The sequence below is a fragment of the Bacteroidota bacterium genome, assembly GCA_016183775.1.
Classification (GTDB): Bacteria; Bacteroidota; Bacteroidia; order JABDFU01; family JABDFU01; genus JABDFU01.
The window spans coordinates 1-54,981 of sequence record JACPDY010000075.1 but is presented as its reverse complement, the minus strand read 5'-3'; the positions used below and the strand labels follow the sequence as shown (position 1 = coordinate 54,981).

At 40.2% G+C, this 54,981-nt stretch carries 42 protein-coding genes, 3 tRNA genes and 2 pseudogenes; 24 read left to right on the top strand and 23 right to left on the bottom strand.

Features of this window, described 5'->3' with window-relative positions:
• Positions 1-272: 272 nt before the first annotated feature.
• The 6 genes and pseudogenes from HYU69_09525 to HYU69_09500 form a co-directional block, all read right to left on the bottom strand.
• Positions 273-1,122: pseudogene (locus HYU69_09525) on the bottom strand (SDR family oxidoreductase).
• A 40-nt stretch (positions 1,123-1,162) separates the two neighbouring features.
• A complete protein-coding gene (locus tag HYU69_09520) occupies positions 1,163-1,510 on the bottom strand; it encodes a DUF86 domain-containing protein (GenBank protein MBI2270576.1) in 348 nt (115 codons plus the stop codon).
• Positions 1,491-1,808: a nucleotidyltransferase family protein gene (locus tag HYU69_09515; protein MBI2270575.1), complete on the bottom strand. Its 318-nt coding sequence runs from the start codon at positions 1,806-1,808 to the stop codon at positions 1,491-1,493. Before HYU69_09515 ends, HYU69_09520 begins: the two co-directional genes overlap by 20 nt.
• A 37-nt stretch (positions 1,809-1,845) precedes the next feature.
• A complete protein-coding gene (recN, locus tag HYU69_09510) occupies positions 1,846-3,507 on the bottom strand; it encodes a DNA repair protein RecN (protein MBI2270574.1) in 1,662 nt (553 codons plus the stop codon).
• Positions 3,508-3,624: 117 nt separating this feature from the next.
• Positions 3,625-4,886: pseudogene (locus tag HYU69_09505) on the bottom strand (M28 family peptidase).
• Between the two features lie 27 nt (positions 4,887-4,913).
• Complete coding sequence (locus HYU69_09500) at positions 4,914-7,007, bottom strand: ComEC family competence protein (GenBank protein ID MBI2270573.1); 2,094 nt, start codon at positions 7,005-7,007, stop codon at positions 4,914-4,916.
• 263 nt (positions 7,008-7,270) lie between these two features.
• Here HYU69_09500 and HYU69_09495 point away from each other — a divergent pair, with 263 nt between their 5' ends.
• Positions 7,271-11,737 (top strand): hypothetical protein, encoded by a 4,467-nt coding sequence (locus HYU69_09495; GenBank protein MBI2270572.1) that lies wholly within the window; start codon positions 7,271-7,273, stop codon positions 11,735-11,737.
• A gap of 13 nt (positions 11,738-11,750) precedes the next feature.
• On the opposite strand, the gene HYU69_09490 is transcribed toward HYU69_09495, so the two are convergent.
• The 5 genes from HYU69_09490 to HYU69_09470 form a co-directional block, all read right to left on the bottom strand.
• Positions 11,751-12,929 (bottom strand): SpoIID/LytB domain-containing protein, encoded by a 1,179-nt coding sequence (locus HYU69_09490; protein MBI2270571.1) that lies wholly within the window; start codon positions 12,927-12,929, stop codon positions 11,751-11,753.
• Positions 12,926-14,020, bottom strand: coding sequence for a lipid-A-disaccharide synthase (lpxB, locus tag HYU69_09485; protein ID MBI2270570.1), 1,095 nt, complete (start codon positions 14,018-14,020; stop codon positions 12,926-12,928). Before lpxB ends, HYU69_09490 begins: the two co-directional genes overlap by 4 nt.
• Entirely contained in the window at positions 14,017-14,364 is a 348-nt protein-coding gene (locus HYU69_09480; protein MBI2270569.1) for a hypothetical protein, read from the bottom strand. Before HYU69_09480 ends, lpxB begins: the two co-directional genes overlap by 4 nt.
• Positions 14,340-15,122 carry a 5'/3'-nucleotidase SurE gene (surE, locus tag HYU69_09475; GenBank protein ID MBI2270568.1) on the bottom strand — a complete coding sequence of 261 codons (783 nt, stop codon included), beginning with the start codon at positions 15,120-15,122 and terminating at the stop codon, positions 14,340-14,342. The genes HYU69_09480 and surE overlap by 25 nt, the downstream gene beginning before the upstream one ends.
• A gap of 106 nt (positions 15,123-15,228) precedes the next feature.
• Complete coding sequence (locus HYU69_09470; protein ID MBI2270567.1) at positions 15,229-15,678, bottom strand: Hsp20/alpha crystallin family protein; 450 nt, start codon at positions 15,676-15,678, stop codon at positions 15,229-15,231.
• Positions 15,679-15,939: 261 nt separating this feature from the next.
• Between HYU69_09470 and HYU69_09465 the strand changes: the two genes are divergently transcribed.
• From HYU69_09465 to HYU69_09440, 6 genes are all read left to right on the top strand, one after another.
• Positions 15,940-16,644, top strand: a complete 705-nt coding sequence (locus tag HYU69_09465; GenBank protein ID MBI2270566.1) for a zinc metallopeptidase — start codon at positions 15,940-15,942, stop codon at positions 16,642-16,644.
• A gap of 10 nt (positions 16,645-16,654) precedes the next feature.
• Entirely contained in the window at positions 16,655-17,884 is a 1,230-nt protein-coding gene (locus HYU69_09460; protein MBI2270565.1) for a 4-hydroxy-3-methylbut-2-enyl diphosphate reductase, read from the top strand.
• A gap of 63 nt (positions 17,885-17,947) precedes the next feature.
• The gene (locus HYU69_09455) at positions 17,948-18,328 is read left to right on the top strand and encodes a hypothetical protein (GenBank protein ID MBI2270564.1); all 381 of its coding nucleotides are present in this window, start codon (positions 17,948-17,950) and stop codon (positions 18,326-18,328) included.
• Between the two features lie 58 nt (positions 18,329-18,386).
• On the top strand, positions 18,387-18,731 hold the full coding sequence (locus HYU69_09450; GenBank protein ID MBI2270563.1) for a heavy-metal-associated domain-containing protein: 345 nt from the start codon (positions 18,387-18,389) through the stop codon (positions 18,729-18,731).
• A gap of 57 nt (positions 18,732-18,788) precedes the next feature.
• A complete protein-coding gene (locus tag HYU69_09445) occupies positions 18,789-18,977 on the top strand; it encodes a hypothetical protein (GenBank protein MBI2270562.1) in 189 nt (62 codons plus the stop codon).
• Positions 18,978-19,091: 114 nt separating this feature from the next.
• Positions 19,092-19,667, top strand: a complete 576-nt coding sequence (locus tag HYU69_09440; protein ID MBI2270561.1) for a hypothetical protein — start codon at positions 19,092-19,094, stop codon at positions 19,665-19,667.
• Here HYU69_09440 and HYU69_09435 read toward each other — a convergent pair.
• From HYU69_09435 to glmM, 4 genes are all read right to left on the bottom strand, one after another.
• A complete protein-coding gene (locus tag HYU69_09435; protein MBI2270560.1) occupies positions 19,640-20,401 on the bottom strand; it encodes an MBL fold metallo-hydrolase in 762 nt (253 codons plus the stop codon). The two genes, HYU69_09440 and HYU69_09435, sit on opposite strands and share 28 nt — an antisense overlap.
• Positions 20,402-20,616: 215 nt before the next feature.
• Complete coding sequence (locus HYU69_09430) at positions 20,617-20,799, bottom strand: hypothetical protein (protein MBI2270559.1); 183 nt, start codon at positions 20,797-20,799, stop codon at positions 20,617-20,619.
• A gap of 109 nt (positions 20,800-20,908) precedes the next feature.
• Positions 20,909-22,048 carry a cysteine desulfurase gene (locus HYU69_09425; GenBank protein ID MBI2270558.1) on the bottom strand — a complete coding sequence of 380 codons (1,140 nt, stop codon included), beginning with the start codon at positions 22,046-22,048 and terminating at the stop codon, positions 20,909-20,911.
• A gap of 6 nt (positions 22,049-22,054) precedes the next feature.
• A complete protein-coding gene (gene glmM, locus HYU69_09420; protein MBI2270557.1) occupies positions 22,055-23,470 on the bottom strand; it encodes a phosphoglucosamine mutase in 1,416 nt (471 codons plus the stop codon).
• Positions 23,471-23,639: 169 nt separating this feature from the next.
• Here glmM and HYU69_09415 point away from each other — a divergent pair, with 169 nt between their 5' ends.
• The 6 genes from HYU69_09415 to HYU69_09390 are packed head-to-tail and all read left to right on the top strand — an operon-like array spanning position 23,640 to position 27,697.
• The gene (locus HYU69_09415) at positions 23,640-25,052 is read left to right on the top strand and encodes a tetratricopeptide repeat protein (GenBank protein ID MBI2270556.1); all 1,413 of its coding nucleotides are present in this window, start codon (positions 23,640-23,642) and stop codon (positions 25,050-25,052) included.
• On the top strand, positions 25,049-25,825 hold the full coding sequence (locus HYU69_09410; GenBank protein ID MBI2270555.1) for a phosphosulfolactate synthase: 777 nt from the start codon (positions 25,049-25,051) through the stop codon (positions 25,823-25,825). Before HYU69_09415 ends, HYU69_09410 begins: the two co-directional genes overlap by 4 nt.
• Before the next feature lie 2 nt (positions 25,826-25,827).
• Positions 25,828-26,142, top strand: a complete 315-nt coding sequence (locus HYU69_09405; protein MBI2270554.1) for a rhodanese-like domain-containing protein — start codon at positions 25,828-25,830, stop codon at positions 26,140-26,142.
• Positions 26,143-26,185: 43 nt separating this feature from the next.
• Positions 26,186-26,287 carry a PhnA domain-containing protein gene (locus HYU69_09400; protein MBI2270553.1) on the top strand — a complete coding sequence of 34 codons (102 nt, stop codon included), beginning with the start codon at positions 26,186-26,188 and terminating at the stop codon, positions 26,285-26,287.
• Between the two features lie 12 nt (positions 26,288-26,299).
• Positions 26,300-26,932 carry a VTT domain-containing protein gene (locus HYU69_09395; GenBank protein ID MBI2270552.1) on the top strand — a complete coding sequence of 211 codons (633 nt, stop codon included), beginning with the start codon at positions 26,300-26,302 and terminating at the stop codon, positions 26,930-26,932.
• The gene (locus HYU69_09390; GenBank protein ID MBI2270551.1) at positions 26,933-27,697 is read left to right on the top strand and encodes a shikimate dehydrogenase; all 765 of its coding nucleotides are present in this window, start codon (positions 26,933-26,935) and stop codon (positions 27,695-27,697) included. It abuts the gene before it with no gap.
• A 21-nt stretch (positions 27,698-27,718) separates the two neighbouring features.
• Here HYU69_09390 and HYU69_09385 read toward each other — a convergent pair whose 3' ends face one another.
• The 4 genes from HYU69_09385 to HYU69_09370 form a co-directional block, all read right to left on the bottom strand.
• The gene (locus tag HYU69_09385) at positions 27,719-29,221 is read right to left on the bottom strand and encodes a YncE family protein (protein MBI2270550.1); all 1,503 of its coding nucleotides are present in this window, start codon (positions 29,219-29,221) and stop codon (positions 27,719-27,721) included.
• 340 nt (positions 29,222-29,561) lie between these two features.
• Entirely contained in the window at positions 29,562-36,485 is a 6,924-nt protein-coding gene (locus tag HYU69_09380; protein MBI2270549.1) for a gliding motility-associated C-terminal domain-containing protein, read from the bottom strand.
• Positions 36,486-36,713: 228 nt separating this feature from the next.
• A complete protein-coding gene (locus tag HYU69_09375; protein ID MBI2270548.1) occupies positions 36,714-36,947 on the bottom strand; it encodes a hypothetical protein in 234 nt (77 codons plus the stop codon).
• Positions 36,948-37,167: 220 nt separating this feature from the next.
• Positions 37,168-37,899, bottom strand: coding sequence for an adenine nucleotide alpha hydrolase (locus tag HYU69_09370; GenBank protein MBI2270547.1), 732 nt, complete (start codon positions 37,897-37,899; stop codon positions 37,168-37,170).
• A gap of 114 nt (positions 37,900-38,013) precedes the next feature.
• Here HYU69_09370 and HYU69_09365 point away from each other — a divergent pair, with 114 nt between their 5' ends.
• The gene (locus HYU69_09365; GenBank protein MBI2270546.1) at positions 38,014-38,793 is read left to right on the top strand and encodes a C40 family peptidase; all 780 of its coding nucleotides are present in this window, start codon (positions 38,014-38,016) and stop codon (positions 38,791-38,793) included.
• Between the two features lie 28 nt (positions 38,794-38,821).
• Here HYU69_09365 and HYU69_09360 read toward each other — a convergent pair whose 3' ends face one another.
• On the bottom strand, positions 38,822-42,460 hold the full coding sequence (locus HYU69_09360) for a PAS domain-containing protein (protein MBI2270545.1): 3,639 nt from the start codon (positions 42,458-42,460) through the stop codon (positions 38,822-38,824).
• A 553-nt stretch (positions 42,461-43,013) separates the two neighbouring features.
• On the opposite strand from HYU69_09360, the gene clpB reads away from it, so the two are divergent.
• On the top strand, positions 43,014-45,641 hold the full coding sequence (gene clpB / locus HYU69_09355) for an ATP-dependent chaperone ClpB (GenBank protein MBI2270544.1): 2,628 nt from the start codon (positions 43,014-43,016) through the stop codon (positions 45,639-45,641).
• A gap of 188 nt (positions 45,642-45,829) precedes the next feature.
• Positions 45,830-46,321 carry a hypothetical protein gene (locus tag HYU69_09350; protein ID MBI2270543.1) on the top strand — a complete coding sequence of 164 codons (492 nt, stop codon included), beginning with the start codon at positions 45,830-45,832 and terminating at the stop codon, positions 46,319-46,321.
• A gap of 32 nt (positions 46,322-46,353) precedes the next feature.
• Here the strand turns inward: HYU69_09350 and HYU69_09345 are convergent, their stop codons facing one another.
• The 3 genes from HYU69_09345 to HYU69_09335 are packed head-to-tail and all read right to left on the bottom strand — an operon-like array spanning position 46,354 to position 48,665.
• Positions 46,354-47,208, bottom strand: coding sequence for a hydroxymethylglutaryl-CoA lyase (locus HYU69_09345; GenBank protein ID MBI2270542.1), 855 nt, complete (start codon positions 47,206-47,208; stop codon positions 46,354-46,356).
• A 3-nt stretch (positions 47,209-47,211) separates the two neighbouring features.
• Complete coding sequence (locus HYU69_09340; protein ID MBI2270541.1) at positions 47,212-47,505, bottom strand: DUF721 domain-containing protein; 294 nt, start codon at positions 47,503-47,505, stop codon at positions 47,212-47,214.
• Positions 47,506-47,525: 20 nt separating this feature from the next.
• The gene (locus HYU69_09335) at positions 47,526-48,665 is read right to left on the bottom strand and encodes a DNA replication/repair protein RecF (GenBank protein MBI2270540.1); all 1,140 of its coding nucleotides are present in this window, start codon (positions 48,663-48,665) and stop codon (positions 47,526-47,528) included.
• A 103-nt stretch (positions 48,666-48,768) separates the two neighbouring features.
• Between HYU69_09335 and HYU69_09330 the strand changes: the two genes are divergently transcribed.
• The 8 genes from HYU69_09330 to HYU69_09295 all read left to right on the top strand — a co-directional run.
• A complete protein-coding gene (locus HYU69_09330; GenBank protein MBI2270539.1) occupies positions 48,769-49,452 on the top strand; it encodes a tetratricopeptide repeat protein in 684 nt (227 codons plus the stop codon).
• Between the two features lie 90 nt (positions 49,453-49,542).
• Positions 49,543-50,034, top strand: coding sequence for a 6,7-dimethyl-8-ribityllumazine synthase (locus tag HYU69_09325; GenBank protein ID MBI2270538.1), 492 nt, complete (start codon positions 49,543-49,545; stop codon positions 50,032-50,034).
• Positions 50,035-50,104: 70 nt separating this feature from the next.
• A tRNA-Ser gene (locus tag HYU69_09320) sits at positions 50,105-50,192 on the top strand.
• A 38-nt stretch (positions 50,193-50,230) separates the two neighbouring features.
• Positions 50,231-50,305, top strand: a tRNA-Pro gene (locus HYU69_09315).
• A 123-nt stretch (positions 50,306-50,428) separates the two neighbouring features.
• Positions 50,429-50,502: transfer RNA gene (locus HYU69_09310), tRNA-Arg, on the top strand.
• A 162-nt stretch (positions 50,503-50,664) separates the two neighbouring features.
• Positions 50,665-51,801, top strand: a complete 1,137-nt coding sequence (locus HYU69_09305; GenBank protein ID MBI2270537.1) for a saccharopine dehydrogenase NADP-binding domain-containing protein — start codon at positions 50,665-50,667, stop codon at positions 51,799-51,801.
• A gap of 90 nt (positions 51,802-51,891) precedes the next feature.
• A complete protein-coding gene (locus HYU69_09300; GenBank protein ID MBI2270536.1) occupies positions 51,892-53,655 on the top strand; it encodes an ABC transporter substrate-binding protein in 1,764 nt (587 codons plus the stop codon).
• Between the two features lie 14 nt (positions 53,656-53,669).
• Positions 53,670-54,981 (top strand): ABC transporter permease (locus HYU69_09295; protein ID MBI2270535.1); only part of this gene is annotated, 1,312 nt, incomplete at its 3' end.

Here is a 54,981-nt window from a genome sequence, read left to right as displayed (position 1 = left end):
GTGTCGGTAAGTAACATAGGACTTGGGGTTGTAGAGGTTTATTTTTTTCCTCTAATTTTCACCTCAAGTCCTTATCTTTTTAATCTTAACTTTTTTATTATCAACCGTTTGTTGTCAATTTAATCCATAGCTCACGTTATATTAACATAACGCAATTACATTATACGACAACAGTGAAGGTATTATTTATTTGCTGGTTAGGGGCTTGTAAGGCCAAAATACAAATTCAAAAGAAATAGCCAAACTTATTTTATTGGTTAAAAGGTACTGCCTTATTTACCCATATTCTCCATGATCTCATTGCTTACTCCCGTATATGAGTAACCGCCATCGTGGTAAAGATTTTGCATAGTTACCATGCGGGTAAGATCTGAAAACAATGTGATACAATAATCGGCACAGGATTCGGCGCTGGCATTTCCTAACGGAGAAAGCAGTTCGGCATAGTTAAAGAAATCTTCAAACCCTTTGATGCCGTTGCCGGCAGTTGTTTTGATCAAATCCAGTAATCCCCGATCCTGCAGTAGTTATTGTAGGAGATTGTGAAATGGTGTTAATCCTTACTTTTTTTGCTTTTCCATAGTGGTAACCAAAACTACGGGCAATAGATTCTAATACTGTTTTGGCTTCGGCCATATCATTATAAAATGGATATGCGCGCTGCGCGGCAATATAAGACAAGGCAACAACACTTCCCCACTCACTGATGGCATCCTGTTTATGGGCCACGCTCAGCATTTTGTGGAGCGACATGGCGGATATATCAATACTCTTCATATAAAAATCATAGTTCAGATCGGTATAAGGAATGTTTTTACGCACGTTGGGCGACATGCCGATTGAATGCAGTACAAAATCAATTGTGCCACCCATTATTTCCTGTGACTTTGTGAACAGATTCGTCAGGTCCTCAATCGAAGTTGCATCTGCAGGAATGATCTCCGCATTAACTGCTTCAGATAACTTTTTGATCTCTCCCATACGCATCGCTATCGGTGCGTTGGTTAAAACGATCTGAGCGCCCTGTTGATGGGCTTTTTCAGCCACTTTCCAGGCTATTGAGTTAGAATCCAATGCTCCTGATATAATTCCCTTTTTCCCTTTCAGTAAGTTAGTTGACATAAGAGTTACATTTAAGATGAATGACTGATTAATATAAAATTTATTGTTTGCTTTCTTCTGTGATTATATTTTCAATTTGAAATTTAAGTTCGGGTAATTCATTGCAAATAATATCCCAAATTATTGCATAATCAACCCCGGAATAATGATGGATTAATTTATCCCTTGTTCGAGCCATATCTTTCCAGTTAATTTCGGGATATTTTAATACGACCTCATCAGGCAACTTTTTTGTTGCTTCACCAATAATCTCAAGGCTTCTTACAAGGGCTCTTGACAAAATAGAATCATTAATTATCTGCGTTTCGCTTTTATTGGCGGTATTTTCCAAAACAAAGTCCGTTTCCGATAAAATATGCCTCAAAAGTTCAAGCTGCGAGTGTGACATATTCAACTGATTTCAATATGTGCGGACCAATATATGGGCTTAGAGACTGAGGGGTTACAAGTTCAATTGTCCGACCTGTCAGGCTTTCTAAAAAATCAATTAACCCCATAAAATTTCTGAATGTCTTTTTTGGGGGGTCGAACTCAATCAAAAAATCAATATCACTGGCTGGTGTTGGCTCATTCCTAACAAATGAGCCAAAAATACCAAGCTTTGTAACGCCAAACTTTTTTATTTCAGTTTGATGTTTTTTGATAAGGATTATCAGTTGTTCTTTATTGTTAACCGGCTTATTCATGTAAAGTTTATTATTACAAATATACAATATATAAAATTTATGTCTTCAGCAGCTCCTTCGCATTCTTTATAGCGGCATCGCTTGGGTTTTGTGTACTAAGCATTTTGGCTATTTCAATTACCCGTTCGGCCTTATCCAGCTTTTTAATACGTGTGTATGTTTTCTTGTTCTTTTCTTCTTTATACACAAACAGGTGCGCATTCCCTTTGCTTGCTATTTGCGGCAAATGAGTGATGGTTATTACCTGCATGGCTTCGGCCATCCTACCCATTATCATTCCCACTTTATTGGCCACATCACCGCTCACTCCTGTGTCTATCTCGTCAAAGATAACTGCGGGTAATGATGTAAGCTGCGCTATCAATGATTTCAAACTGAGCATTAAACGTGATAATTCCCCTCCGGAAGCTACTTTATGTAATTCTTTCAATGATGAACCCTTATTAGCTGAAAATAAGTAATTTATCTTATCAATTCCAAAGGCATTAAACTCATTATTAGCAATACTTGTCTGGTCGATCTTCAGCTCCGCGTTTGGTATCCCTAACTCTGTCAACATTTTCTTGATATCTTTTTCAATTTTAGGAATAGCGCCCTGCCTCTTTTTAGAAAGCTCTGTAGCCTGCCGCAGCAATGACCCTTCAATTACAATCAGTTCTTTCTTTAATTTTCCTATCTCTGTCTCTAAAGAATTGATGTCAGCTAATTTCCTTCCAAGGTTCTCTTTAATATCAAGCAGCTCTTCAACGCGGTTAACCTGGTGTTTACTTTGCAAACGGTAAATAGAATCCAATCGTAAATTCAATTGTTCAATGCGCCTGGGGTCGTAAACCACTTCCTGCTCAATTGTTTCGAGCTCACTCGCAATATCTTTCAATTCGATCAGTACGCTGTTCAGGCGTTCATTCAATTCATTTATGGATGAATTGTACCTGGACATATTGGCGATCAGCGCTTTCACTTCATTCAGGGAGATAATTATATTATGTTCCCTGCCATGCAAGGCAAAGTGAGCCTTAGACAGACTCTGTTTTATCTCTTCGGCATTGTTAAGCGTTCCCAACTCCTGCTCCATCGTTATTTGCTCTCCTTCTACAAGGTTTGCTTCCTCCAACTCATTGAACTGGAACTGAAAATAGTCATGGTCCTTTTTTGACCGGGCTTCCCGCTCTATCAGTTCATTTAAAAGCCGCTGATGTTCCTTATACTGTTTGTATGAATCCTGATAAGTGTTCAACAGCTTTTCATTGGAGGCATATACATCCACCAGTTCGAGTTGAAATGCGGAATCATTCAATGTCAATGTTTCATGTTGGGAATGAATATCGATGAGCTGCTCTCCCAATTCTTTCAGCAGGTTAAGTGTAACGGGTGTATCATTAATGAACGCGCGCGATTTTCCTTCGGGATTGATCTCTCTTCTGACAATCGTTTCATCCGCAAAATCGATCTCGTTCTGTTTGAAGAAATCATTCAGCTTATAGCCCTTTATGCTGAATGTGCCTTCGACAATACATTTACGTGCTTTATCCTGCAACACTGACGTATCTGCACGTTGGCCGATAATAAGTGACAAGGCGCCCAAAAGGATGGATTTGCCTGCACCCGTTTCACCTGTTATTATAGTTAAGCCATCGGTGAATGAAATATCCAGTTCATCGATCAGGGCGTAATTTTGTATGAATAATTTCTTAAACATTTCTTAAGAATAACTATTCTGAGTAAAGACCCAAAGGTTGCAGGCGCAATTTACGAATGAATGACTTAAGAAAAGTATTGAATTTTCAACAATATACTACCTCAATTGAACAAGACATCAAAAGCCATGTTCACTTACAAGGTAGATAAGGGCCGCGAGACTTGCCGCACCCATTTCCAGTTCACGTTTGTTTACCCCGTCGAATTTATCAGTAGAAGCGTGGTGATAATCGAAATACCGTTGCGGGTCGGGGTAAAGTTCCATTACAGGCACTCCCGCTTTTTCCAGCGGAGATATGTCAACTCCTCCCCCTTCCTGGTCGAAATCATACACTCCATAAGGTGCAAGCAGGGGCTTCCATTTTTTTAACTGTTCACGTTTTTCAGCAGGACCGGTGAATGTAAATCCTCGTGGAGCAAAACCTCCCCTATCGCTCTCAATAGCCAAGATGTGCTTCTCATTGTTTTTCTTTGCCAGCTCCGCGTATTTTTTGCCACTGCACCACCCCCGCCCCATCATCGTGCGCACCATCGCCTGTATCCCAAGAATCCAGGTGGCCGCCAACCACAATAATTTCTTCCGGATGTTCGAAGCCTCTAAGTTCTCCTACCACATTAAAGGATTTTTCATCCGGCAATTTCTCACAATTCATTTTCAGGAAAAATTTAACCTGCGGATCATCCCTTAAAAGATCACTTAAATACTCTGCACCCCATGTACTGATAGCACATGCCGGAATTTTTTGCGGGATACTGTCAAAATAAGTCATTGAACCGGTGTGAGGAAAATCATTTATATCGGTAGTCATAGAACGGCATATTGTGGCCACAGCTCCGAACTTCCCTGCTATACTCGGGCCTTTCCAGCGCTGATCAACCGCTTTGCCATAAGCATTGAAGGGATCTTCCTCCGTTTTATCAAAGGGCCTGTTAAAGAAAACTATTTTCCCTTTTATATACTCTGTCCCGATCTTATACAGATCTTCTATACTTTTCACTTCAATGACCGGAGCTGTAATACCTTCTGCAGGTGTACCCACTGAACCTCCAAGCGCGCAAATATTCATCACATCACCTAATTATTTTCCCAACCTCCTTCTCTCCCCTTACCCAATGCGGTACCATACATTCCTGCATAAATACGGTATCGCTGCCAGCGCTTTTCATAGCCTTAGCAGCCCACTCAACAGCCTTCTGCGCCTGAATAGAGCCGCTCAGGCGTCCGCCGATACTATTACTCAGGTAATCAAGGTTTGAGTAGCATTGTCCTTTGGTAAGGATTTCAGAAAATATTTTTCTGATTATGAGCGAATCTTCCTTTTGTGCGAAGAATGAAGGTGTAAAACCAATGATGAGAATAAGGGATCTGAGTAAATTCATTTTAATTATTTTAGGGTCATAAATGTATCATATATTCATAATAAAAGCACCTTTGGTGGCGACATTATAATATTTCTTATGAAGCATGCGGCACTCTTGTATCCACTTACCGACATGTGAAGCCGAGTTGCTTGAATCAAACACCAGGAGATCAAAGGCTACTGTTTTCGCCAGTTCAACGAGATTAAGCTCACAGTTTGATGACAGTATGACACAATCTGCTTTTAAACCTTCCAGCCCTCCAACCTGATCTTTATCGGTTATATGTACGACTACTTTACCGCCTAACCTGATCTTTTGCAAGCTATCTGTTCGGAAAAAACTTGTCCCGGCTATACCCAGGCTCCAGCGGTTGGGAAGAATATAAAAATGCACCTTTCCCGTTTCTGTTGTAAGTGATCTGTCGGCGATAAAATAATTTTTATTTCCATCAACAAGGTCTATGGCGGAAAGGTGAGGGATGTTATAAACGATGATCTTTTGTTGATGTCCTTCCCCTACCCGTTCATATAAGTTAATTGACAATAAGATCACACCTGTTATAAGAAAAACGACTAAAGGAATATACTTTCTTTTAAGCAGATAAACTATTCCTGAAATTATCAGCAGATAGATTAATCCTGTCTCCATAAATGATATTGAAATACCCTGCCACAAGGCATAAGGCAGCTGTTCCATAAACTTCACCGAACTATTCAAAAACGCCAATAAGTAATTAAGTAACTTACTTAAGGCGGTCCCCAGCCACGGAATATTGCTAAGGACAAAAACCAATATCCCATTATAGATAACCAGGGTGGATAACGGTATCACAATAAGATTTGAAAATAAAAAATAATTAGGGAACTGGTGAAAGTAAAAAAAGCAAAGAGGTAACGTAGCCAACTGCGCTGCGATGGAGACCGAAATTATTTTCCATACCTGGTCAGGCAGCCATTTGGTTGTGTGCCACCAATTATAAATTAAAGGTTGCAGAAAAATAATACCCGCCACAGCCAGGTATGAAAGCTGGAAGCCCACATCAAAAATCAAAAAAGGATCAAAAAGCAGCAACACAAAACAGGAAACCGCAAGTGTATTATAAATATTTGTGTCGCGGTTAATGGAGCGGCCTAACACTACAAAACTAAACATGGTTGCAGCTCTCAATACCGCAGGTGAGAAACCGGTAAGCGCGGCATAGGCCCATAACAACATAATGATCGATATGCCCTTTATGATCTTCCCCTGCTTAAAGCGTTCAATAAACCTCAATAAGAAATTAAACACAACATACACCAATCCAACATGTAAACCTGAAACAGACAATACATGCAATGTACCTGTGCCTGCATAAGCACTGATAATACCGGGATCCAGTTTGTCGGAATAACCAAGTATCAGTGCGGCACCTACAGCATACTCCTGCCCCTTTAACCCCAATTCATTTAATTTCAGGAGTAAACTGTTTCGTGTATCATATACAATACTCATTACTCTGTTTCCCGCATTTTCATTCAACAGCTTCCATTGCTCCTGCTTAATATACTGTTGATGAAAAATATTTTGAAATGACAAATAGCGTTTGTAATTAAACTCTTCGGGATTTTGTGGTGGCGCAATTTCTCTAAGATCGGATCTGAAAACTATCTCATCCCCATATTTTAATGCTGAAGCCCGGGTGTCTTTTTGAATATACACCAATGCTTTACCGTTTACCTGTTCAATTCCATCGCTTGTTACAATTCGGTTTATAATGAACAAACACTTAAGTGTTTTCTCCTTTTCTACAGACGGTTCGGTCAATTGAGCAATAACATAGCCGCCGGAATGAACGTGTTTACTGAAATGGTTCACTGAACGAATTTCAGACTTATTGAGTGTCAATTGTGCACTAAAAAAAAACAGGGCTGAATTAATTGCCAAGCCGCTCATCCAGGTATACTTATAAGCTGTTGTGTGTGGCTTTATGCATATCAGAGCTATCAATGCCATTATACTGATGCAGGAACAAATAAGCAGGATAATCACGTTGTTTAAGAAGTAAACTGCAGAAACAATACCCAGGATCAATGGCAACAATAAGCGAACGAGTGGTGCTTCGTTAAAAAAACGCATATGCAAAACTAAAAAAATGATCATTCAACAATGCTTCCCGGAAAATTATTTCAACGACACTTGCCTATTGGCAGACCTTGGCCCGGCAAACATTCAAGCAGCTAACTTCTAATTTTAAGTATATTTATATTGCTATTGAAGATGATAATCATAATCTACAATCCGTATTTATAATACACTTTTAAGAGCCTTACTTTTGAGCAATTTTTATTTGGCAGCATGTGATTTTTACCTTAAATTCATAACTGATTAAGTATTGTATACTATTTAACATAAAACCCTTGTATGTGATAACAATTGATACCTCTTTATTTCCGCGAAAAACAATTGTACGCTTCTTTTCTTTTGCACTACTATCCATGCTGGTGTGTGTAAGCATTTATACAAGTGCGCAATCAGTAACCGGCAGTATTGCCTTAAAAGACCAGACAGAGGTATTTACCACTCTTCCGGAAATGGAGAATATATCTCCCCAAAAAGACTCTTCACTCAGTTTTATGCCCGACATGAGCCTGTTAGATCAGCCTTTGAAAAGGGACGTATCAGAAACGCAGCGAAAGCAAATAGCCCAAAACATTGCTGCTTTACCCATTAGTTTCAGAAAAAATATGGGACAATGGGATAGCAATATAATATACCGTGGTTCATCTCCAGGCTGGAACGCGAACATTAATTTCATGAAAAATGGGTTGAGTTTTGGTTTCTTATATGAGAAGGAAATACCGGATATCAGGACAGCCCGGCCGGGTGAGGAAGATATGGAATGCCTGGTGTGGAACTTAATTTTCAAAGGTGCAAATATTAATACACGAATAACTGCCGAAGGAAAAGAAAACAGTCACATCAGTTACATCTATAATATAGACGTTGACAAACAACAACTTAATGTTCCTGACTACAGAATGATAAGTTATAATAATATTTATGACAATATTGATCTCCGTTATTATAATGCCGGCAAGGAATTGAAGTATGATTATATAATCCATCCGGACGGTGATATGAGCAGCATTCAAATGAGTTGTGATGGAATTGAAAAACTCACCATTAACAATAAAGGTCAATTGGAGATCAAAACAATTTTGGGAACCCTATTGGAGGAGATTCCCGAGTCATATCAGATTATCAACGGGGTGAAAAAACAGGTGAAAATTCATTATAAACTGATCGATAAAACAACTTTTGGTTTCTACACAAATGAGCGCTACTCAACTTCAGAACCTTTGGTGATCGACCCGGTTACATTGACATGGTGTACAATGCTTGCCCCGGCAGGAGATGGGTCGAGCTATATGCAGGATATTGCAATTGATGCGGCGAGCAATGTATATGGTGTTACTGATGGCACACCTTTGTATCCTACAACTCCGGGAGCCTATTCAACAGGAGTATTTCTAAGAGGATATGATACCTATGTTTTTAAGTTTAACAGCACGGCAACAACTCTGATATGGGGAACTTTTGTCTCTACCGGCCGGGGAAATAATACTTCCGATGAAAGATCCATCGCCCTGGATACACAAAATAATGTTTATATAGTGGGTAGGACTTGTCCGGCCTGTGGCGGCGGCGGTGGAAATCTCATCACAACTCCCGGAGCTTATGATGTTACATACAATGGACCGGCTGCTGGAACCGGCAATGCATACTTCTTAAAACTTAACAATGCAGGTTCAACATTATTGTATTCATCTTACCTGGGGTCAGCCTCTGCTCTGGAAAAAGGAGAAGATATTGCGGTGTCTTCAACAGGTCTTATTTATGTTACAGGCGGCACGCAGGGCCCTTCATTTCCGGTTACAGCCGGCGCATTTGATGTTACCCACAATGGCGGTAATGATATATTTTTAAGTGTAATTAATCCTGCGGGTGCCGGTGCCGCCGATCTTGTATATTCAACTTTTATTGGAGGCACCGGAACAGAATCCGGAATAAGCCTGGCTATAGATCCTTTAGGAAGGGCATGCATAAGCGGTTCAACAAGTTCAGGAAACTTCCCCACCACAGCTGGAGCCTATAGTACAGTGTTTGGAGGCTCTGCGGATGCTTTTGCATGCAAGATCAATCCGGGCGGCGCGGGATTAGCAGATATGATCTACTCTACATTCATTGGTGGCTCTGCCGGAGATGGAGGTACTGGTATTGTTGTTAATGCCGCCGGTGAAGCGTTTCTTACCGGAAATACCGCTTCAGCTAATTTTCCTGTTACTGCTGGTGCTTATGATGTAGCCTATGGTGGTACCATTGCCATTTTTGCTCTCAAACTAAATATATCAGGTACAACACTGCTCTATTCAACATATATAGAAGGCGTCAGTGGTCCGAATATTGCTCTTAGTTCTTCGTCCTGTGATAACAATGAAGTGTTTATTTCAGCAGGTTCGGGAACAACACCTCCCATTACTTCGTGCGCATATAGATCAACTGCCCCGGGCCCTGCTGATGTAATAGTACTAAAATTAAAGATGGCCGGCGGCGGTGTTTCAGATTTGCTATATTCAACTTATTTTGGTGGTAACGCGCAGGATTATGCCAACCTTCCTATTTGCGCAAATGCGCAGGATGAAGTATTTGTCGCTTATACAACACATTCTACAAATACGCCTACAACGGCCGGAGTATTCGGTCCCAATCCGGGTGGGGTGGCAAATGACATTGCAGTTGTTTTTAAATTGAAACCGAGTCTCGCAACCTTAAATTATACATTCGCAATCGGAACATGTAATAATACCGTAAATTTTACAGGAACAGCAAGCGGTACATGTATATGGCAGCAAACATGGACGCCTAATTACTGGAAGTGGGATTTTGGTGATGGACAAACATCCAATCTGCAAAATCCTGCACACGTATACGGATCTCCCGGTACTTATAATGTAAAACTAATCGTTGGATGTCCCAAAGATTCTATTACAAAAAGTGTGGTCATTAATCCTACAGTTACTGTAACCACAACCATTTCAAATAGCAGCTGTGCTTCCAGCAATGGAACGGGAACAGCTACTCCTGTTGGCGGCTCATCACCTTATACCTATAGCTGGAGTAACGGACAAACAACCGAAACTGCCACCGGACTTGGTGCAGGAACATATACAGTAACTGTGAGGGACGCGAACGGATGTGTTGGGCAAAAAACCATAACTATAAATGCAAGCGGAACTTTATCTGCCACTATAACTCCGACAAATAAAACTTGTACTGTGTCCGGAAGCGCAACTTCAACTCCTTCCGCAGGAACACCTTCTTATACCTATTCCTGGAGTAACGGACAAGTAACACAAACCGCGACAAACCTAAGTGCCGGAATATATACAGTAAAAGTAACCGATGCAGCCGGTTGTTCGCTTACACAATCCGTTACTATTACACAGCCCGCTGCCATTGTTCCCGTTATAAGTTCGGGTAAGCAGGCTACCTGTGGTCTGAATAACGGAAATTCAACTGTCACTGCATCCGGCGGAACATTGCCATATACCTATAACTGGAACAACGGACAAACTACACAGACTGCTACAGGACTTGCTGCAGGCAATTATACAGTGACTGTAAGAGATGCCAACGGCTGTAGTTCAACACAAAAAGCGGTGATAACCACCATACCTCCTTCGGCCTTTACTTTAACCACTACGAATGGTACCTGCGGTAATGGCGGAAACGCAACCGCTACTGCCACCGGAGGAACAATTCCGTATACTTATATCTGGAGTGGAACTGCACAAACATCCAATGCCGCCACAGCCTTGTCGGCAGGAAACTATACTGTGACAGTAAGTGATGCCAATGGTTGCATTTCAACTAAAACGTTTACAATAACCGACACTCCAAGCCTGGCATCAGCTACATTTACAATATCCCCCGGCACAACGGTTTGTACAGGAACTCCTGTAACATTTACGAATACAGGTACAACAGGGACATATAATTGGGTCATTTCAACAATATCTCCTGCAAATGTAAGCGGCACGACAGTTAATTTTTCATATACTTTTTTAACCGCAGGAAATTATAGTGTTTCTCATACAGTGACAACCAGCGGCTGTTCCAAGAATGTAGTGACTCCGGTTACAGTTATTGTGTGCTCTGGAAGCCCCACTGCAGCGGCAACGGGCAGTTCTGTTTGTCCGGGCAGCTGCGCAACGGCAACATCAAGCGCAACAGGAGGGACTGCACCGTACACATACTCCTGGAATAATGGCGCAACAACGCAAAATATCAGCCCCTGTCCGGCATCAACCACTACTTATACTGTAACAATAAGAGATTCGGGCGGAAACACATCAACTTCAACAGCTGTAGTAACAGTCAATCCGGCAGTTACTGTAAGCGTCACGCCAACTAATATTGTTTGTAATGGAGGTAGCGGTTCAGCCTCGGCAACAGGCAATAGTGGTACAACTCCATATACCTATACCTGGGGTGGCGGAGTTTCAGGTTCAACAATTTCGGGTTTGTCATCGGGAACGTATACAGTAACAATAACAGACAACAAAGGATGCACAGCAACAAATACTACGACAATAGTAGCGCCGCAGCCTTTGACCGGACAATTTACAAAGGGCACAGCGAACTGTTCCGGTTGCGGCTGCAAAGAATGGGTAATGGTAAATGCAACAGGCGGTACAAGTCCGTATAGTTACACCTGGCCTGACGGCTATGTAAACAGGTATAAGAATCGTGTTTGCCCGGATACCTACACAATAAACGTTACGGATAAAAATGGCTGCAGTATAAATGTAAACCTTACGGCACCTTGATCAATTAACCCTACTAATCCTCTCTGAAAAAACTTAGCACGGCAAGATCTACAAGGTGTACTTTGGTATAATAAAAACTAATGATCTCTTTATAAGAAATTCCATATTGAGCCATGCGCATAGCGCCTTCCTGGCACAAACCTACACCATGTCCATACCCGCGTCCGCTGAATAATACGGTGTCATTTTGAAGAGCCAGTGAAAAATAGGTTGATTTAAACTGTTGATCAGTACGAATATTCTTTAACGGAATATTCAGGTCTTTACTGACAAAATAAACTTCTCTCCCATTTGTTTGCTGCACAGAAAGAGCTCTACCACAACTCAAAGAATCACCGACCGGATATCTGAACTTTGAAGAGAGGTAATTCAACCATTCAGACTTGGTTATTCTTTTTTGCCAGCGGGCGTTCGGCATCCGCAAACAAAAGGTGTCATTAACAGACCGTAAATAAGAGGCCGATAACAACCATATGTCTTCCGAGTTAACTGTTTGTCCGCCACAGTTCGAATGAAAAGTAGCCGATATTAAATTCAGATTATCATCAACAATAACAAGCCCTCTGGTTTCATTTACAGCAGTTAAAACCGTTGGGTTGTCCGTTTTCCCTTTATAGGCCTGGCAATGTACCTGGTCACATAAATTAAAGCTATCCAATTCGTGTTTTCTTAAACCATTAAGCGCGTATGTTCTGCAAAGTATTGCCTGCAGCTTATAATATTCCGGGGAGCTGCGCGAACCGGCCTCCGACTCCACGACTCCGGCAATATAATCTTCCACATCCACACTATTAATGAGTTTCAATCCTGTACTAGCGACAGTTACTTCCAGGTCGTCATCATACGTCTTTACCTTAGCTTCCGGTTTAACTGATTTCAGTTTAAAACTCCCATCCTTCACCAAAGCTTTGAAAACTATTTTTTTGCATTTGCCGATACCTCTCTCGAATGTTTTTACCTCTATAGAATCACCATCAAGCATAAGCTGGTATACATCCGCTGTATTTCCGGGGTTAAATAAAACGGTGTCGAGCCAGATCCGGTAATCTCCTGCAAGAGGCGTGAAAATAACTGTTGCAGAAGGTGAATTAGCAGTAAGTCCGATTTTAAATTTCTGTGCGCTGACTGAATAGCTGAAAAGCAGGGCCTGTGTTAATATACAGATAAGATATTTCGGTATACTGTATCTCATGGATTCAATGATCGGAGAATGCTTTCAGCCGCTTTTTTTGACCCGCCGGCACCACCCAGTTTTTGTTTTAGTTCGCTATAATCCGCAATCAGTTGGCTTCTTGACGTACCATTCAAGATCCGGCTTAACTCTATCTGTATATTATTTGTTGTCAACTCTTCCTGTATAAGCTCCTTAACTACGGGTTTGTCCATAATTAAATTTACAAGGGAAATATATTTTACCTTGACCAATTGTTTTGCTATCCCGAATGACAGTTTACCTCCTTTATAACAAACCACTTCGGGCACACCAAACAAAGCTGTTTCAAGCGTGGCCGTACCCGAGGTTACCAATGCCGCATGTGATTGGCGAAGCAAATCATAAGTCCGGTTATAGACAATTTTTACATCTTCATCAGTCAGTATTTTTCTATAAAATTCCGGTGCCTGGGAAGGGGCTCCCGCGACAACGAACTGGTAATTCTTAAAATTTTCCTTTACGCTCAACATTAAAGGAAGCATTTGTGATATCTCCTGTTTTCGGCTTCCCGGCAATAAAGCGATTATCGGTTTTTGTGATTCAACAACAGGCATGTTATCTTGTGAAGCCGTGATCGCATCAAGCAAAGGATGTCCGACAAATTCAACATCAAAATCAAAACGTTTGTAGAATTCCTTTTCAAAAGGAAGGATAACAAGCATTTTATCAACTATACGCTTTATTTTGTATACACGGGATTGTTTCCAGGCCCATATCTGCGGGGAGATATAGTACACCACTTTTATTCCTTTCTTTTTAGCGAACTCCGCTATCCGAAGGTTAAAGCCCGGATAATCCACTAAGATCAATACATCCGGCTTATGCTGTAGTACATCCTTTTTACACAACTCAATATTTTTCAGAATTGTACGAAGATTCAAAACAACTTCGGCAAATCCCATAAAAGCCAGCTCACGGTAATGTTTTACCAATACCGCTCCTTGCTCCTCCATCAGGTCGCCTCCCCAGCAACGGAATGTCGCCCTTTTATCCAGCTCCTTTAATTCCTTCATCAGGTTTGATGAATGAAGGTCGCCTGAAGCTTCTCCAGCGATGATGTAATAGTTCATAGAAAATATTTAAGATACATCACAAGTCCACCATACATAAAGGTAGATAACAACACCCCGCGTGCCGAAAGATATTTTTCACTCCAGATAAAAATAAAAAACACAAGTAAATTAGACACCACACATAAGCTCAATAGTTTTGATTCGATATGAGCGGCAAAAAGATGATCAATAAATTTATCTACGGAAATATGACTGAAATTATAATAGTAATAGCCGATCATTGTCAGCATAGGTGCGATCAGTCCAAGTATCGTGCCTAACCACATGTTATCGAAATCAAAGCCCTTCTTTTCACTCTGCAGGCCCTGCGACGGCATTACTTCTTTATTTCTAAATTCCATTGATTCAATATTGTTATGGATCTGTGAGCTGTCATATCGAATTGCACTGGAACAACAGAAACAAACCCATTGTCAAGGGCATAAGCATCTGTTTCAGTGTTCCCCTTTTCAAAATTCTGAAAACTTCCGGTCAGCCAATAATAGCTGTTTCCGCTCGGGTCTTTACGCTCATCGAGTTCCTCTATCCAATTAGCCTTTGCCTGCCTGCAAACCCTGATCCCTTTTAACTCATCAATGTGTAATGGAGGAATATTAACATTCAGACAAGTACCTTCAGGTAAACCATTCTTCATTACATTCTGCGCAATACCCCTCACAACTATTTTTGCCGCTGAAAAATTAGCGTCAATTGAATGATCACATAAAGAGAAACCAATTGAAGGTATATTTTCAATAGCACCTTCTACCGCCGCCGACATAGTACCGGAATAGATCACACTAATGGAACTATTTGACCCGTGATTTATACCTGACACACATAAGTCCGGTTTGCGATGCAATATTTTGTTAACGGCAATTTTTACGCAATCAACAGGGGTGCCAGAGCAACTGTATTCATGTAAAACGCCATAAATGTCCGATTTATTGATTCGCAATGTTGAGTTTATGGTAATGGCATGCCCCATTCCCGATTGAGCCTTGTCTGGCGCAACGATTGCCACATCGCCAAGCTCTTTCATCACTTCCACCAAAGCACGAACCCCGGGTGCCATTATCCCGTCATCATTCGTTACTAATATTAAAGGCCTTTTCTCCATTTTCATTTTCGTATACGCTTCTTTTACAATATCAACAAATCTACTCAAAATAAAAAAGCGCCTTGCTTATATGCAAGACGCTTTTTGATAACAAACTTATCAACGATCAGGCAATTTTGATCTCCTTAGCAGCTTTAACACTTGCTTCAGCTTTTTTTGCAAGAGTCAATTTCAATATTCCATTCTCATACTTCCCATTAATGTTTTCTTCATCAACATTCTCGGGTAACGTAAATGAACGCTTGAATGAGCTATAGCTGAATTCTTTCCTTGTATAGTTGCTGTTCTCATTCTTGCTTTCCGTTTTGGACTCACCTGATACAGTAAGCACGCTGTCTTCAACCTTTAGCTTAAAATCCTCCTTACTGAAGCCAGGAGCAGATAAGTCTATAGTAAAGTCATTGGCGTTTTCCGCAATATTTACCGCGGGAACATAAGCCGCCGAATCATTTTTGATGAAGTCATTAAAAAATTCATCGAATACTCCGGGAAAGGTTTGGAATAACTTATTCCTGTTTCCGCTTCTGTTTGGTTTGTTAATTGTTAAAAGTGTCATTTTATGGTCCTCCCGTAATTTTTAATTGGTTTATATTATTTTATAAAGAAACTTTCAAATTGTATACCAAATGAAATTTATTTCTTAGCGTATAAATTATACTGCCATTGTGACTTTCAACAACAACTACAATCTGACAGCATTACATCTTTAACAAATTTTAACCATCAATTTGGCATTGTTCATCGTTATATTTACATCATATGTAAAGGGTATGAAATTTGAATAGTATATTTACATAACTAAAAATTTATAACTATGATGTTTGGAAATTTTGATCCAGTATTACTTTTAATAGTCTTCGGATTTATGGGTATTGGATGGTTAGTAAGTAACCGTTTGAAAAGTGTATTTAGAGAATATTCGCAGATACCTTTGTTTAATCGCATGAGCGGCAAACAAGTGGCCGAAAAAATGTTGCATGATAGTGGAATTTTTGATGTGAAGGTGATTTCAGTAGAAGGTCAGTTAACCGATCATTACAATCCCGCTGATAAAACAGTGAATCTCAGCCGTGATGTATATGACGGACAAAGTATTTCTGCAGCGGCTATCGCGGCGCATGAATGTGGTCATGCTATACAACATGCGACAGCGTATACATGGCTTAACTTACGTTCTAAATTAGTTCCTGTTGTTAATATCACTTCGGGCCTAATGCAATTTGTTTATATCGCGATGGCTTTTCTTGCTTTTGGAGCGCAGATGTATACGCAAGCATTGCTTGTTATTATTATTTTGCAAGCGATTATCACGTTGTTCCCATTAGTAACATTGCCCGTTGAAATAGATGCCAGCAGACGCGCTTTGGTATGGCTCAACTCGGCTAATATTACGCCCGGCGAAGATCACGACAAAGCGGTTACAGCACTGAAATGGGCCGCGATGACCTACTTTGTTGCCGCATTGGCTTCAATAACAACTTTAGTATATTATATTCTTCGCTATACAAGCAGAAGAGATTAGAAGAAGTTGAATGAAACAATTCCAGATACCGGAGTTTTACAGAAGTCCGATCATATCGAAGATAAAGAATGTAAGGCGCATAACCGACCCGCGTAAAAAGGATTTCACTCCTACTCTATTGGATTTCGGCCCTGTACGTTTTTTAATTGCCCGGCATTTTGGCTTTTGCTATGGTGTTGAGAATGCCATTGAAATATCTTTTAAGGCTGTAGAGGAAAATCCCGGAAAGCGAATTTTTCTTTTAAGTCAGATGATACATAATCCGGAAGTTAATAAAGATCTTACTGATCGGGGCGTTCGTTTTATTATGGATATTTCTGGAAAACAACTTATTGGCTGGAGCGAGGTTAATTCAAATGATATTGTTATTATTCCGGCTTTTGGAACTACTTTACAAATACAGGAAAAAATTAAAGCGATTGGTATAGAAGTTCATAAATACGATACCACCTGCCCCTTTGTTGAAAAGGTATGGAACAGGGCTGAAAAGCTTGGAGAAGGTAATTATTCCATAGTTATTCATGGCAAACATAATCATGAGGAAACCAGGGCCACTTTTTCGAGAAGTGAGATCAATGCCCCTGCCATTGTAGTGAAAGATATTCATGAAGCGAAAAAATTAGGCGCATTTATATTGGGTGAAATCGGACCCGAAGAATTTCAATTATTATTTAAAGATCGCTGTTCACAGGGCTTTGACCCGGCAAAATACCTGCAGCGCGTTGGCGTAATCAATCAAACTACCATGCTTGCCAGTGAAACACAAGAAATTGCCGAATATATAAAGCAGGTGATGGTAAAAAAATATGGTGAACCCAATATTAAAGACCATTTTGCCGATACCCGCGACACATTGTGTTACGCTACAAATGAAAACCAGGATTCCACTTATGGTTTATTGCGTGAAAAAGCAGACCTGGCAATTGTTGTGGGAGGATACAATAGTTCCAACACATCACACCTGGTTGAATTATGTGAAGCAAAATTACCCACTTATTTTATTTCATCGGCAAGTGAAATTGAATCAAAAAATACGATACGACATTTTAACTACCATAAACAAGAACACTTGTCGACTGAAAAATTTTTGCCGGCAAAAGAACCCATCGAGATTATTTTAACCAGCGGCGCATCCTGTCCCGATGCAATTGTTGATGGTGTGTTACAGAAAATATTATCGTATTTCCCGACTGCGAAAAGTGTTAATGAGGTGTTAAATAGTGTTGTAAATGGTAATTAACCATTATTTGGTATGTTTTTTGATAACTTTTAAATGATCTTATTATTACTTATCTTTGACTGAATGAAACGCTCAATAACTATATGTTTAATGTTTCTATACCTGATGTTATCAACGGGTATTGCATTAAATATCCATTACTGCGCGGGAAAAATATCTTCAATAACCATTAATTACAAAAGCGACCCGAATTGTGGCTGTGGTGGCGAAAACAAAAGCGGTTGCTGCAAGGATAAGCAAGCTTATGTTAAGGTAAAAGATTCTCATCAATATTCGGCTGACGTAAAAGTTAAACCCATCGTTTCTGCAAACTTTCTGCTAAGCAATGTTTTGGACAATTCAGAACATGCTGACGTTGCTGAAGTTATTACTCAAGCCACGCATTCACCTCCAAAATATCTCAAAAAAGAACTTCACTTATTCATTCGTGTTCTACTGGTTTGATGTACCACTTGTTTTTCCATCATCCTTCAAATTAATTTTAACCTGTAAATTCAAAGAAATGAAAAATTTAAAAGTTGCTATATATATAGCATTGAGTCTATCGCTTGCTTATCTTTCATCCTGCGCGCCGTCGAGTGCCAAAACCACTGAATTTAAGGTTTGGGGAAACTGCGGCATGTGCAAGGAGACCATAGAAGGTTCGTTAAAAACGGATGGTGTAATTGAAGCCAATTGGAACAAAGACACCAAAATGATCCGGGTGAAATACGATACACTTGCGGTAACCCTTGCTGATATCCATAAGCAGATAGCCAATGCAGGTTATGATACAGAGAAAATGAAGGGTGATGATAGCGCTTATGCTAACCTGCATGAGTGTTGCCAGTATAAAAGAAAAGAATAATTAACCTTACCTGCTCCACCAAAACAAATATAAAGGCAGGTTTTAAAACTAAAAAAAATGAAAAAGAAAATGATAATATTCGGTACTGCTGTCTTAATGATGGCTACCGCCACTATTTACGCATTGAATGCAAGATCAACTGACAGCTGCTGCTGCAGTACATGTGATTGCCAAACCTGTGAATGTTCCGACTGCAATGATTGCAGCAATTGCGGATCTGCAGGTTGCGGAGAATGCAGTAAATAAATTAAACTGTTAATTTAAATCAAGGGAGGCTCTGAATATTCGGGGCCTCCCTTTTTATTGCTATATGCATATGGTTTTTGACTATTTTTACTCAATAATAAAAATCATACTTTAATGAAGCGCCTTTCCATTACAGCTTGTATCCTGCTTGGTTATATGTTTATCAATAGCTGCAAACAGCAGAAATACGAGATGAACAATATGATGCCTATGCCGGTGGATGTCAGCGAATTCATTAATAGTGGCGACTATGAACCGGATAGCTGTAAACGCAGACTCAACCACCTGAAACGGACTTCACCCCTGGTATTGGATGAATCGTATGAAACGATGCTTAAGATAAAATTGAAAAAATGGAAGGATAATTATAATGTTTGGCTGAAGAAAAATGGGTATGATACACTTTATTTTAACATTGAATCGCTACTGTTATATAAATTGACCAGGTACCAATACAGCTATATTATTACAGACCGCCCTGTTGATGTTTATCGTACCGACACTCCGCTGAGCATTAATGGAATTGAGAATATTCGTTTTTATTTTCAGCTTGATGAAAAGGGCGAATTTGTATCGGACTTCAATGAGAATAATTTCCTGGATACCCCCTGTGATACTGACAATAGTGAATACCAGGATGTCTATTCAATAAGTTCAGAAGATCATAATTCCAAACGCAAACCATCGTAGGCGAGAAAAATACCCGGAGGTAATTCTTTTTCAACTTCCGAATGGAGACCCAATTGATGGCTGATGTGTGTAAAGTAAGCCTTTTCCGGTTTTAGCTCCTTTGCCAATTCAATGGCTTGTTCCAATGTATAGTGAGAAACATGATGTTCCCGGCGGAGTGCATTCAGCACCAGTACTTTCGAACCTTTTATCTTTTCTTTCACTTCCTCTGAAATAAAATTCGCGTCGGTTATATATGTAAAATCACCGATCCGGAATCCGAGCACGGGCAACTTAAAATGTTTAACCTCGATCGGAATAAAACGTGTAATGTTAATTACAAATGGTTTATTATCGATTGTGAATAAATTGATCTGGGGAATACCGGGATAATCTGTTCCGTCAAAAATATAGGCAAATTCACGCTTCATAGCCTGCTGCACCCTCTCTGTAGCGTATACATCGATCTTCTTTTTCAGCACATAATTAAACGCGCGAATATCATCGAAGCCTGCTATGTGATCCTTATGCTCATGAGTAAAAATTACCGCATCCAATGATTTTACACCTGCTCTTAACATCTGGTAACGAAAATCAGGGCCGGTATCAATAACGTACACCTTACCGCCATCTTCGACCAGGATAGAACTGCGTAAACGATTATCCTTAGGATCTTTTGACCGGCAAACAATACAAGGACAAGCGACGACCGGCACGCCTTGTGAAGTACCTGTACCTAAAAAAGTAACTTGCATAGAGTATAAAAATACTCTTCAAATTTCTTTTAAACAATGATTTATCTGTATATAATTTTACAAGTTGCTGTTTGTCAGATGGCTTTCACACCTACCGGCTCAAACTGCCACTGGCAGTTTGCCCTGCCATATTCATTTTCGGTTGGTATGTCGAAGGTATATGGCTATTTCATAGGATATTATTCCCAACAGCCCCATCATTATGGAATGTATTGCTATGACTTCTCCTTTTCGGGATCGGAAATAGTAAGAATAAAAAAGAGCAGCATTCCTGCTACAACCATTAAAAAATTAAATATCCAGATCATATCTGTTTTGTGAGCCTCCAAAAATGCATAACGGAAAGGGAACAGGAAAACAGCAGCCAGGATCGCGTAAGCAATGATCTTATTTTTCATGGGAGTTAGTTTTGGTTTCTGTTTCAAAACTAATTCAGGTGCAATAAAACAAAAATGACTTAGGTCATTCTGAACATATTATCAAATATGATTTTGGTCAGGAATACAATCAGCCGGCCACTTTAAGGGCGTACATTTCCTTCAGTTTACTTACACAGTAGTCAATTTCTTCTTTTGTGTTCAATTTGCTGAATGAAAAACGCACAGAAGGACGGGTTTGATCGCTTCCAATGTTGCGTAATACATGGGACCCCTGGTTGCTGCCCGAAGTGCAGGCGCTACCACCTGATGCCGCGATACCTTGTATGTCAAGATTAAAAAGCATCATTTCGGCATTTTTATTTGAAGGAAGTAATACATTCAGAACCGTATACAAGCTGCTGCCTTTTGCATCACCGTTAAATTCAATAGCCGGAATATTCTTTTCAAGCTGTTCGATCATATAGGTTTTTAACCCTTGTATATACTGCTGGTGCTCTTTCAGGTCGCGGTAAGCGATCTCCATTGCCTTTACCATCCCTACAATACCATACACATTCTCTGTTCCGCCGCGCATGTTGCGTTCCTGTGAGCCGCCATGTATAAATGGACTGATCTTTACCTTATTGCTGATGTATAAAAAACCAACCCCTTTGGGACCATGAAACTTATGCGCCGCACCGGTTACAAAATGTACATTAACCGCCTGCATATCCATCGCGTAATGGCCCATTGTCTGAACGGTGTCCGAATGAAAAACAGCGTTATATTTTTCGCATAATTCGCCGACATCTTTCATTGGCAATAAATTACCGATCTCGTTATTGGCATGCATCAACGAAACAAAACTACGTTCGTTTCCTTTTAATAATTCTTCCAGATGCTTCAGATCAATATGACCTTTATCAGAAAGATCCACATAGCTTAACTTAATTTTGCCTTGTTTTTCCAATGCTTCCAGCGTGTGTAATACGGCGTGATGCTCAATTCTGGAAGTGATGGCATGTTTTATTTCCAGATCGATGATAGTACAGGAGATAGCCTGATTATCGGCTTCAGTACCGCCTGATGTGAAAAATATTTCAGCAGGAGAAACATTTAAAAATTTTGAAACTGATTTACGCGCGTTCTCAATAAGTGCCCGTGTTTGTCGCCCAAAATTATGAATGGACGAGGGATTACCAAACTGATCCTTCATTACCGGTATCATGGCATCAAGCACTTCCTTGTCAAGCGGGGTTGTTGCGGCGTTATCTAAATAAACCTTCATTTCAAATTAATTTCTGATCTGTTGGGCCTTAATGATCTCCCGTATATCCAGCATTATCTTCTTTGCAAGGTTATCTGCGGTAGTTTCCGATTCACTTTCAGAGTATATACGTATAATAGGTTCCGTGTTTGACCTGCGCAGGTGCACCCATTCTTTGCTGTTGAATTCGATCTTCACGCCATCAACCGTATTGATCGGATGTTTTTTATACTTTTCCTGTATACCCTGTAATATATTATCTACGTTCAACTCCGGCAATAACTCAATTTTATTTTTTGAGATATGATAATCGGGATAGGTTGAGCGAAGCATTGAGCAACTCTTTCCATATTTTGCCAGGTGGCTCAGGAATAAAGCGATCCCAACTAAAGCATCGCGGCCATAATGTAATTCAGGGTAAATGACACCGCCATTGCCTTCTCCGCCAATAATTGCTTTGGTTTCTTTCATTAATTTAACCACATTCACCTCTCCTACCGCAGATGCGGTATAGGTTGCACCTGCTTTTTCAGTTACATCACGTAAGGCACGCGTGGATGACATATTGGAAACGGTGTTCCCGGCTTTTTTACTGTTCTTTAATACATAATCGGATACTGCTACAAGTGTGTATTCTTCTCCGAACATTTCTCCATCCTCACAAACAATTGCCAACCTGTCAACATCCGGATCAACCACAATGCCAAGATGGGCCTTGCTCTTAATAACAGTTTTTGAAAGTTCACGTAAATTCTCAGGAAGCGGCTCGGGATTGTGTTGAAAATCTCCGTTTGGCTCGCAGTACAATTTCACAATATCCTCTACACCCAACGCATTCAATAACAATGGAAGCACAATGCCGCCTGATGAATTGACACAATCAATTGCAATTTTAAATTTACGTGCTTTTATAGCTTCAACATCTATCAATGGTAAAGCCAGAATTTTCGAAATGTGTTTCTGAAAATAGGTATCGTTCTTTTTAATCTGTCCCAATACATTTACCTCAACGAACGAGAAGGCTTCTTCTTCAGCAGTTTTAAGTACTTCAGCTCCGTCTTTTTCGGAAATAAACTCCCCCTTTTCATTCAACAATTTAAGCGCGTTCCATTGCTTAGGATTATGACTGGCAGTAATTATAATACCTCCATCGGCATTCTCTTCAGGAACAGCTATCTCAACAGTTGGAGTCGTTGAAACACCAATATCAATAGCGTCAATGCCCAAGCCCTGCAAGGTACCTAACACAAGATTATTCACCATATCGCCTGAAATACGGGCATCGCGCCCAACGACAATATGTACACGCTGGTTTTTCGAATGTTTTTTAACCCAGGTTCCAAAAGCAGCGGCATATTTTACAACATCAACAGGGGTTAACCCTTGTCCTACTGCCCCGCCAATTGTTCCGCGGATTCCTGAAATTGATCTGATGAGTGCCAAATGAGTTTGTATTTGAAGTGAACAAAGATAATTTTTTTATGAAGAAGGGACAAGGGAAAGTGAAAGAGACGAGGGAAATAGTAAATTGTTAAGCTTTTTTTGTGAATAATTTTAGAACATTAAATAGATGTAATTTCGCTACATTTGCGGTAAAAGCAGAATTCTATAAATGGCCGATTCTAAAGACGATTTTGAAGAAAATGACGACCAGGAAATAAAAGCCCTGGTTACCCGTTTTGAGAATATGCTCAAAAATGATGAGCGTCTTTTTTTCGATGCACATGAATTGGAGGAGGTCGTTGAATATTATATTGACATAAACAGTCCTAAACAAGCTTTTGAGGCCATTGACTTTGCATTGAGCCAATATCCATTCGCCACTTTTTTTATGCTGCGCCAGGCCCAGCTTTTATCGGCTACCAATCAAACACATAAAGCGCTTGAAGTATTGAGTAAAGCCGAACGCCTTGAGCCATCGAGCGATGAACTGTTTATGACCAAAGGGGGCGTTTACAGCCAGATGGGGCTGACGGACCAGGCCATCGAGAATTATAAAAAAGCACTTGAGTTTACCGAAGTACCTGACGAGGTTTACCTGAATATCGCATTTGAATTTGAGAATACCGGGAAAACCGACGATGCTATTTATTACCTGAAGAAGGCTGTCCAAGCCAATCCTGATAATGAGGCGGCCTTATATGAACTGGCCTTTTGTTATGAGATCACCGGGAAACTGGACGACGCTGTAACTTATTACACCGACTTTCTTGATAAACATCCGTATTCAAAAACCGGTTGGTTTAACCTAGGTGTGGCTTATAACCGGCTTAAACTATTTGAGAAAGCTATACTGGCTTATGATTACGCGATTGCAATCGATGATAAATTCGCATCAGCCTACTTTAATAAAGCGAATGCATTAGCTAACCTTGAACGTTACGATGAAGCTATTGAAACGTATAAGGAAACATTTAACTACGAGCACCACGACGCGCTGGCCTATTATTATATCGCGGAGTGTTACGAAAAGAAAGAAAATTACGATCAGGCACTTGTATTTTATAATAAAGCCGTTAAGATAGATACTCAACTCGCCGATGCGTGGCTGGGTATTGGTATTGTACTTGATTACCAGAGCCGCACTTCGGAAGGAATTCATTACATTAAAAAGGCTCTCGACCTTCAGCCGGAAAATCCGGTCTTTTGGTATGTATACGGTGATGTGCAAGCCAAACTCGGTTTTATTGAAGAGGCAGAACAGGCGTATAATAAAGTAACCGAACTTGAACCCGAGAATAAAGAGATATGGCTGGATTATGCTAACCTGCTGGATGCTGAGCAAAATAAAACCGGGGCACTCGAAATACTTGCTGAAGGAGTTAAACATCATCCCGATAACGCTGATCTGCTTTACCGTATTTCAGCATGCCTTTTCAGTGTCGGACAAAAACAGGAAGCACTCACATTCCTCCATAAAGCGCTGGAATTGGATTACGATAAACACAGCGAACTTTTCGAATACCTGCCACAACTAAAAGAGAACAGTACAGTTATTGACCTAATCGAATCCTTTAAAAAATGAATTTTGTACTAACCCACATACCCGAACGTACCAACAAGCCGCGGAAAACCGGACTTAACATGATGATGGATAAAGGTCTTAGCCTGCGACAGGTGGAAGACTTTATTGATGTGAACGGCAACTTTACAGATTTTGTAAAGTTGGGTTTCGGAACATCCTTTATCACAAAGCAACTTGAACAAAAGATAAAGCTTTATAAAGAAGCTAATATTAAAGTTTACCTGGGCGGAACATTATTTGAGGCCTTTATCATTCGTGATATGTTCAATAATTACATTAAGCTGCTGGATAAATTTAAATTGGACACCGTTGAAGTATCAGATGGGTCGATCACGATGCCACACGATCAAAAATGTGAATACATTAACAAACTATCGAAAAATTTTACTGTTCTTTCGGAGGTTGGTTCCAAGGAAGAAGGATTTGTTATCCGCCCGGCCAAATGGGCATCCATGATGAATGCCGAATTAAAAGCTGGCTCATTTAAAGTAATTGCCGAAGCCCGTGAAAGCGGAACTGTAGGTATTTACCGGCCTACAGGTCATGCACACACATTGCTCATTAATAATATTTTAAATAATGTAAATAAAGACGATATCCTGTGGGAAGCTCCGCAAAAATCTCAACAGGTATGGTTCATAAAGTTGCTTGGCCCGAATGTTAACCTGGGTAATATTGGTTACGAGGATATAATTCCCCTGGAAACCTTGCGTTTAGGACTTCGAGGCGATACCTTCTTTACTTTTTTACCAAAAAATTTACAAAAAGCATAAGTATGCAGGAGATCACACCACTCGAACTGAAAGAACTCATTGACAGAAAGACCGATTTTCAATTGATCGATGTAAGGGAACCTCATGAAGTTGAGATCGCGACTATTGGCGGAGAAAACATCCCTATGGGAGATGTGATGGACAGTCTTGATAAAATAGATAAAAACAAAAAAGTGGTTATCTATTGCCGCAGCGGTAACCGTTCGGGAGCGATCATTAATGCCCTCATAAATGAAGGGTTTACCAACCTGTATAATCTTACAGGCGGAATACTGGCCTATTCCGACGATGTGGATGATTCATTGATGAAATATTAGAATCGAAATACTTAAGACATTATAACCAAACTTAAACAGAAAGATCGTAAAAAACATCCGACTCACTTCCAATGATGAAGAAATTGAAGGCCGCGTTGACAGATCGGAGATCGTGCTTAAAACATGTTTTTTGAAAAAAGCCTGATTGTGATAAATTATGATTGAATTATTCAAACACATACTGCACCTTGATTTTGAATGGTTGTTCCAGAATTATGGAACGATGGTTTATTTTATATTGTTTCTCGTAATTTTTACCGAAACAGGTTTAGTGATCATGCCATTTTTGCCCGGTGATTCATTATTGTTTACTGCGGGCCTGTTTGCCCGCATGGGTTATATGAATATCGCGTTTTTAGTGCTGTTGCTTTTTATTGCCGCTGTTGTTGGTGATAATACCAATTATTTTATTGGAAGAAACATAGGACTTAATGTGCTGAAACTAAAACTCCGGGGAAAAATTTTAGTAAAACAGGAATACCTGGATAAGACACACTCTTTTTACGAAAAGTATGGGATAAAAACAATCATCATGGCGCGCTTTGTCCCCATTGTACGCACGTTTGCCCCTTTTGTAGCGGGTATAGCTGAAATGAAATACCGCACTTTTTTATTGTTCGATCTGCTTGGCGGGGCGTTATGGATAGGCAGCCTGACCTTTGCCGGTTATTTCCTGGGGCATTTTGAAATTATAAGGAACAATATTGAAAAGGTGGCCATTGCCATTATTTTAATTTCAGTTTTGCCCATCGTATTTGAGGTGATAAAAGCCCGTTCAACAAAAAAATAAATGCGAACCTTCGGCCTAATAGGTTACCCTCTCTCCCACTCTTTTTCACAAAAATATTTTACTGAAAAATTCGCGCGCGAAAAAATAACAGACGCTGTTTACAAACTATTTCCACTGAAAAGCATCAATGAATTTGAATCCCTGATCAACAGCAACCCCGATCTGCTTGGTTTAAATGTTACTATTCCGTACAAAGAACAGATTATTCCTTTTTTAACTGAATTGGATGAAACAGCTAAAGCTGTCGGTGCAGTTAACTGTGTTAAAGTGACGAGAGACGAGAGACGAGGAACGAGGGAAATTTTTCTTAAAGGATTTAACACTGACGCTTATGGCTTCTCACAAAGTATAAAACCTTTTTTAGAAAGTCACCACGAACGTGCGCTTATACTTGGAACTGGCGGTGCATCAAAAGCGGTTGAGTATTGCTTAAGGCATATCGGACTTGATACGTATAAAGTAAGCCGCATCAAAAAGGTTTCTGATGCAAAACAATTCACTTACGCTGAACTGAATAAAAACAGTATAGGATCATTTACACTTATTGTAAATACAACACCTCTTGGTATGTACCCGAATGTGAATGATCTGCCGCCTATACCTTATGAATATCTTAGCTCAAGGCACTTCCTGTACGATCTTGTTTATAATCCCGAAGAAACCGCTTTTATAAAAAAGGGTAAACAGGCGGGATGTGTTACTATGAATGGATTAAACATGTTGCACCTGCAGGCCGATAAGGCATGGGATATCTTCTGTTCGTAGTTCCGAATTCTGGGTCCTGTACTATCGGATAGCGGCGGAATATGGATCGACCGATAACTCAATTCGTTTGTCACTTCCGTCATTATTTTTTACGAGCTGCATGGTGACCATATCAATTACGGTTAAATAACCATTACGTCCGCCGCAAATGCCTGAATGATGGGGTGCAGGTCCACTGTTGGTAACATTCCGGTTGGCTACATACATGAGATGTTTAACATCGTCCACAACCAAACCATGAGGCTGGAAACCTGTAAATATTTTTTTAACCAATGTATTAGTTGTATAGTCGATAACAGCGACGGAACCTCTTGAACCTGGAAAAGATACAGTATCCTCGGGGCAGCTAACAAATAAGTATTTTGTATTTTTTGAAATGCTTAACTCCTGCGGATATAAACCCACAGAAATTACACTTAACAGGCTGTCGTTGGAGGTTTTTACCACACGAACCTCATTTGTCTTCTGACAAGTCACAAAGTATTTTGAATAATCCGGAGAAAAAATGATCTCATGTATATCCAATAAGGAGGTCGTAACGGGTGGTACATATGTTTCAAAAGGAGACTGCTGAAGACTTATCTGAATAGGTGATGCAGGATCGCTGACAGGAACTTTGTAAATATAGTTTCCGGTTTGGCCTGTTAAATATAATGTGTCGTTGGTTTTATTTATGGCCCCGCCGTGAGGATATTCGTATAACATTGCTCCTGCCCATGTTTGTATCAAACTCATCGCGTCTAAGTCCAAATAAGCGACCTTTCCGTTTGAGCTCCAGTCGACTATAAATGCTTTCTTAGAATCGGATGAAATGGTTATAGTGTTCCAGTTTCCGGAACCTATACTTACTTCGCCGGCAAAACTTTCATTACTGGTGAGGTAACGCTGAATATAACCGCCACCTGTAAAGACCACATACCAGTACTTTCCATCCGGCGACACCCGGATCATGTGAGGGGATTCAATTCCCGGGCTTTTCCCGACATCAACATAGCGCATAGGCAAACACGTTTCCTGATCAAAAACAGTAACAACATCACAGCCCTGATTAGTTACGAAAATTTTTTTCCTTAATGAGTTATCAGAAAATTTAACAAAACCATTTTTGTCGGGAGCACCAAGTTTGACCCAATTTTGTAACATAATCACTTCTTCACGGCTTAACGGAGCTTTATTATAAGGCATGGTTGGCTTCAACGCTATTCCGAGGTCAGGGAAAGTATTCACAAAAAAACAAAGTGGGCTAAAATCAGGCCTGTAGGGAATTACAGGGGACCCGGTTTTGTCGCCCAAAAATAAAATATTCCATGTTTCAAGCGAAAGTCCTGCGGCCCCGTCTTTGCTTATATTAGTATGGCAACCCGGTATGGCACATTTAGTGATCAATAGTTTCCCAACGGCTGTGGGATAATTTCCAAAATCGGGTGTTCCCCTATCTGTTTTGCAGGTTATAAAAAAAAGACTAAAACCAATAACAGTTAAACTATAAAGAACCAACGAGCCAACTATTCTATACGCCTTCATCTTTCCTGTTTTGAATATAACCACTAATGCCGATACTCGATATATTTTAGTCTGAATTTGAACATTTTTCCCTCTCGATCGGCATTATACCACAGACTATTTATTTATAATAGCGGACGGTATAACAAAACTCGTAAATCATACGATCATATCAAAACAGGTGAGGATATTGGAAGTAAAGGAGAAATATGCTTCCAGAGATCGGAATTATACCATGGCTGCATGAGTTTGCGGAAAGTAAACTGCCAACGCTACTGGTATAACCGGTTCTAATTTCGTTGCACCGCAAACTCAATGAAGTAGCGTTATACATTGCAGGAGTATAAATATGCTGAACAGGTCACTTCAATAGTGTAACATTACCAATAAACTGATGATCGTTTTTTTCCACTTTATCTTTGAATATCACTTTCCATACATATACATCGATCTGAGCAACTTCATCTCCGTTATTTGCTTTCCCATCCCATGCTTCTCCCCAGGTACGGGTTTGCCATATCAGGTTACCCCATCGGTCAAATACCATTAGCTTGTAGGTTGTTTCGTCTATATTATACCCTTTTGGGGTCCAGAGTTCATTTATGCCATCTTTGTCAGGTGTAAAGGCATTGGGCACATAAAAACTATATGCCGGTTTAATTTCAACACAGGAAGAAGCCGTATCCGTGCAGCCAAATTGATTGGTAACCATTAAAGTTGTACAGAATGAGCCGGTGTCGGCGTATGTATACGAAGGATCTTTCTGCTTACTCGATGCGTTTGCTATATCACCAAAGTTCCAAAGCCATGATATTGCCCCGGTAGATTGGTCGGTATAATATATGGTTGGAGCTAAGATTGTGGTGATGGTTGGTTTTGCGGTAAATGAGGCGACAGGTACTTCATAAACCCGGATGTAATTGCTTCGTGTAAGTATAGAAGAACATCCCTTTGTGCTTGTCACTTTTAAAGTTACCCCATAACTGCCGGGAGTATTGTAACAGTGAGACGGGGTTTTAAGTGAACTCGTATCTCCATCACCAAAAGTCCAGTTATATAAAGAATCATTTGAGCTGGTATTCACAAAATTCACACACAAACTTCCGCAACCGGCGGTATCAATTGTGCTAAATGCCACACCAGGCAATTGATTGACAGTAATGACTATGGTTGATTTTTCTGTGCAGCCATTTGCATCTGTAACCAACACCATGTAGGCTGTGGTTTGAACAGGCGAAACCGAAATAATTGAATTTGTTTTCAGATTATTCCATTGATAGGTATACAACGGAGTTCCGCCAAGGACACCTGAGCTGATCGTTGCTATTTCATTTCTACAGATCACATCACCCGTACTTGAGAGGCTTACCTGTATTTTTAAAGGCTGGGTAATATTTACAACACTACTCAGAGTGCAATTATTCCCGTCTGTAATTGTCACAGTGTAAGTTCCGGCCGATAAATTATTGATCTGATTGGCTGCAGAATTATCGTTCCAAAGATATGTATATGGTACAGCTCCACCGGAAACACTTACACTCGCGGTCCCGTTATTCCCTCCAAAACATGATACATCTGTATTACTTGTTATAGCCGCCAGCATATTTGCATTAATAACAACTGCAGTAGCACTTTTCGAACATCCTTTATCATCTGTAATTGTCACAGTATATGTCCCGGCAAGGAGTGCTGTTGCAGTCTGACCAGTTTGCCCGTTATCCCATAAATAGCTGTATGGAGAAGCCGCGCCGCTTGCAATTGCGGTAGCAGTTCCATTCGGTTTGGCACAGGTAGATTGCGTAAATGACGTTGAAGCCAAAAGGTCTGTTGGTTCGGTAACGGTTGCTGCTGTGGTTGTTGTACAGCTATTCTGATCGGTTATTGTAACAGTATATATTCCGGCGGAAAGTCCACTAAAGCCCGAATTAGTTCCATTGCCGGGTTGCCATGTATAAGTATAAGTACCTGTTCCACCGGCAGGAGTTGCCGATACTTGTCCATCATTTCCTCCGAAACATGAAGTGGAGCCTGGTGAACTTACAGAGGACAATACAAGCGGTTCTGTAATTGATACCGTGCCCAAAGAACTGCAACCATTATTATCGGTTACTGTACAGGTATAAGTACCCATACTTAAACCGGTTACGTTCTGGCTGGTTTGTCCACCCGGATCAGACCAGGAATAGTTATATGAAGGAATTCCTCCGGATGCAATTAACATTGCGGATGCATCATTGCCTCCTGTACATTTTACATTACCAATCACTGATGTTGCTAATGAGATAGCTGTTGGTTCAATTATTGTAACATTAGTAATGGAAATACAACCATTCATATCAGTTACAGTAACATTATACATTCCTGCTGACAGGTTTGTTGCCGCTAAATTTGTTTGTGAAAGCGGATCAGACCATAAATAAGTATAAGGAGAAGTTCCTCCCGTTACACTTATTAGCGCATTTCCATTGTTCCCGCCTTTGCAGGAAACATCTGATTGAGATGACAATATAGTTGAAGGAGAACCCGCATTAGTAACGATTACACTTGTTGATTCCGTACAGCCATTCGCGTCAGTAACAGTTACTGAATAAACTGCGGCGGAAAGATTAGCAATTGAAGCATTGGTTTGGGAGTTATTCCATAGATAAGTATATGGAATTGTACCGCCGGTTGTTGAAACAGATGCTGTTCCATTCGCAACGTTACAGGTAGCTTGTGTAGAGGTAATCCCCGGCAAAATTTTTGGCGGCTGAGTAACTGTCACCGTAGTTGTTGAAATACAATTATTTTGGTCTGTTACATTAACTGTATATATACCCGCTGAAATATTATTATGACTTATGGAGGTTCCGTTACCCGGCAGCCAGCTATATGTATACGAACCCGTTCCACCGGAATGAAGTACAAAAGCCTGACCATTGCTGCCTCCAAAACAAGAAGCCGGAAATGAAGCACCATTTAAAGATAATACAACCGGTTCAGTAATGGTAACATTGTTCGTGGATGTGCAGCCATTATTATCCGTTACAGTGCAGGTATAAACACCCGCGCTTAAATTTCCGGCAGTTTGAGATGTTTGCCCGTTTGCATCCGACCAACTATATAAATACGAAGGGGTACCACCTGATGCAAGTATATTTGCCGAGCCATTATTTCCGCCGTTGCAACTAACATTATTTACTATAACTCCATTGAGGGAAAGAGCAAGCGGTTCGGTTATTGTTACTGTGGTTTGCGAGACACAGCCATTGGCATCGGTCGCCGTAACTGTATATGTTCCGGCTAAAAGAGCAGTTGCCGTAACAGTTGTTTGCCCGGCCTGATCAGACCAAAGATAGGTGTATGGAATTGTTCCCCCGGTTACGGATACCGTTGATGCCCCATTATTTCCATTAACACACAATTCATTTACCTGGGAGATCAGTGTAGCTGTAGGAGGACCTGCATTTGGAACAATTGCCGATACGCTATATGTACACCCTTTCATATCCGTGATTGTTACCGTATATGTCCCTGCTGATAACCCTGTCGCTATTAATGACACCTGTCCTGCCGGAACTGTATTCCACAAATAGGTATATGGTGCACTTCCTCCGATTGCATTGACAGATGCGACACCATTCGCCGAATCGCAGGTTGACTGTGTAAAAGAGGTAGTCCCCGTTAAAAGTAGCGGTTCGGAAATGTTTTGGGCAGTGGTTGCAACACATCCGTTGTTATCTGTAATAGTTACGGTGTATATTCCCACAGCAAGACCTGTTGCAATTGAACTGCTTTGGGAATTATTCCATAGATAAGTATATGGTGAAGTTCCATCAACCCCGGAAACGGTTGCTGTACCATCATCCCCCCCGTTGCAACTTACATTTGTTCCCGACGTCGTGCCGGAAAGCACAACAGGTTCGCTTATTGTAATTGTTGCAGTTGTTATACAACTATTATTATCGGTGACCGTACAGGTATATGTCCCGATTGACAGATTGATATTCAATGTATTTACAGTACCATTGCTCCACGAATATGTATAAGGAACAATTCCTCCGGAAGCTGTAATTGTCGCAGAACCATCCGATCCACCGTTGCAACTTACATCTGTCCGTGAAATGGAAGAAGCAAGAACCGATGGTTCAGTTATTGTACTTGTTTGTGTTATTGTACAACTATTAAGATCAGTAACTGTCACTATATATGTGCCCGCAGATAAGCCGGTAGCATTCGCAGAAGTTTGTCCGGAAGCTGAAGAATTCCATAAATATGAATATGGAGATACTCCTCCGGCCGCAGATACAGTTGTGCTTCCATTGTTACCTCCATTACACAACACATTGGCTCCAACCACAGCTGTAGTAGTAAGTGCGGGCGGCTCTGTTATGGAAACAGTGGATTGTATGGAACAGTTTTTTGCATCAGTGACAGTAACAGTGTATAAACCCTGTGACAAATTTGTTGCAATTGCCGAGGTCTGTCCGCCGGCGGACCACAGATAGTTATATGGCGGTGTACCGCCGATTGGTGTAGCTGAGGCACTACCATTAGCACCTCCTGCACATGATACATTTGTATTGACGGATGTACTTGTTTGCAACACAGCCGGCTCTGAAATCGTCACTGTCGATAATGAAGAGCAACCGAAGTTATCGGTAACGGTTATAGTATAGGAACCAATAGGTAAACCTGAAGCTGTTGCAGATGTTTGTCCGCCCGGATCAGACCACAAATAACCATAAGGTGCACTTGCTGCAGAGGGAGTGACTGTTGCAGTGCCATCACTCCCGCCAAAGCAGGAAACATTTGTTTGAACTGAAGCCAGGGTTGGAAGAGGTTTTACCACTATAGTAATAAAAGCAGTATCAACAACGCCACAACTTCCTGTAGAATCAGTTACAAAAAGTGATGCTGTGTAGGTGCCCGGTATAGTATAGGTATGTGATGGTGATGGAGTATATACCTTGGGTGTTCCATCGCCAAAATCCCATATAAAATCGGAGCCAAGGCTGCCGCCATTATTAAAAGAAGTAGTAAACGGAGTACATCCCAGCGATGGTCCGACACCGGCAACAGCAAGAGGTTTAACCTGCACATCCATCTTAATGACGGCATTGTTACAATTGTTGCTTTTGTTAGTTTTAGACCACGCCGTTGCTGTTGTAGGAAATCCCTGCGTTTTTCCGCAACTCGCGCAAACAGATTCATAAATAAATCCTCTTTGGTCAAAACGACTTGTTCCTCCATCGACATGATCGGTACGTCCGCCGCTCTCGCCAAAAAAAGTAGCATATTGCAAAGCCTGGGCATTCGGACGGAGTACCATAAAATAGAAATCACAATTGTCAGTTGTTTTTTGATACGCATTTGCTGTCACAGGCAATCCGTTTGTACCCTTAGGAAACGGATGTCCGAAACCTGAACATCTACCCCACCCTGAAAGATAAATACTTTGACAACTATCAACCAGAAAGGCCGTTGGCGATAGTTCCGGAGTGGGTGTTCCGGTACCAACAACTGTCGAAAAAACGGTTAAGTTGAGCTGCTTGTTGAGCTTATGAATAAACTGTCCGCTGTTTGGGTTGGAATATACCCCTGCTGTAACAGGATATGTTCCTTTGGTTTGACCGTAAACATATACATCATCGTTCCCGTCTATTTCAATCAGGTAAGACTGATCATAAGCGGTTGTTCCCAGATATGTTGAATAAAGTATAGTGGTTCCGGTATTGCTGATAGCTGTGATGTATGCATCCGCAAGTCCTCCCTGGAATGAGGTGTACAACACCCCCGCAGTTACAGGAAAATCAGCGCTTGCTGTTCCACCTGTAACGTAAGCATTATCAGCGGCATCCACTTTTATCCCGTACGCTGCATCGTCACCTGTACCACCAAGGTAAGTACTCCAGTTCAATGCGGTAAGTGAGCTGTTCATCTTAAATACACAGCCATCCTGGGTCCCCCCAAGCGAAGTATCAAATGCCCCTGCCGACACGGGAAAATTTGTTGAACGTGTAGAGCCCGCAACATAAACTTCACCATTGTTATCAAGCAAGATCTCACTCCTGCCATCATCAGTATAATTAAACTTCAGAGAGCTATAAGTTGACCAGCCGATATTAATGTTAACGCCATCATCTCCGGTTCCGCCGATAAATGTTGAACCAAGCAGATTTCCGCTGGTTCCGAATTTGCCTACAATAATATCAAATCCACCATTATATGAGGTATCAAAAGCGCCTGCTGTGACCGGAAAATTCGCGGATTTACTCCTCCCTGCAACATACAACTCGTTATTGCTGTTCACAAAAAGACTATGGGGCTGTTCATTACTGCTGCCACCGTAATAGGTAGAATACAAAATAGCGGAACCGGTCGGATTAAACTTGGTTAATGAAATATCGAAGGGATAAGGCGCTACACCACCGCCGAAAACAGTGCTGAAGGCCCCGACAGTTGTCGGATATCCTGTTGCCGCAACAATTCCTCCTGTGTAGATATTTCCGCCAAAATCATAGGTTGCAGTAAAGCCCCAATTGTCGCCGGTTGAACCTGTATAAGTAGAAGCAATAAGTAAAGGATCTATTATTAAAGCGAATCTCCTGTCGTATTCTCCGTTAATGGAAAAACCAATTGAATTGCCTGTTTTTTTATAGGAGCAAGGTATCTCAATTTTTACTCCGTTTATTTCCTGGTACACATATGGCTTTTGCTCCATCACAACGCCTAAACTGGTTTGAATATACAGGTGTCCATATTCGACATACAACTTATCCTGACCCTCATAATTCATGCTGATGTTTGCGGGATCCCCGCCAGGGTTGACAATAAAATCATATTTCAGATTCTGATCTGAATTATAAACATGCATATCAATTTTGGGATATAAGTTTGAATAATGAACCCGGCCATACAACTTCACCTTCTCTGCCCACTTTTGAGGATCATTACCTATATAGTAATTTCTGTGAAAAGAGAACAGATCGCTTCCTTTGACAGATACATTCGGATCACTGTTCCTGAAATTTACTTTGTATGAATGGTAGTGAACTGTAACAGTATCTTCCATATTCCGCTTGAAATCATGGAAGTCCACATTTTCTGTAAGCAGATAGGTAAACGTATTTTTTTCGAGAAAAATTTTTCCGGAAGGGACATCCGCCTGAAAAACGACCTGTTCAGGCCATTGATTTTTGTTCTCTTCAAAAACTATTTTTGGAGTCGAAGGAATCTCACTATTGGCGAAACCCAATAATGAAGTTGCAACAAGAATAAAAAAAAGAAGCTGCTTAAAACTCATTTATATATTATGGATATTTGTCGCTGCTTCTGCCTGGCAAATACATCGATGTACTTTTCTTACCAATAGTCAACAATCTCCAAAAAAACGTTTTCACCCTAACAAGACAAAAATAGTAAAACAGAAGAAGAAGATTCAAACAACTTATTAACAAGCAATTAAGAGGAACGAGTACATATGCTGTATTGGCAGATTCAGTTACCCACTTTGGGAAATAATGGAAATGAGTTAATTATTGGGAGCACCGGAATCTATCCAACATTTGATCTTTTTTCTGTCGTCAATTGACAGGGCGCCGGAGGGAGGCATATTACCCTGCTTAACAACACGTAAATACATTGAACCATTATTGACCTTGGCTTTAACGCCGGCATAATTTGTTAGGTCACCATACTGAGAGTTTGCATTGTGACAACCTTGCATGCTGCATGCCGCAGAGATTAATACGGGACGTATGTTCATAGAGTAAGCTGAACTTATTTTTGAGCAATCTACATTTGCAAAAGGGTCATCCTCACTTTTTTTACACTGAGCAAACAGCAAAACAATGCAAAAAACCGCAAAGACCATGACTCCTCTACTTTTATAAACCCTTGCGACCGTATTCATTGCTTTTAAAGGTAGGAAAACTACACTTTATTAGCTATAGAAATATGCTATTAATCAACTGCACAATATTCTTTTATACTGGCATTATATTAATATACCAAAAACCCTTTGTTTGGATTTTATTCTCCGGATGCTGATCGAAATTAATTTCCAATGGCTTATATATTCTCTCGCCAAGTTTAAACTTCACAGGATATTTGAAAAGGGGGCCATCATAGCAAAATGTATGAAACTCACCATTTTCACCGCAAGGATCTGTACTTACAGGTAAGCGACTTAAAAACACTTCGTCAAATTCAACCCCGCAATAACTTTCGTCAAGTAACCCATCGTTAACACAGCATGTGACCGATCTAAATCCTTGCCTAATAAAATCTCTGGCAAGGAGAAGGCTATTGATTCCCCACAAGGGAAATAATGCTTTTAAACCTATTGGTGCAAGCTGCTTTTCCCGGTATAGCCTCAGGTCTTCCAAAAAAATATCTCCAAAAACAACATGTGTGATATTTTGTTCCTTTTTCAGCGTAATCAATATTCTTTTAAGTTGTTCCTCATACTCCATGTTTGTATTGGAAATTACATACATTTTCATCAGATGTACGTGAGGTAAGTCGAGTAATTCAACTTGCCGATCAAGCATTGCTTCCCTGATACCATGCATTGATATTCTTTTGAAATCGGCATTGATGGTTGTTATTAAAGAACAAACTTCTATGGAATCATCTGACAGTAACTTATACAGGCAAAAGGCCGAATCCTTTCCCCCACTCCAGAACATTGCGGTTTTCCTGACTTCCTTCTTCATACAGTATTTTAAAATGGTATTGCTTTTTGGGCAACAGCCGTTTGATGAAAGAAATGTAGTGATTTTATTTTTGAAAAAAATCAAATCACTATCTTTAACTCAACATTACAGATAATGTACGGAATATGTAATTTAAGCATAGTACCCTGCCGCAAATCGCCATCCGACCGCAGCGAGATGGTTACACAGCTTTTGTTTGGTGAAACCTTTGAAATTATTGAAGAACAAAAAAAATGGGTCAAAATAAATAACAGTTTTGATAGTTACATTTCATGGATCGACAAAAAACAATATCAATCCATAACTCAAAAGACATACAACACTATTCTAAAAGAACCCATACAACTTGCGTCTGATCTTGTCCGCCCTTTAATGGTTTCTTCAACGGGCAATGCGCTTCCTATAGTGTTGGGAAGTCAGCTGCCTTCATTAAAAGGCACAGAATTAAAAATTGAGGATATACTTTATGAATATGATGGCCAAACAGTAAAAGCCGGACTTGCAAAAAAAACACGTGCCACAATAATCCAGAATGCGTACCTGTATCTTAACGCGCCTTATCTTTGGGGCGGGCGCTCCCCTTTTGGCATTGATTGTTCAGGGTTTACTCAAATGGTGTTAAAACTAAGCGGAATAAATATTCTACGAGACGCGTCACAGCAGGTGGAAGGAGGACAATCAATAGATTTTATTGATGAAGCCAGGCCCGGTGATCTGGCTTTTTTTGACAATGATGCCGGTAAGATCATTCATGTTGGAATATTGCTTGGTAATAGTCAAATAATTCACGCTTCAGGAAAAGTACGGGTGGATAAATTTGATCATTATGGGATTTTCAATGAAGAGAAAAACGGATACACTCATCAGCTTCGTATTATCAAATCGTTTGTTTAATTAATGGAATGCTCCTGACAGAAGAACGTCAGAATTTAATACCCATTACAAGTATATCATCAACCTGTTCGAGTTCTCTCATCCATTTCTGCAGATCCTGTTCAAGAAGTTTACCCTGCATTTTCATGGACAATACCTGCAAGGATAATAACGCCTCTTTAAAACGTGCATTAGTTATCTTTTTGCCTTTAGGGCCGCCAAACTGATCGGCATAACCGTCAGTGAACAGGTAAATGGCATCGCCTTTTTTTAATTTTATTTCGCGGCTGGTAAATTCACTTATCCTTCCCTGCTGATCCCCACCAATAGATCGTTTGTCCGGAGCGATCTCAAGAATTTTATGATCACCGATAATGCCATCATCAACTTCTTTTTTATTGATTATATACATCGGCCTCATAGCACCTGAAAAATGTACGGTGTTTGTTTTTATATTTATAGCACACAAGGCGATGTCCATTCCATCGCGCGTTTCAACCCCTTCCTTTCCCTGCTTCAGAACAAGGCGGATCTCATCGTGGAGCGCATTCAATATCTTATCAGTCTGTAAAATGCCTTTTTGATTGACGATCTCATTCAACAAAGTGGATCCGATCAGGCTCATGAATGCACCCGGAACACCATGTCCCGTACTGTCTGCAGCAGCAATATAAACGGTTTCGCCCACAATATTGAACCAATAAAAATCACCACTGACAACTTCCCTTGGCCGGAAGAAGATAAATGACTCAGGAAAAACACGTAATATCTCTTCTTTTGTGGGGAGAATAGCATCCTGTATCAGCTTCGCGTAGTTTATGCTGTCCATCATGTCTTTGTTCTTCTGACGGATGATTTCTTCTGCCTGCTTGCTTTCTGTAATATCAGTATCTATGAACACCAGCTTTTTCACACGTCCGTTCTCATCAAATATCGGAGTGAGTGTTGTGTGTATCCATATCTCTTTCCCTTCTTTTGTCTGATTGAGCAGCTCATACATCTTTGACTGTTTAGATGATACACAATCGAGTATGATCTTTTTAAGTATGGGATTATGACTTGCCTGGTATACCGAACTGCCTTTGTCATCTTTCAGGTCGCGCAATGTATACCCCGTCATACGTGTAAAGCTTTCATTTACCCATTCTATTTCACCGGAAGGCGTTGCGATGGCAATTGCGTTAACCGTTTCGCGGGCTACAATGGAAAGTTTTTCGAGTTCAATATTTTTTTCGTGTAATTCACGGGTGCGTTCAATAATTTTATTCTCAAGTATTTTCTTGGCCTTCTGAAGTTGGTTCGTTCTCCAGCTGATAAATGCCCATATTCCGAGCGCGCTGATAAATACACACGAAATATAAAACCAGGTTGTCTTCCAAAAAGGAGGTGTAACAATAAAACTGAATTTTACGGGTTCTTTGTTCCAAACGCCTTCATTATTGCATGCCATAACATAAAAACTGTAATGTCCATGTGGTAAATTCGGGAATGGAACTGTAGTTTCCGCAGTAGGTTCAGACCATTCATCACTAAACCCTTCCAGCTTATACCTGTACCTCACATTTTCAGGATTTGTAAGACTTACCCCCAGAAAATTAAATGTGAAAAAATTTTGATCATATGGAACAATGAGTTTTTCCGGAAGATTATTTTCCGGATTTATACTGTCGGAGTATTTTGACCAATCAACATCTTCTTTGTTAAAAAGCTTTACTCCGGTGATCTGAGTTATGGGAGGTATTGTGTTGTGTGCATCTTCTTTTGGATTATACATTACAACACCTTTAACGGTACCAAACCATATCTTACCACTATAATCTTTGTAGACTGAATTCCTGTTACATTCAATCCCTGTGAATCCCTCATTCTTACTGAAATGCCGGACCCTTATCGAATCTGATTTATTGTAATAATTAATATCAAAAAGATCAAGTCCCTTATTTGTTCCAACCCACAGTGCGCCGGAATTGTCAACAATAAGCAGGTAGACTGTATTTGATATAAGACCATCCGCTTCACTTATATTTGTATAGTTCTGTCCGTCAAATCTGGTAAGGCCCCCACCGGAAAAGGATCCCAGCCACAGGTTTCCTGATTCATCTTCAACCATTGAAGCGACCTGAAGTTTCAACCCGGTGAAGGAACCAAATTTGGTGAAACCCTTTCCATCAAAACTGCATAAGCCTTTTTCGGTACCAACCCACAGAGTACCTTTCCTGTCCTCCATTAAACTCAAAACACGATTATCCGGCAATCCTTCGCCACGCGTATACTTCTTAAAATCTGCACCATCGTAGCTAACCAGGCCGTTAGAGGTCGCAAACCAGATATTCCCCTTACTATCTTCAAGAATACTATACACCGGCCCTTCAAAAAATTCTTTGTTTCTGAATTCAGTTAAAGTGTATCCTCCGGTTTTTTGAGGAGTCATCTTTATAACATGTTCTGTTCCGATCCATAAATTATTTTCTCTATCCTGGAATAAGGCTGTTGTTGCTTCTTTATTAAGATTATAGTTACGGGTAAAATTTATAAAATGTCCGGTATCTCCGGTTAATTCAAGTTGAGAAAGCCCTTCCTCCGTCCCGACCAATAAATTCCCATCTTTATCACCAACGATCGACCAGACGACATTATTCACCAATCCATGTTCTTTTGTATAGGTAACGAACCGGCTTCCACTGTAACGCGTTAATCCATTTTCGGCACCAAACCAAATATTGCCCTCCCGGTCTTCGAGTGAGGTGTTAATGGCACCTTCCACTAATCCTGATTTTTCTGTATAATTAATGACCTGCAGATCACTTGTGTTATTTTCAAACAGTATCCTTGTTACTCCAACGTCGCTGCAAAGCCATATACTGCCCTTGGTATCTGCAGTAATTGAATTTATTTTATTAGTCAATAGTCCATTTTGCGGTGAATAATTCAATAATTTATATTTTTCGTTAGCCTTTGAAATAAGTTTGCTGACACCTTTGGAAGTAGCGAACCACATATATCCGTTTTGGTCCTGAGCAATATCGTTTATTATATTACTTGCAATCCCATCCTTTTCGGTAATTGTAGTAAAAGTGTAATTCCGGCTGTTTGGAGCCTTGTCTGCTTTTGCCAGGCCTTTTTCTGTACCAATCCACATTTTCCCTTTTCTATCAGCAAAAAGCGCCGTGATCTTGCTATCAGGAAGCCCGTCTTTCAAAAAATAATTTGAGAATTTATAAAAACTGTGAGTGCTATCTGTCGGAATTAAAATACAAAGTCCGTCATCGGTTCCGGCCCAGATATTACCAAATGTATCAGTACATAACACATTTACCTGGTTATTTACCATGCCGTTTTTAGTCGAAAAATTCTTAAACTCCTGGCCGTTATATCTCGACATGCCCTGCACAGTACCTATCCATACATTACCCCATTTGTCACCTACAATGGATGTAACCTCATTGTCAGCCAATCCATTAACGCTGGTATAATTAAAATACTTTTTACCGTTATATTTGGTGATACCGCCGCTGGAAGTCCCGATCCATAAATTGCCTGACTTAGACTGAAACAATGCTCTTACCTGTGATTGTGAAAGTCCGTCTTCAACTGTATATGTATGGAAATTATATAGTTGCGAAAAACCAATAGAAACTATCGTAGAAAGAAAAAGAGATAGAAGTAATTTGGTGCGAAGCACTTTCATAAACCGGAATAGTCGGAAAAGTTACGAAAATATTTTGATATGGGAGCTGAATTTTAATCTGTAATAACTTCAAATATATCGGAGTATTAGACCCTTACGCCTATTATCAGGATATCCAATCTGTTCAAAATCCCCTTTCCAGCTTATTGTTAAAAGTATATCTTGAAATATTTTATATTTAAATTTCTTCACTTTCGGTCCACCAAAAGTTCATGTTCGTCGGATTGTTTTCCAATGGGAAACTTATCGGCCTTATTTGTAATTAAACTATTACCACGGATAATATAAATGGATTGTAGGCCGCCGCATACTCACATCATATTCTTAAAATCAAACTGCAAAGCACCATGTGAAATAACTTCAAACACTCCAATAATAAAGAGAAAGAGAAGGATTTCATACAATGACGAATTTAAGCAAATTTCGGAAAATACGTCACTACACAGTGTCAATTAGTCATTATTTAAGGTGCCTTGAGCCAATAAATCCTGATATATATCAGTTTCTGCCTATGGAATGAACTTTGCACCTTTACTGCAAAAACAGAACTATTATGAACCTGAATAATTTTACGATAAAATCGCAGGAAGCGGTGCAGGAAGCACAAAAGCTGGCTACTATAAATAACAATCAGGCAATTGAGAATGGTCATATTTTAAAAGCTATTTTCAATGTAGACGAGAATGTAACTCTATTCTTACTTAAAAAATTAAATATTAATACCGGTGTCTTACTAAAGGCATTGGATAAAATTGTTGAATCCTATCCCAAAGTATCCGGTGGTAATGTTTATTTATCAAACTCGGCCAATACTGCATTAACAAAAGCAGGTTCATTATTAAAAGAATTTAATGATGAGTATGTTTCAATTGAACATTTGTTACTTGGAATATTATCCGCAAAAGATACTGTTTCTCAACTCTTGAAGGACAGTGGTGTTAGTGAAAAGGAACTGAAGGCAGCGATTGTTGATCTGCGTAAAGGTTCGAAAGTAACAAGCAGCAGCGCGGAAGAAAGTTATAACGCGTTGAATAAGTACGCCATCAATCTGAATGAGCGTGCCCGCAACGGAAAACTTGATCCGGTGATCGGCCGGGATGAAGAAATACGAAGGGTGCTCCAGATACTTTCCCGGAGAACAAAAAACAACCCCATACTGGTGGGTGAACCCGGTGTGGGCAAAACAGCCATCGCCGAAGGCCTGGCACATCGGATAATAAACGGTGATGTGCCCGAAAATCTGAAAACCAAACAAATCTATTCTCTTGATATGGGAGCTCTTATTGCCGGAGCAAAGTATAAAGGAGAGTTTGAAGAACGCCTGAAAGCTGTGGTAAAAGAAGTGATCAGCAGTGATGGGGATATCGTACTTTTTATTGATGAGATTCATACGCTTATCGGCGCAGGCGGTGGCGAAGGAGCAATGGACGCCGCTAATATTTTAAAACCTGCACTTGCCAGAGGTGAGTTAAGAGCGATCGGAGCAACTACTCTCAATGAGTTTCAAAAATATTTCGAAAAGGATAAAGCTCTGGAAAGACGCTTTCAGAAAGTGATGGTTGATGAACCTTCCCTGGAAGATGCTGTATCTATACTTCGCGGTATCAAAGAAAAATATGAAGCGCATCATAAAGTACGTATCAAGGATGAAGCGATCATTTCGGCGGTTGAGCTTTCGCAGCGATATATAAATGACCGGTTTTTACCCGATAAAGCGATTGACCTGATTGACGAAGCCGCTTCCAAGCTGCGTATGGAAATCAATTCAATGCCTGCAGAACTTGACGAAGCAGAACGCAAGATACGCCAGCTCGAAATTGAACGCGAGGCTATAAAAAGGGAAAATGACAAGAGTAAACTTGAAGGACTAAACAAGGAAATTGCTGAACTGAGCGACAAACGCGCTGATCTGCGGGCTCAATGGCAAAGTGAAAAAGATGTGATTGACGGCATACAAAAAATAAAAGCGCAGATTGAACAATTAAAGTTTGAAGCCGAACAGGCTGAGCGTTCTGGTGATTATGGAAAGGTAGCGGAAATCCGTTATGGGAAGATTAAAGATGCGGAGAAAAATGTTGAAGAATTCCAGTCTAAGTTGGATAAAATGAAATTAAAAGGATCTCAGCTTGTTAAGGAAGAAGTGGACAGTGAAGATATAGCGGGAGTTGTTTCCCGGTGGACCGGGATCCCCGTTAGCCGTATGCTTCAAAGTGAACGTGAGAAATTATTACACCTGGAAGATGATCTCCATAAACGTGTAGTCGGACAAGATGAAGCCATTGGAGCCATTGCCGATGCTATACGCAGAAGCCGGGCCGGGTTGCATGACGTTAAACGTCCGATTGGTTCTTTTATATTCCTAGGCACTACAGGAGTTGGCAAAACCGAGCTGGCAAAAGCTCTAGCGGAATTCCTTTTTAACAATGAAAGCTCAATGACACGAATTGATATGAGCGAATACCAGGAGCGCCACGCGGTGAGCCGGTTAGTAGGGGCTCCTCCCGGATATGTCGGATATGATGAAGGAGGTCAATTGACAGAGGCTGTTCGAAGAAAACCTTATTCAGTTATACTACTTGATGAAATTGAAAAAGCGCACCCTGATGTGTTTAATGTGTTGCTGCAGGTGCTGGATGATGGCCGCCTTACCGACAATAAAGGACGCGTAGTCAACTTTAAGAATACAATCATCATAATGACATCTAACCTTGGTTCACATATTATCCAGACCAATTCGGAAAAAATGAACGAGAAGAACAGGGAGGATATAATGGAAAAAAACAAAACTGAAGTGTTCGAATTGTTAAAAAATACAATCCGCCCGGAATTCCTGAACCGCATTGATGAAATAATAATGTTTGCCCCGTTAACCCAATCTGATGTTCGTAATATCGTTCAGCTGCAATTCCTGGGAGTCCAAAAAATGCTGGCCGAAAGTAATATCAAGATCAATGCCACAGAATATGCATTTGAATGGATCGCCAATACAGGCTACGACCCGCAGTTTGGTGCACGACCGGTGAAACGTGTAATTCAAAAATATATACTCAATGAATTATCCAAACAAATACTTAGCGGAAGTGTGCAAAAAGATTCGGAGATCTTGCTTGACGTGTTCGACAACCAGGTCGTTTTCAGAAATCCTCTGAAAAACGAACAAAAGAAAAGGACAAAAGCCTGATCAGCAGGCAAAGTAATTTAAAGCTCCCTATATTTTGCGGGGAGCTTTTTATTAAACAGTAAATGCCGATGCTCAGTATATTTTAGTTTAAGTTTGAATAATTTTCTCTTTCGATCGGTATTATACAGCAAACTATTTTATCCAGCGGATAGTATAAGTCATATCTTTGTGATCTTGGTTGACATCAAATGATTTTCACAAAATTCAATTTACTGGCGTTTTTTATTTTGCTGGTTATTAACATTATTCCTGTTTACAGGAGCCACCGGCGAAAAAAATACGCTTACTTTTCCACTAAAATTTTTATTCCAATATTCGCAAGTTATTGGATCATGCTGCTCATTTATTTCCAAACCTTTGATTTTACAAGCGCCATCCCATCAACTTCCAAGCCCGGAGCCTACAAAAGACCTGCCGCCAGATATGAAACGACTTTTTCCATTAAAACGAAATACGAGAATGACATTAAGTATAAAATAAATAAGCTTAACCGTATTATGACAATTGCAGCCATACAGTGTATTATTGTGCTGCTTTTATCGGCGTTTGGAATAGCCTGGCTAAATGACAGGATAGCTTATTATGTTCGTGTAATCTTTATATTTTCTGCACTCCTTGTGTTCTGTATTTTCATAATAAGAACAGGTGGGATATCCGGGTATGAAACCATAACACAATAAACAGGTAACGGCGTTGATAAGCAAACGTTTTATTAGCATGGAAAAGTACGCCCGGCAATAATCATAGCTTCATTAAACGCTGAAGTATTAAGATTCAAATTTACTTTATGATCATTAAAATAACGTACCAGGTTCTCCGTAGGCATATTTCCCACTAATTCATCTTCGGCCATCGGGCACCCCCCCAAACCTTTCAAAGCAGAGTCAAATCTGCGGCAACCATTATTGTAAGCGGCCTTAACTTTTTCTTCCCAGGCATCGGGACGGGTATGCAGATGCGCGCCGATCTCAACGCCGGTAAATTCAGGTATTATGTTTGAAAACAAATAAGAAATAGTAGAAGGAGTTGAAACACCAATAGTATCCGACAATGCAATTATCTTAATTCCCATTGAGGTCAATTTTCTTGTCCATTTTATTACAATATCACTGCTCCATAAATCACCGTAAGGATTGCCAAAAGCCATAGAAATATAAACTACAAGCTCTTTTTTATTGTTTACACACAAGGTTTGTATCTCCTCCACCCTTTTCAACGATTCTTCAATAGAGGAATTGGTGTTACGCTGCTGAAAAGTTTCGGAAACCGAGAACGGGAAACCGAGATAGTGTATTTCATTGAATGCAACTGCATCCTGTGCCCCACGAACATTCGCGATGATGGCTAATAGTTTTGATCTTGTATTATTCAAGTCAAGTTTACCCAGCACTTCCGCGGTATCCCTCAATTGCGGGATCGCTTTCGGCGAAACAAAACTGCCAAAATCGATCGTGTCAAAACCAACTTTTAAAAGCGAATTGATATAATCGGCTTTTTTTTGCGTTGGGATAAATTGCTCTATTCCCTGCATAGCGTCGCGCGGACATTCAATGATCTTCATATTCATCCTTTATTGAAAAACGATCTGTTCAATAACATGACCACCGGCAGCATCATTCAGCATTTTAACAATTTTTTCTTTCCCGTACGACAGCTCCTGCCTTAGTGCAGCCGAATCGAGTTTAACAAACAAATATTTATTCCGGATAAAAATGTCCGTTGTGTGCCTGGAGATCATCCCTCCCATTATTTTCTCCCACGAATCGATGAGCTTTAACTCGGCCATTTTCCCGTCAAGCCTGTAAGTCTTCAGCAATTCGTCAATGGCCTGCTTTATGGTACGTTGATTATTGTTCATTGGTATATTTAGTCATTTGACGCTTGTTACTGGTCATTGGTTAATATGCCAATGATCTCCGGCCTGCTCTCTACAACACTGTCTTTTATGTTAAACTGCCTGAAAGGGATGTTTCTGTTAGTTGACAAAATACCGGAAATGCGATCTGAATGCGTATCGGTAATAAATATTTGTCCGAAATGTTCACTACTAACCAATTCCATCAACTGCTTTACTCTTGCTTCATCCAACTTATCATGAATATCGTCAAGCAATAATAATGGATCCACATTTTTAATTTTCTTAATGTAGTCATACTGGGCAAGTTTCATTGCTATTAAATACGATTTCTGCTGTCCCTGTGAACCGTATTTTTTGACAGGATACCCGTTCAGCTTTAATTCGAGGTCATCTTTATGCACTCCAACAGTAGAGTACTGAAATGCCTTGTCCTTTACCAAGGCGGCTTTTAGTACAACATCAAAATCTTCATAATTAAGGTCTGAATGATAAATGATCTGTACCTGTTCTCTGCCTCCCGATAACAATTCATAATATCGCTGGAATATGGGTATCAACTCATCTACTAAGCTTTTTCTTTTTTTGTTGATACGTTTAGCAAATTCCACCATTTGAAGATCCCATACTTCGAGCGAATCCTTTATAAAGCGTCCTGTTTCGGCAAAACGTTTCAAAAGAGCGTTCCGCTGTGATATTATTTTGTTATAACTTATAAGATCCTCAAGATAAACCCGGTCGAATTGCGCAATAACACTATCCAGGAATTTCCTCCGGCTTTCACTTCCCTCATTGATCAGATCGGCATCTGCAGGTGAAATCATAACAAGAGGGAATAAACCAATATGATCGGCCAACCTGCTATACTCACTCTTGTTACGTTTAAATTGTTTTTTCTGGCTGCGTTTTTGTCCGCAATATATTTCTTCATTAGCGCCCTCCACTTCAAAAGTGCCCTGTATCATAAAGAAAGGGGCTTCGTGCAATATATTCTGACTATCGATCGGATTAAAAAAACTCTTACAAAAAGACAGATAATGTATGGCGTCAAGTAAATTCGTTTTCCCTTCACCATTTACCCCTGTAAAACAGTTAATACCAGTGCAAAAATCAAGTTCTGCAGCGGCATAATTTTTAAAGTTTATGAGTGATATGTTTTTGAGATACATTGGGCCAATAAAATTAGAGAATTTTACCGGTTTTACCGCTAATGTTCAAAACATTACGATAATGATAAAAAAAGCTTATTTTTGCACCTCAATCAATTAAAAAATGGCAGAAGAAACTAAAGATGAGCCTATCATTGATGTTCAGGAGGCTTATAGTAAAACCGAACAGTATATAGAAGAAAATAAACAGAGCCTTTCAATTATTATAGGTGTAATTGTTGCTTTAGTGGGGATTTATATCGCCTGGAAGTACTGGTATGTTGCCGGGCAGGAAAAAGAAGCTCAAAAAGAACTTTTTATGGCCGAGACCTATTTTGAAAAAGATTCATTGAATCAGGCTATTAATGGAGATGGCCAATCCATTGGACTTGCCGGTATTGTTGATCAATACGGGGTTACACCTTCCGGCAACCTGGCCGAATATTACCTGGGTGTTGGTTATCTAAAAAAGGGCGAATACGAAAAAGCCATTGAACATTTAAAAGAGTTCGACTCGAATGATCAGATGGTTGCCCCTGTTGCTACAGGAGCTATAGGCGATTGCTATGTTGAATTAAATAAGGTGGAAGAGGGCATTTCATTTTACCTGAAAGCCGCGGAACAAAGTAAAAATAAATTCACCAGTCCCATTTACCTTAAAAAAGCGGGCTTGGCCTACGAAAGCCTGAATAAGTATAAAGATGCGGTTAAGGTTTATGAACGCATCAAAACTGATTTTGAAAAATCTTCGGAAGCAAAGGATATTGAGAAATTTATTGCCCGTGCGAAGGCATTGGCGGGAGAATGATGTTATTTGTTGTCAGTTGCTGGTTGTTTGGTAGCGAATAATTGAAAAATAACAGACAACTGACAACCAAGAACGGTTAGCCACCACAAAATGTCCTCATCACAAAAAAATCTCTCCGACTTTACAGGTAACACTAACATTCCCAATGCCAGATCAATGCGGTTTGGTATTATCGTTTCCGAATGGAATTCAGGTATTACCAATGCTCTTTACCTTGGAGCATACAAAACACTTCTGAAATACGGAGCGAAAAAGAAAAATATCACTTTGTTAACAGTCCCCGGCAGTTTTGAATTGACCTTAGGGGCTCAACATTTAGCTGCTAAAAAAAATATTGATGCCATTATTTGCCTGGGATGTGTTATCCGGGGAGAAACCCCTCACTTCGATTTTATTTGCCAGGCTGTTGCGACAGGCATCACCAACCTCAACATAAAATATAACAAACCGGTTATTTTTGGAGTGCTTACTACCAATAACATTAATCAGGCTAAGGAACGCAGCGGAGGAAAGTATGGAAACAAAGGTGATGAAGCGGCCGTGACGGCTATAAAAATGACCGCTTTGTTGTCGAATAGTTAATCTTCAACTGATTTTAACTTATTGAAATTGGCCTAATTCGAATCTTTTTCTACCTTTGCCTCCCCTAAATGGAGAGGTGGGTGAGTGGCCGATACCAGTAGTTTGCTAAACTGCCGTACGCCAAAAGCGTACCGCGGGTTCGAATCCCGCCCTCTCCGCTGAAGATAATGTTCTTATATTATTGATTCATATTTTTCGGGGTGTAGCGTAGCCCGGTTATCGCGCCTGGTTTGGGACCAGGAGGTCGCAAGTTCGAATCTTGCCACCCCGACTTATAAAAGCCCGCAAACATTATAGTTTGCGGGCTTTTTTTGCTTTCACACTTAATAATCTAAAATGAACAGCATTTCACTTGTGGTAAAAAGTTATCGCTGTATATTTGTGCCTTGATTTTGATCCCGTAGCTCAGCTGGATAGAGCAGCTGCCTTCTAAGCAGCAGGCCATTGGTTCGAATCCAATCGGGATCACAAAGGCTCTTATTTCTACAATCTTGGTTTAACTCAATGAAAAACACTTTCATCATCATCGTTTTAAAATTCATACCATGGGTAGCCATTCCCGGGTTGTAATGTAGTTCCCTATTCCCTTCTTTCGTATTTCATTTTTATAAATCTTAAAACTATTCTTATATGAACAAAATTATTGTATTAGGTGCCGGTATGGTTGGAAGTGCCATGGCACTTGACTTAGCCCAAAAACACCCGATTACAGTTGCTGATCTGAATATAAGCGCGCTCCAAAAACTAAAAAAACGAAATGATAAAATTGAGATCATTCAGCTTGATGCTAAAGATAAGTCCGGTTTGTCTTCAGTGATCGAAAAATTTAATATTGTATTATCTGCTGTACCGGGCTTTATGGGTTATGCAACCTTAAAAACAATCATTGAGGCAGGCAAGAATGTAGTAGACATTTCCTTCTTCCCGGAGAATGCGCTTGAACTTGATGTCCTGGCAAAACAAAAAGGAGTTACTGCAATAGTTGATTGCGGTGTCGCTCCTGGCATGAGTAATCTTATTCTGGGTCGCTATAACGAAAAGCTGAAATTGACGGACTTTGAGTGCCTGGTAGGTGGCCTGCCTAAAGTAAAAAAATGGCCATTCAATTATAAAGCTCCCTTTTCACCTGTTGACGTTATTGAAGAATATACCCGACCTGCCCGGTATGTGGAAAATGGCAATGTTGTAGTAAAGCCTGCCATGTCGGATATCGAACATATTGAAATGGAAAATGTAGGAACGCTGGAATCCTTTAATTCCGACGGTTTGCGATCGATCATTTTTACAATGCCCCACATCCCCAATAAGAAAGAAAAAACACTCAGATATCCCGGGCATATTGAGAAAGTGATCGCTTTACGGGATTCCGGATTTTTTAGCACGACACCATTAATTTTGAATGGTATAGAAATTAAACCTCTTGATTTTACGTCCAGAATTTTGTTTAATGAATGGAAGCTCGGGGAAACAGAAGCAGAGCTGACTGTGATGCGGATCTCATTGTCGGGCTCGGAAGCTGGCGTTAAGAAAAACATCGTTTATCACCTGCATGATGAATATGATGCTGAAACCCAAATATCTTCAATGGCACGAACTACAGGTTATACAGCCACCGGCGCAATTAATTTACTGATTGAAAATAAGTTCAGCGACAAAGGAGTCTTCCCGCCTGAACTAGTAGGAAAAAATGAAGATTGCTTTAATTATATACTCCACTACCTGAAAAAAAGAAATGTAGTTTACAATAAAACCGAAACAATTATATAAATTATACTGGGAAAATATTTTTTTGTTGTTGGCAATTAATAGAAATTAACATCAGGAATGTTATATTTGTGTATACCCAATTGTAAATTTATGAGACTGAAATACGTTGGATTTTTATCCATTATTGGTATTACTATTGTGTGCCTCCTTAATGCCTGTAAAGGAAGTAAAAAAAGTAACGACCGGGCTAATGTCACGGTTCACATATTATCCGATCCGGAAATGCTGAACCCCATTAATTCAACAGATGCTTCAGCGAATGATATTGCGCGATTTATGTTCCAGTCGCTGAATGATATTGACTTTAAAACACTTGAACTGATACCTGTCCTTGCGGAAAAGAGGCCCACCATTGAAAAAACTCCCGAAGGACAATTAAGGTTTCATTATAGTATAAGACCGGAAGCTAAGTGGGATAACGGAAGTCCTGTCACAGCTAAAGATATTGAATTCACGTTGAAAGTGATCAAAAATCCAAAAGTTAACGACCCCAGTGCCAAACCATATTATGAGCATCTGGTTGATTTTATTTATGACAGCAGCGATCCATTAAAATTCACTATTGTATTCGATACTTCCTATATGCTGGCTGAACAAAACAGCGGAGACTTTTCTGTGCTCCCCGAGTACTTCTATGATCCAAAAGGTTTAATGAAAAAATTCACCATTAAACAACTGGACCAGGAAAAAGAAAAATTAGCGAATGATCCCGCTATTAATGAGTATGCCAGTGATTTCAATTCCGAAAAACGGATGCGTGAAAAAGAATTTGTTGGCGGCAGCGGTCCATATAAACTTGATGAATGGGTGACAGGCCAGCGCGTTGTACTAAAGCGGAAAGAAAACTGGTGGGGAGATAAAATAAAAGGAACAAATATTTATTTCGAGGCTAATGCGCCTAAATTAACTTATAAGGTGGTGAATGATATGACCAGCGCACTCGTAGCATTGAAAGCAGGCGATCTTGATGTAATGCGGGCAATTAAGCCAAAAGATTTTTTTGAATTGACAAAATCAGATAAATTTTTAGCGAAATACAATACATATACACCAATGGCATTAGTGTATAGTGTAATCTGCATAAACACCAAGCGACCGATCTTCGCCGACAGGAGAACACGTGAGGCGATCGCCCATTTGCTGGATATTGATAAAATGATAGAAACTATAATGTATGGCTATGCCAAGCCAGCTATAGGACCGATCCATCCGTCAAAAGGAAAAATATACAACAGTGATATTAAACCTTACGATTATAACCTTGATAAAGCCAAACAATTGCTCACTGAAGTTGGCTGGAAGGATACGAATGGAGATGGAACACTTGATAAAATGATCGATGGCAAGCATACTGAATTTGTGATTGACTATCTGTATAATTCAGGAAACGATTCCAGGAAACAAACCGGATTATTGTTACAGGAAGAAGCACGAAAAGTTGGTATCATAATTAATGTGCTTCAGCAGGAGTTCTCTATTTTTGTTGATAATTGCAGGTCACATAACTTTGATATCTGTTATGGCGCATGGATCGGCGCTCCTGTTCCTCCCGATCTGAAACAAATATATCACTCTCAATCGGCCTTAAACAAGGGATCAAATTACACCAGTTTCGGAACTCCCGAATCAGATGCCCTTATTGATTCAATACGTGTTGAGTTGGATGAAGAAAAGCGTGTTCGGATGTACAAAAGGGTACAGCAGATCATTCATGATGAGGTGGCCAGTATATTTTTGTACACACAAACCGAACGTATCGCGATCCATAAACGCTTCACTAATGCAGAACCATCTGTAATGCGCCCCGGTTTTTATGAGGCCGCATTTACATTATCTGAAAATAGCGGTAAATAAATTATCATTACTCTATGCTGAAATACCTGGCGAAAAGGCTTCTTATTTTTACCCCTACCCTCATCGCTATTTCACTCATTACTTTTATTATCAGCATCAATGCTCCCGGCGATCCTGTAGAGAGTATGCTCAATAAAAACTCGGGCGGCGACGGACAGCTTTCGGAAAAACAAGCCCAGGAAGGTGCATACAATGAATTAAGACATCAGCTTGGATTTGATCTGCCTGTGTTTTACTTTTCAATCGCAAATGCCACTTATTGTGACACTCTTTACAGGATCAGTAATGCGGGACACAGGGCTGTCCTGGAACGACTTGCATTTACAAACGGAAACTGGGACAGGGTTTCAAGCTATTACAGCGCCTTAAAAGAATTTGAAAACAGTTTATATAAGCTGCCCAGAACTGATTCAAGTTCATTACTAATAAATAAAGTAAGGGATAATGTTAATTCTCTTTATAACGAGCATGACAGTATTCACATACAGCAAATCATTAATAATACAAATACAATAGTTGAGGAAAATAAATTTATGCAGCCGGCTGCGGCATCTTTTTCAAAATTAAGATCATCCTATTCATTACTCCTGAAAGATCAAAGTTCCATTAAGAAATACATACCCACATTCCATTGGTATGGCTTCAACAACCAGTATCATCGTTGGTTGTTTGGTAATGCACCCTGGTTTGGGGAAATGCAATACGGACAAAATAAGGGCTTCATCAGGGGTGATTTTGGCATATCATATCAGGACAAACGGCCCGTATCATCGGTTTTGTGGGGTGCCATTGGCTGGACCATGACATTAAGCATTCTTTCGATGATCTTCGCTTATCTTATTGCGATACCGCTTGGTGTTATATCAGCGGTTGATAAAGGTACACTTAAAGAAAAAAGCATTACCACCACCCTATTCATGCTTTATTCTTTACCCAACTTCTGGATCGCGACACTTAGTGTGATTTTTCTTTGTGGCGGCGATTGGCTTTCGTGGTTCCCGTCGCCCGGAGCTGATGCTCCGTCAAGTGATGCACCCATAAGTGAATGGTTACCCGAAACAGTGTACCGCCTGGTACTCCCATTGATTTGCTGGACATACGGTTCACTTGCTTTTATATCGAGGCAAATGCGCGGGGGAATGTTGAATGTATTGGGACAGGATTTTATCCGTACCGCAAGGGCTAAAGGGTTAAACGAAAAACAAATTGTCTGGAAGCACGCTTTCAGGAATTCACTTATTCCGATCATCACGCTTTTTGCCAACATTTTCCCGCTTGCTATTTCCGGTTCATTTGTAATTGAATTTATTTTTTCAATACCCGGGA

Coding starts and splice junctions, on each gene's coding strand:
- HYU69_09345 (MBI2270542.1), bottom strand. CDS start 47,208: ATGAATATGAAGATCATTGAATGTCCGCGCGACGCTATGCAGGGAATA.
- HYU69_09465 (MBI2270566.1), top strand. CDS start 15,940: ATGTTTGGAAATTTTGATCCAGTATTACTTTTAATAGTCTTCGGATTT.
- HYU69_09375 (MBI2270548.1), bottom strand. CDS start 36,947: ATGAACATACGTCCCGTATTAATCTCTGCGGCATGCAGCATGCAAGGT.
- HYU69_09350 (MBI2270543.1), top strand. CDS start 45,830: ATGATTTTCACAAAATTCAATTTACTGGCGTTTTTTATTTTGCTGGTT.
- HYU69_09500 (MBI2270573.1), bottom strand. CDS start 7,007: ATGATCATTTTTTTAGTTTTGCATATGCGTTTTTTTAACGAAGCACCA.
- HYU69_09440 (MBI2270561.1), top strand. CDS start 19,092: ATGAAGCGCCTTTCCATTACAGCTTGTATCCTGCTTGGTTATATGTTT.
- HYU69_09305 (MBI2270537.1), top strand. CDS start 50,665: ATGAACAAAATTATTGTATTAGGTGCCGGTATGGTTGGAAGTGCCATG.
- HYU69_09365 (MBI2270546.1), top strand. CDS start 38,014: ATGTACGGAATATGTAATTTAAGCATAGTACCCTGCCGCAAATCGCCA.
- HYU69_09335 (MBI2270540.1), bottom strand. CDS start 48,665: ATGTATCTCAAAAACATATCACTCATAAACTTTAAAAATTATGCCGCT.
- HYU69_09300 (MBI2270536.1), top strand. CDS start 51,892: ATGAGACTGAAATACGTTGGATTTTTATCCATTATTGGTATTACTATT.
- HYU69_09445 (MBI2270562.1), top strand. CDS start 18,789: ATGAAAAAGAAAATGATAATATTCGGTACTGCTGTCTTAATGATGGCT.
- surE (MBI2270568.1), bottom strand. CDS start 15,122: ATGGAGAAAAGGCCTTTAATATTAGTAACGAATGATGACGGGATAATG.
- HYU69_09520 (MBI2270576.1), bottom strand. CDS start 1,510: ATGTCACACTCGCAGCTTGAACTTTTGAGGCATATTTTATCGGAAACG.
- HYU69_09330 (MBI2270539.1), top strand. CDS start 48,769: ATGGCAGAAGAAACTAAAGATGAGCCTATCATTGATGTTCAGGAGGCT.
- HYU69_09415 (MBI2270556.1), top strand. CDS start 23,640: ATGGCCGATTCTAAAGACGATTTTGAAGAAAATGACGACCAGGAAATA.
- clpB (MBI2270544.1), top strand. CDS start 43,014: ATGAACCTGAATAATTTTACGATAAAATCGCAGGAAGCGGTGCAGGAA.
- HYU69_09370 (MBI2270547.1), bottom strand. CDS start 37,899: ATGAAGAAGGAAGTCAGGAAAACCGCAATGTTCTGGAGTGGGGGAAAG.
- HYU69_09405 (MBI2270554.1), top strand. CDS start 25,828: ATGCAGGAGATCACACCACTCGAACTGAAAGAACTCATTGACAGAAAG.
- HYU69_09515 (MBI2270575.1), bottom strand. CDS start 1,808: ATGAATAAGCCGGTTAACAATAAAGAACAACTGATAATCCTTATCAAA.
- HYU69_09425 (MBI2270558.1), bottom strand. CDS start 22,048: ATGAAGGTTTATTTAGATAACGCCGCAACAACCCCGCTTGACAAGGAA.
- HYU69_09455 (MBI2270564.1), top strand. CDS start 17,948: ATGAAACGCTCAATAACTATATGTTTAATGTTTCTATACCTGATGTTA.
- HYU69_09430 (MBI2270559.1), bottom strand. CDS start 20,799: ATGAAAAATAAGATCATTGCTTACGCGATCCTGGCTGCTGTTTTCCTG.
- HYU69_09360 (MBI2270545.1), bottom strand. CDS start 42,460: ATGAAAGTGCTTCGCACCAAATTACTTCTATCTCTTTTTCTTTCTACG.
- HYU69_09470 (MBI2270567.1), bottom strand. CDS start 15,678: ATGACACTTTTAACAATTAACAAACCAAACAGAAGCGGAAACAGGAAT.
- HYU69_09435 (MBI2270560.1), bottom strand. CDS start 20,401: ATGCAAGTTACTTTTTTAGGTACAGGTACTTCACAAGGCGTGCCGGTC.
- HYU69_09410 (MBI2270555.1), top strand. CDS start 25,049: ATGAATTTTGTACTAACCCACATACCCGAACGTACCAACAAGCCGCGG.
- HYU69_09395 (MBI2270552.1), top strand. CDS start 26,300: ATGATTGAATTATTCAAACACATACTGCACCTTGATTTTGAATGGTTG.
- HYU69_09480 (MBI2270569.1), bottom strand. CDS start 14,364: ATGGAATTTAGAAATAAAGAAGTAATGCCGTCGCAGGGCCTGCAGAGT.
- HYU69_09490 (MBI2270571.1), bottom strand. CDS start 12,929: ATGAGATACAGTATACCGAAATATCTTATCTGTATATTAACACAGGCC.
- HYU69_09460 (MBI2270565.1), top strand. CDS start 16,655: ATGAAACAATTCCAGATACCGGAGTTTTACAGAAGTCCGATCATATCG.
- HYU69_09450 (MBI2270563.1), top strand. CDS start 18,387: ATGAAAAATTTAAAAGTTGCTATATATATAGCATTGAGTCTATCGCTT.
- HYU69_09385 (MBI2270550.1), bottom strand. CDS start 29,221: ATGAAGGCGTATAGAATAGTTGGCTCGTTGGTTCTTTATAGTTTAACT.
- HYU69_09325 (MBI2270538.1), top strand. CDS start 49,543: ATGTCCTCATCACAAAAAAATCTCTCCGACTTTACAGGTAACACTAAC.
- HYU69_09380 (MBI2270549.1), bottom strand. CDS start 36,485: ATGAGTTTTAAGCAGCTTCTTTTTTTTATTCTTGTTGCAACTTCATTA.
- recN (MBI2270574.1), bottom strand. CDS start 3,507: ATGTTTAAGAAATTATTCATACAAAATTACGCCCTGATCGATGAACTG.
- HYU69_09390 (MBI2270551.1), top strand. CDS start 26,933: ATGCGAACCTTCGGCCTAATAGGTTACCCTCTCTCCCACTCTTTTTCA.
- lpxB (MBI2270570.1), bottom strand. CDS start 14,020: ATGAACTATTACATCATCGCTGGAGAAGCTTCAGGCGACCTTCATTCA.